Source organism: Autumnicola aciditolerans, from assembly GCF_041679265.1.
GTDB lineage: Bacteria > Bacteroidota > Bacteroidia > Flavobacteriales > Flavobacteriaceae > Autumnicola.
Genome location: NZ_JBGFSM010000001.1, coordinates 1 through 57671 on the forward strand (window position 1 = coordinate 1; position 57671 = coordinate 57671).

Below are 57671 nucleotides of genomic sequence, written 5' to 3' on the forward strand. Positions count from 1 at the left end.
CCTAAATTAAGTTTACCAGAAGGCAATCGCAAATGGAATTATGCTAAGTTAAAAGATGTGGTTGATGGGCCGCATACGCTAGTGATGTATTTTTATCTATCGAAAGAGAGTTTCGAGAAGAAGAAAACCTTAGATTAAAAATGCTATCAGATTATAAAAATGAGTGGGAATTAGCATTAAAAATTGAAAAACTAGATCTTATTGACGATGAAAATACTACTGGCTTACTTTTATTAGAATGGCTCTCACAAACAGGAAACAAAACGTTATATAACTGGTTATTTGAATCATCTGCGATAAATGTTCCTGGTTCAATGGCAATTCGAACAAGGGAGTATAAATTTCTTATCGGACCTGAAAGTAAATTGTTTGACTTAGACCCCGAAGTTCAATTGCAATTATCATCTGGCTTAATATCTGATAATTTAACAACCAACAAGGTTATGTTTATTGATTATTTCTATGACAATGAAGAGCTACAATATGTGATGGATACTTTCAGGTCTTACAATTATAGACTCTCAACCTATATTGATATTGATCCAGATGGAGTATTTGGAATTATTGACAAAAAACAAAAATATTTATACTCAAAACCTACTGAATGGTCTGGCTGGGTAAGGCCAACATATCCAGAGATAAAAATAACTAAAATATTGCAACAAAGTGAAGTTCCAAATGATTTATTAACCCCCCAAGTTGAATTCAATTTTATTCTTAATGAAGTTTCATTGTTTAAATCTAAAAAAGTTGTCCCCAAAAATTTGTTTTATCAAATAATTATTAAACGTGAAATCAGGAATTCAATATCAACTTTGATAGACAAACCTAATAGAACTTCATATATTGAAGTAGGGGAAATGCTTCGAATACCTACTAAACCATCCCAAGATATTCCATATTGCATTATTGACAGTAATCTCGAAAGAGAAGATATTCAATCGGAAATAATCTTGAATTATAGAGTAGAAGTTTCGGTAGTTGCTATAGATTCAAGTGGTAAAACATTTGTTTTAAGAAAAGAAGTAGTTAAACAGTTTGACAAAATAAAAATCTCACCAATTCAGCAGGACAAAGAATGGAAAAAAATATTATTAGTAAAAATTGAATAGCCAAAAGCAAGCACTGTACGAAAAAATAAAATCAGCAATAAATTATTATAGTCTTCCCTGAAGTCCTCAGCTACCTATATAATACCTCGATTTCTTTAGACCATTTTTAGTATTCTTAATTGATTTTTTACGCTGCATTTTGGTATTTTTCTATAGGTTTTATTCTGCCAATTCCCTGGTGATCCCTATGGTGATATTTGTCTATCCAAGACTTTATTCCTTTGTAGAGTGTTATGCCATCTTTTGCTGGATTAAGGTAAATATGCTGATATTTAATGGTTCTCCAAAATCGCTCAATATAAATATTATCCAGAGCTCTTCCTTTTCCATCCATACCTATCTGGATCCTATTCTTTTTTAAATAGGATACGTACTGCAGACAGGTAAACTGACTGCCCTGATCCGAATTAAGTATGTCAGGTTTTCCGTGTTTGGCTATTGCTTGTTTGACTACTTCCAAACTACTATTACTATCCAGGGTGTTGGAGAGTCCCCAGCCCACAATTACCCGGCTAAAAACATCACAGCCGTGAGGTACATGAACCCCTGTTCCATGGGGATATAAGTAATATCAATTTCCCAAACCTGATTGGCGCGCACGATCTCTAAATTCCTCAAAAGGTAAGGATGGTGTATTAGCCTCAAATAACCGAGTAATTTTTGATTAAATTTTAAGCTGCTTTTTTCTGTGCACAATCCGGTGAAAACGGACATCCATTCCGCTGGAAAGCGGACAGTGATTCCGGAATAAAGCGGACACCCATTCCGGGGCAAAACGGACAGTGAATCCGTTTCAAAGCGGACAGCTATTCCGGAGCAAAACGGACACTTTTCTCATCTTAGTGCCATTAACTTTTAAAAGAAAGGATAATGGCCAACAATCCGATAGGTATGAGAGAAGTACGCGAACTATTACGATTATATTTTAAACAAGGACTCAGTGGCCGTAAAGCGGCTAAAGTAGCCGGTATTGGGAAAACTGCAGCAAGCCAGTATATTGCTGGTTTTAAAAGCAGTGGTCTCTCCATTTCAGCAATTTCAGGGATGAATGACAGTGAACTCATCAACCTGATAAATATTCGAAAACAAACAGAGAATTCCCGCTACACGACCTTAGAGAAGCTATTTCCTTATTTTGAAAAAGAGCTTAAAAAAGTAGGTGTCACCCTGCATCTGCTGTGGGAGGAATATAGGCAAACGCACAAGGATGGCTATGAATACAGCCAATTCTGCCACCATTATTACCATTGGCGCAAGGAGAGTAAGGTCAGCATGCATATGGAGCATAAGGCTGGAGATAAACTCTTTGTGGATTACAATGGCAAAAAGCTTTACATCACCGACCCCCACACCGGCAAGCGGGAAGCCTGCGAGGTATTTATCAGTGTTCTGGGTTGTAGCCAACTCTGTTATATTGAAGCAGTCCCATCACAAAAGAAAGAGGATTGGATCGCAGTCAATCAAAATGCACTTCAATTTTACGGAGGTGCCCCTGCTGCCATTGTACCGGATTGCCTGCGCTCTGCGGTAAGTAAATCCAATCATTACGAGCCTAAAGTAAATCAAACCTATCAGGATTTTGGGGAGCATTACGGGACGGTAATATTACCGGCCAGAGCTTTACATCCGAAAGATAAAAGTCTGGCGGAGAACTTTGTGCGATTAGCCTACCAACGTATTTATGCTCCTTTACGCAATGAGGTTTTCTACTCCATCGAAGAACTCAATCAGGCCCTTTGGGAGAAGCTTGAGCTGCACAACAACAAGAACTTTCAACATAAATCCTACAGCCGGCAAAGCCTTTTTGATCAGGTAGAAAAGCAGGAATTAAAAGCCTTGCCAACTACCTGCTATGAGTTAAAACACTTCTCTCAACTCAAGGTCCAATACAATCATCATATTTATTTAAAAGCCGATAAACACTACTACAGCATTCCCTTTAAATATACCGGCAAAAAGGTAAAAGTTATTTATACCCTCTCCAATGTGGAGGCCTATTATAATAATGAAAGAATTGCTTTGCATCAGCGAAACCGTAAGCCTTATGGCTATACTACTAAGAATGAACACCGTCCTGCCCATCACCAGTTCCAGGCTGAATGGACCTCGGAGCGGTTCATCAACTGGGGCCGCTCCATAGGACCAGAAGTAGAACAATTCATTGCCAAGATACTGGATAGTCGTCCCCACCCGGAACAGGCTTACAGAAGTTGTATGGGACTCCTAAACCTGGCTAAGAAACATCCTAAGCCTGCTTATCGAAAAGCCTGTAAAAAAGCCCTTGAAATGAACTGTCTGCAATATAAGTTCATCAAGAATATACTCCATAATAAAACTTTTGATGTAAAAGAGGAACCTCTTGAACTGTTCAAATTACCCACCCATAATAATATACGAGGAAAAGAAAACTTTAATTAAAATTAATACATATGAACACAAATGCCACCTTTGAAAAGTTACACACGATGCGTTTACACGGCTTTGCACAGGCCTATCGGGAAATTACCGAAAGCACCCAGGAGAAGAACTTCTCCCTGGATGAATGTATCGCCCATCTTATTGAAGCCGAATACGAAGACCGCTACAATAAGAAATTAAAGCGGTTGATCCGCCAGCCCCGGTTTAAACAGCAAGCTTCCTTTGAACAAATCAATTTTATTCAGCCCAGAGGTATGGATAAAAATATGCTGCTTCGCTTACAACAGGGAGACTGGATTAAAAAGTCAAGAGACCTAATTATTACAGGACCAACCGGGGTAGGCAAATCATTTATCGCTTGTGCTTTAGGATTCCAGGCATGTGCCCAGGAACTTAAAACCATGTATTTTACGGCCAATAAACTCCTAGACCGAATGAACCTGGCCAAGGCAGATGGCAGTTATTTTAAGCTTATGGATAAAATAGCTAAAACAAAACTGCTTATCATCGACGACTTTGGTCTTAAACAAATCGATCATAAACAGTGTAATATGCTATTGGATCTTGTGGACGAGAGACATGGAAGTTCTTCCACAATTATCACCTCACAATTGCCTGTAAAATCCTGGTTCGACTGCTTTAAGGAGCCCACAGTTGCCGACGCAGTCCTAGATAGATTAACCAATGGTTCTTACCGCATAGAATTGCAAGGGGAATCGATGAGAAAATTTAGAAAATAAGAGCAAAAAAATTTTAATTAACTTAACCAAAATTTTAGAAGAAAAGTGTCCGTTTTGAAACGGAACGCCTGTCCGCTTTCAGCGGATTATGCATTCTGAATTGATTTATAATAGTATTCCCTGGTCTCCACAGGAGAAGCACAGTTAAACCTGTATAACATCCATTGCTGGTATAGTCTGTCATAAAAATATCAATGGCTTTTTTTTCTTCTTCAAAAGATTCAAAGCAATTAATATCAAATACTTGTTCATTTAGTGTTCGATGAAAACGTTCAATTACTCCGTTACATTCCGGGCTTCTCACAAAGGATTTGGACAGCTCCAACCCTAGAAAATTCATCTCATTTAGAAAGTCCCTGCTTTCGTATTGAGTTCCATGATCTGATCGTAGTTGTAGAGATGTACCTGCACAAATAGCTTTATTTAATGATCCAAATCGAAGTTTCACGGCTCTTTGAACAGGTGCCAGGGCTTCAAACCTATTGCCTGTCCTGGCAGGATGCCAAGAGATAATTTCATCGTTAAAATGATCTATAACAGAGAATAGCCAACACCATCCGTCTTTACCGGCCCAAAATTTCTTTCCATCTGTACCCCACATTATATCGGGCTTATCAGTAATGATCTTTCCATTATGAGTTCTTTTACGGCCATTTTTTACGGGTCTGTTTGGACTTAAAAGATCATGCTCCCGCATTAGTGCATTAACCCGATGTTTGGCGATATGTTTATTTGTCCTGGCCAATCTTTTCTTGACCTTTAAATAACCCCCGTTGAATTTGGAATTCTCCAGATCATCTTTTATTAGTTGCAACGCCTGGGCATCATCAATAGCAGGTTTAGGTCCGGGTTTGCCCCCTTTATTGTCCCTGGGTTTTTCATACCAGGTGGAAGAGCTGTAGTTGGAAACATTTAAAATGAGTTGCATCGGAAAAGGATTTCCTGTTTTGCTAAATGTTTCTTTTTGAAGGTATTCCACTATTTTCCTTTTAGACGTTTGATCGCTTCGCTCTTTTTTTTCGAAGTTCTAGTTCCATTTGGAGTTTCCCAATAAGCCGTTCTGCCTGTTTAAGTTTAGCGGCTCCAGGATCCTTTTTAAAACCCTGTTTACCTCCATTAATGAACTCATCCCGCCACTTGCTTATCTTGGCTACAGGTACCTGATGTTTCCTGCTGAGAGTTTCAATGTCTTCTCCACGTAAAAGTTCTAATACAATGGAGGTTTTGGCATTAACTGTTAAGTAATTCTTTTTCTTCATATCCGATAGTAAAGTTACAATTTTACTACTCGGTTATAATTAGGGTCAATATAGATGGATATATTTCTTTTCTCCAAGGCAGGTGAGGTGACGGCGAGGATAGATGTGGTGTATGTTAGCTTTGCGCATTAATCGTCTTACCCGTTCATAGCCGGCTTTATATCCTTTGTCCTTTAGCATGGATTGCATAGTCAAAACACCCGCAGTAGGCTATTCCAGAATATGTTTGTCCATGAGTTTCATCATTTAAGGATTCTGGAAATAAGATATCAATTATTTTCAACCGTAATTTAACCCTCTACTAAGATTTTTATAAAATTTTTGTAGGCAGTCTCAACTCCCTCTTTATATGTAAAAAATATTTCAACAAAGAAGATAATTGTGATTAATTCCAAAACTGAAAAAGCAGCTAAACAGTAATAGGAAATAAGAAGGTTATCTTCCGTTAAAGCATCCATATCAAATACTAAATAATATATAAATGTCAAAATAACTAGGCCAAAGAACGCAATATCTCCAATCAAAATTAAAAAATTAGATTTTTTATCAGAATCCCGGTGAAAAAGCTGATCCTTATTATACCAATCATACCATAAGATTATTATTGCTTGTAAAAGGAGCAATATAACGATAAGCCATTCGGAAAAATTGGCTCCAATTGAAGAAGCTAAAAAAAAAGTTATAATTACATTCGCTATAATGAACCGATTTCTGATAATATCTTTTTTAATTTTACTTGAAACTTTTTTTCCAGCCGCTAAATAGGTTTGATCATATTGTAGAAAAAAAATGCCTAGTTTAATTCTTATAACGTGGAGTAAAATTCCAATTAACACAATCCAGTTAGCACGAATGTCATTAATAGCCGATTTACTTAATGGCTCCACAAATTTGATAGATTCTATGCCATCCTCGTCCGTAGCAGTGTAAACAATTTTAGCAATAAGAATTAAAATTGGAATAACCAAAGCTACAAATGAAATGGCTTGAAGTAAATCTTTATATTTATTATCATCTTGTTCCATATTAGCAGATTACTTATTCTTAAGAAAAAGACCATATACTCCACCTGGAATTACTACTAAAAAAGCAAAATCCAATGACATAAAAGGTGCTAGCCATATAAAAATTAAAGAAGCTATTCCTAAAAATAGGATCATAGAGGAATGGAGGGGATTTAATATTTTAAACTTTGCTAATACTATTATAGGTGATAAGGCGAGTAAAAGAAGTAAAAGGAATTCGTAAATTGAAACTAAAGATTTAGAATAGATGCTAATTAATGCTCCTGTTATTGCAATAGTAGGAATGAAATATCTGACTTCTTTAGGAGTCAATTCACTTGATAAGTTTACATTATTCTTTTTCCATCTCCGTTTTTCATTGGCTAAAAGGGTACTAATAAGATAAACTTCCGTATCTGCAGTTGATAAAATAGCAGAAAAAACAGCTAAAACGACAATAGAAATTAAAATCCCAGGTTCTTGAGCTAGAATAGTTGAGAGAAAAGCATTGTCAGCAATTTCTGTATATCCGTATTCTCGAGCTTCAATACCAATTAATGCAATCATTATAGTATAACCTATAAATCCAAATCCCGCTGCAAACATACCTGTACGAACTGCCCCATCTGATCTAGCTGCATAAATTCTTTGCCAAATATCGCCACTTCCAATAACAACAAAAATACCTGTCAGTAAAATAGATATAGTTCCTAATGGAGAATAATCTAACTCAAATAATAACTCTAAACCATCGGTAGATGGAAAAAAATGAAAGATGAGTAAAGGTAAGCCAGTTAACATCAACAATAACTGAATTTTATCAGTTATAATGACTCCACCAAAGCCCGCAATCATTAAGTATCCAGCAATAACAAAGGCAAATAAAAAAGCATTGATCCATATGGGAATAGATGTGAGTTCATTTAGTAATACAGAACCGGCAAATAGTTGTAAGACTAGCAGAGCGAAGAACGCGAAAATTGTGAGACCGTTACTCAATAAACCAGCTAGGTGACCATATTTCTCGTAGATTAAGTCAGGTAATGAAAAGTAAAAGTGATTACCTGATTTAGAGTTAAACTTCTTGGCAAACATACCAAGTACCATCATCCCTATTCCATAACCTCCTAACAAGGTTATTGCAGCTCCGTCATTAACAAATGCCAATGTTGCAACGCTCATTAATTCTCCTGCTCCAATTAATGTAAAAGTGGATGCAAAAACACCGAACCAACCTATTTTTCTGCCAGCCAATGCAAACATAAGTGGATCTTTTTTTTCTCTTATCCATACCCAATAAGACACTAAAATTAAAAATATAATATATCCTATAATAAATGCTAAAGAAAGGTTCATCATTTGAAACAGATTTTTTATTTTCCTGAAATAAAATTTAAGTTCTTATCCCTTTCCTCAATCAGGTTAAAATAACTCCCAATTTAGAACTTACTGAAAACTAATTTATTAAGAATAATCAACTTCCACAATTACTAATAAAAAATTTGCATGATTATTACTACCTTAGATGTATAATCAAAATATTAATGATTTCTAACTATTTATAAATAGTAAAATTGATCACACTACAGAAGATTGAAATCAATCATATCTGGGAAATAACATGCTACTTCACATCAAATAGAATTTAATAAAAAGATTAGAATGGCTTAAAGCTTCACTTACTTCTATTTAAGATTTTAGCTGAAACACTTTACCTGCTTCGATTAAATTAGCTACCTCCTCTTATCAACCGATTTATCATCAAACGACACCAGGTTAAAAAGCTGGCGCATTCTGCTTCTTACCCTTTTGCCATATCTATCTTCCAGTTCCCCCGCGTTTAAATTTGTGGACATATGGGTTCTAACTTTGTGGTTTAGAAAAAGCTCATAACGGGAGAGCAGGATTTCACCAAGCACGTTGCAATCTTTTCCGAAGAACCTACCCGTAGGCTCCACCCCAAGGTCATCAAAGCACAAATAGCTGCTGTTGCCATAGTCCTCAATGGTTTTATAGCCCAGGTGATTAAAGGCAAAAACAATATTTCTACAGGGAATTACCTGATACTGCTTCTGGTGTGGCACCAGGTAACGCAGCAGCTTTAAAAAGCTGGTTTTTCCGCAGCCCACTGGTCCCGAAAGTAAAATGCCCTTCGCGGGATCCAGCTTGAATTTTTCACATTTTTCTTTTTCTGCGATAATGTAATTGCAAAGCTTGTAAAGCAGGGGCTCATCTTCCTTGTACAGGTGAAACCTATTGCCGAACAGGATCTTTCCCTTTGCCTCCAGGTACTCCAGCATGGATGGAAAATCATATAAAATTTCTTTCCCTCTCATCTTCCCGATCCTGTAGGTGACGCCACCTTCCGTTATTTCACAAGGGTTCTCCATAATTCTTAAAATTTTGAATTTTTAAATGATCCGGATTTTTTAGTTTTTGTTGCTTCTGGATCTCTTCAGCTTTTTTCATCCATCGCTGCGCGAGCGCTTTCCAGTTTACTACATCCTGGTTCCCGCCAATTTTCCAGCCAAGGGCTTCGTAATGGAGATAAAAGTTGGAAGCTTCTGTCTCCGGCCAGGTTTTGATTTTGAAAAATTCTATAACTTCAAATTCACTTTTTGGCCATAAAGGTTTAATAGGTTTATTATATTTAATATTGTTTGTTTCATATACCCGAGCTCTTTCACCACTCTTCCCGTACTCTTCTGCTACCTGTTCTAAAAAAGTTTCAAACTTATCCGGTTCCTGTCCATCTGAAATTGCGTGCTCATCCTCTACTTGTTCGTCACATGTCCAAAAAATGGACATCTTCACCTGGCTTCCTTTTAATGGGTTTTTTGATGGCATGTAGAGAATGTAATTCCACTCGCTTAGCTCCCGAATGCACTTATGATAAGTTGAAAGTGATCCTACCTTGGAGGCCTGCATGATCTCCTCCCTTTGGACAAAAAATTGTTTTCTGAACCTGAACACATTCCAATATTGAAACAGGGCATAGTAAATGCTGACATGCGAGGGATTCAGTCGCTGATCTTCATTAAAGCGTTCAAAAACTCCGGTTAGGTGCTTTATGTAATTCATCCCTAATATTTATTATCGATCCTGTGCTCTGTCATGATCCGGTGGATTTCTTCTACATCATAGTAAATAATACCTCCTATTTTCACATACGGTAGCGTTCCATTGATCCGAAGCGTCTGTAAAGTTCCCGTGCTTATATGCAGATGTTCCTTTACTTCTGAAGACCTCATATATCGCCTGAGATTCCCGGAGGATTGCTGGGATAGGAGTTTTTTAATCTCCTCTAATAGTTCCATTTTAAATTCCCACAAATCATCCGTGGTGATATTTTTTCTTGGCATAAAGAAAATATTTAGGTTAAATCCCACCGCTGGCTTCCCAAAGAGACGGTGGGATTTTGTTGATTTGACTTCTGGTTCAAAGTTGACAGCTTTGGAAAGAATTATTTCACCAGTCAGACGTAACTACGAGAAAATTTAACATGCCTGTTAATTGGAACTAAACTGGCCTAAACTGAAGGAAATTTTGGGTTTAGCTATAAAAAGGTGAGAACAAAAAAAGAGAAGATTGTTTTTCGTAGTTACGATCATATACCGAAATTTACAGCTCTTCATCCCAACTTAATCTCTGTTCAAACAGCCGGATTAATTCATCTATAAATTTTGTTCTTCGGCCTTTGCGCCCTTTTATTTCAGAAAACTTCTTGTAAATATTATCCAGCCTGATGTTAAACACCTTTTCAAATACCTTTGCAATAGCTATAATATCAGCAGAGCCATTATTTATCGCTCCGGAAAAATGCAGCGCATAGATAAGTTCAATTAGAGCGACTGTTGGCGCCGTCCAATTTAAATTAGTTTCTGCTGGTTCTTGTGAAGAAACCTCGAGTTTTAGAAGCTGCCTCTGTAGGTAAGGCAGTAATTTTTGGTATGCTCTAAACCGGGCTAATAGCAGATCATGCGAAGTACTGAATTCAGCGTCCCAATATAATGGAGCATCTTGGGCTTCTACCTTAGTGAGAAATCCCCTGGTGTAGTAAATTTCATCCATAAAAGTCTGTTCCAGCTCAACATATTGATGAAACTCCCTGTTTCTCAGGAAAAACTTACTAATTTTCTTTATCTTTTTATTCAGAAGCTTGCGCCTGTACTTTTCTGAAGTGGAGGGTTCCAGTTCCAGGGAACGCATCTCGAGATTCAGAATAAGATTGACAAGAGGTATCTGCTTGTGTTTCTTGAAGAAAGTGATTTCTTCGGAAACCGAACTAAAATTTCTTCTCCTTATTTCTAATTTGTATGTTTCCAGGACCTCCCGGCAGTATTTGATAATCCGGCTACAGGCAAGCAATTGCGTTTGAGAAGTTTCCTCAATTTTTTGAATCTCCTGCTCAAATTGTTCTTTGGAAAGAAAAAAATCCATCTCTACATCATTTATCACTACTGGTAAATGTCAGGTAAAAGAGATGAATTTTAAAATCGGAAAAATTTCGGTTTATAAACTAAACAACAACATTTATAAACAAAATTCCCATCGGAATTTTGCTGCCGCTGTTGCTTTAAATTAGTTAAATTAACAGCTGAATGATGAAACCAGCATTTTCAGGAATTTGCGGCGTATTTATAAAAGAAGAGTAGAATTAGTATTTCTAAAATATAAATGGATGTAAGGGATATCTTAAAACCTGCTTTGAAAAAATTGTAATATTAAGATTGTTGAAGAAGGAAATAATATTTATTCGGACTCACCCCTCATATTGCTCCTGGCGAAACTGAAAATTTTGCTGTACAACCTTACCGTCTCATCATAATCTCCTGATCCTTCATGATCAGATTCGTAATCAATATCCATCAGAAATGGCTTATTTTGGAGTGCTATGCTCTGTAATTTGGCTATATACTTTCCGCTATCCCATAACGGAATGCGATCATCCTGATAGGCTGGCATAATTAAGGTGGCAGGATATTCAGAACCTGCTTTTAGATTGTAATAAGGATCCATTTTGAGCAAACCCATAAACTCTGCACTATCTTTTACCGTTCCATACTCCAGATAGCTGGTACTACTGGCGGTCGCAGAGGATTCCAGTCCAAGCGGATTTAATCTGGGCACTTCAGCAATAAATGAAGAAAAAAGATCAGGACGTTCATTTACTGCCATTCCGGCCGTAATGCCTCCTGCACTAGCCGTGTATAAGGAGATCAAATCTTTTTGGGTGTACCCTTTTTCAATCAAAGCTTCCGTACAGGCAATAAGATCTTTCCAGGAATTATATTTAAGAGTTTTCATTCCCTGTGTATGCCAGTCTTTCCCTTTTTCTCCGCCTCCTCTTACGTGCGGAAAAGCCAAAATTCCGCCCTGTGCTGCCCAATCGAGAAAAACAGGATAAAAAAAAGGGCTCATACTTTCCCCATAAGCCCCGTAAACATATATAAAGACTTCATTTTCTGAATTGAGCTCAATACCTTTTTTGTAAATCAATGACAAAGGTACTTCTACCCCATCATGGCTAACCACCATAATTTGTTCAGAAACAAGATCCTGAAATTCCGGGTAAAGCGTTTCTTCCTGTAAATCTTCCTTCCGCAAGTCGGCTTCTTCAGTAATGATAAACCGGGTATAATCTGAAGTCCAACCGTCTAATTCTGCACCAATCAGATTGTTGTTTACTGTTCCGCCGAAGAATGTCACATACCCAGGTGAGAAAGGAGTTTGTAACTGCTTTGTTCTCTTTTCATGATCAATTTTCCAGAGGCTTACTTCCACCCCATATTTAGAGCGTGCGAAGTATATGTTATCTTTTGTAACTTTAAACTGGGTGATAGGATTTTCCTTAGTTCCTTTAGCCAGTATCTCAGGATTATTAAAATCAGGATTTTTAATTTTAACGCTGGCTATTTGATTTCCTTCGTAATTCCCCTGCCTGAAAATAAATTCCTCTCCCCTTACTTCTCCCTGATTATAGAAAACTTTCTGTTCCTGAGTGAAGAAAGGTACCCATTTTGGTTTTCCTGATATCAAGTCAGACATTTTCGCTATATAAGCGTCATAATAATCACTAGAGCTTGCGGAATAGCCAACAACATATTTATCCTGACTGGAACCAATCTTTACTTTCGGATAAAAATCTGCAGGAATATTTACCGTTTTATTATTCCCAAAAATCATTTTCTTCATCCCTGTGCTTTCTCCGAAATTATGAAGAACAGAATACGAGTTCTGTTTAAAACCTGGTTCAGCCTTATCCACTACAGGGAAGTAGAGATAAATAAAACCAGAACTATCCGGTAGCCATTCTACCCCACCAAATGCAGGATTTATATTTGTAATTACATCATCCAGTAATTTCCTCTTTTTTACATCTAAAAAAATAACTGTAGAGCCGAAATTTTCATCATTCTTGTAGCCAATGGCAACTTTTTCCCCATTAAAAGATGGCTCTAAATAGGTGATATCTGAAATTTCATCTTTGTAAATTAAAGGATCAAAAAGTTCTACTTCTTCTGCTGAAAGATTTTCCCTGAAAAACAATTTATCAATACCACTAGAATCGTCATATTTCAGGTAAAAGTAATTACCTGCTTCATTGACTTCAATAATATGGATGGTGCCGTTTTGAAGGTTCTGATACTCGGAAAACTTTCCCAGGTAATACTGCATAAGATTATTGTCAGCAAAATATGCTTCTGCTATAGAATCCTGTTCTTCCAACCAATTGGCAATTTCAGGATCCTCTAGGTTTTCCAAATTGGCATACTCATCCTGTATTGTTACGCCAAATTTTGTTTGTGTCTTTACCTGTTTTGTAAGCTGTGGATATTTAAATGACAAATGCTCTACCTGGCTGTAATTGATGGTAACAGAAAGCACACACCACAAAAGGAACATAAGGTAACTTCTTTTTTTCATTTTGAGGAATTTGAAAAGCCCGGAAAATTCCGGGCATTTTTCGATTTAAAGCATTAACTATTTCCAGGTTTAGGACGTCTTACTTTGTCCCGGTCAATTACAGAGCCACCCCCTCCGCCTTTAATTTGGTCAAGGTTCTTCAGTGCCCTGTTTCTGTAATCTTTCAATGACTTTTTCATAATTACTTACTTTAATGTTTATAATTCCCTTAATACTAAATAACTACAAATGGAGATAAATTTAAACAGGCCATACAGCCCATTTATAAATGATCGTCTGCTTTTCTTGATCTCAATTCTTTTATATATCGCGATGGATAAATTCCTGTATTCTTATAAAAAGCTTTAGAAAAAGATTCCCCTGTTTTAAACCCGAAGGTTTCCGCCAGTCCCTGATAATTAAATTTCAATAGTATGGGATCATTATCTAACATGACTATAGCTTTTGCAATACGCAGGTCTTTAAGATAATTTGGGAACGACTTATTTTTATAATTATTGATAATTACGGAAAGGTATGAAGTGTTGGTCTCCAGTTCCTGTGCCAGGGTGGCCATATCCAGATCTTTATCTAAAAACCTTTCTGACTTCTCAAACTTTTCCAGTTTTGCCAGAATATCAATCCTGATATCTTCAGGCACAGAGTTGGGATGAACATTTACCGGGCCTGTACTTACTCTATTTTTGGCCGTATTTCCTTCCAGCAATAGCTTTAATTTTTTCTTCATCCTAACAGATCTTAGGTAGAAATAAATCCCGGTAACGATGCCAGTAAGAGCAAGCAACCCAACACTTGCAATTATTCTTTGCTTGGTTTGCAGTTGTGCTTCAGCTTCCTTCTTCTGATGCTTTAAATACGGAATATCATAAGAAACCATAGCCTCATTTATTACATTTTCCTGTTTAGCTGAATGTATACTGTCATAAGCTATTAATTTCCCCATATACTCGATCTGCTTCTTCTTATCATTTTCAGCCAGGGCATTGAGCATCAGCTGATGATATACGTCTTTGATTTCTGAAAAGGGATCACCATTTGCGGTGACTATCGAATCGATATCTCTGTAATATTGAAGAGCAAGTTTTCTGTTATTCGATTTATCTTCGATCTTACCGAGATAGTAAAGTTTAATCGCTTTACTCGTGCCATCAAGAGAACCTACATATCTAAGCAGAGTATCCTTAGCCTTACGATATTTACCGGCATAATAATTAATCTGTGCATCTAAAAGGATAAAATCTTGCAGGTTTGCTTTATCATTCAGTTGCATAGTCTTATCTATACCCTGATTGGCATAGTACCTGGCTGAATCCAAAGCATGTAAGCGTAGATGTGTTAGAGATAGGTTATAGAGCAATAGTATATAATCCTCATAGTAAGAATTTTCAAAATCTTTTTTTGTTTTCAGGATGTTCAATGACCTGTTATAGAGTTCGGCAGCCGCGTAATGTTGCCCATAAATATTCCGGATGGCGGCAATTGCTAGGGCAAATTCCCTTTGCTGCTCTATATTATCCTTTTTCAAAGAGAGATTATAGGCTTCGAGATAATTTTCAAGGGCTAACTGGAAATCTCCAGATTGATAGAGAAGATGCCCTTTTAATGCATATCCGAGGGCGGGATAATTGGGGTGAGAACTTGTTCCAGTAATTATAATAATAGAATCAGCATACGCCAGGGCAGGCACAGGTTCCTCTAAAATCGTTTTATAGTAAAATGCCCTGGCTTTTTCAATATCATTATTTTCAGCAGCCGCTTTTTTTAAATGTACCTGAACCAACCGTTCAAGTTCTTCAATATCTTCCTCTTCCAGGGCTTCGGATTCCAGACTTTGGATTTCTTCATAAGGAATTGAAGTTGTCACCGTTTCATCCTGGGCATATCCGTAAAAGGAAAGTGCACCAATTAAAGCAATTAACACAAATCTGTATGTTGATCTGATCAGGTGCATGATTGAAATTCAATTATGTAGCCCAGATATGGCGGAACTGGTAAAAGATCCTTTCCAGCAGCGTCACTCTTTCTAGCAATATTTCTGCAGTTCCTATAAGTTCCTGAGAAAGCACTAATTCCTTTCCATAAGATGTAGAAAGGTTTTCTACATCCAGATATATTACGTAGGAAGGTGCTAACCCCCTGCTTGGCACCTGTGAAACAGAGTTTACCTTGGCTTTAACTATTCCCCACTCGGTGGAAGGATAATTATCCAATTTTAAATAAACCTGTTGTCCATTGCGGATCTGCCCTGCATTTTTAACAGGAACAATACATTTGCCTAAAAATTTATTCTTGCTGTAGGGAACAACGGTAAAAACAACCTCTCCTTCCTCAACATTTTGATTTTCGTTCCAGACCTCATTGTAAGTCAATTTTCCATCAATAGGACTTTTGATGGCATATTCATCTTCCCATTCCTCTATAGAATTCTGAAGATTCTGTTTGGCAAAAACGAAATTGGTTTTATTCTTATTTATTTTTCTGGATCCTGAATGCTGTAAAATTTCAAGATTACTCGTAGCTCTACCTTTGTCTGCATTGAGTTGTAATATTTGTTGTTTAAGCAGCACGTATTGACGGTTCTTTTCAGCATGTTCCAACTCCACTTTTTCAAGCTCTGCCTGGGAAATCACCCCTTTGGAATATAAATTTCTATGGCGCTCCATATTCCTTAGTGAAACTGCTAACGCATTCTTTATCAAGAGCAGCTCTTCTTCTTTGTATTTAAGAATTGAAGCCTGGTTCCTGATGTTGTCCTGTACCTGGACCTCCATAGCTTTATCCTCATTAAATGAATTCTGCAGAATCTTTTCCTGGTATTCCTCTAAAAATTTATTGTAAGCTGGCTGAACAGAAGGTCCTAGTTTTAGGTAGGCAGGGAATTCGGTTACTAATGATTCAAAAGAACTTATTTCAGATACATCCTTCATTAATTCCTGTTTCAAGTATACTATATCGCTGAAAGTGCCTGTATTTTCAAGAACCGCAATGACATCTCCTACAGCTATGGAATCTCCCGATTGGAAATTTATAGCAGCAAGCTTACCGGCACGTTTAACTTTAATTTCTGCAGGGGGATTTTTTGAAGTAATTGTTACTGTTCCTTTCACCACCTGGTTGAATGGAACTAAGGCGGCAAATATGATTATCAATAAAAAGAATAAACCTAAAAAGGTAGTGCCCCATCGAAGTAAACCTCCGGGCTCGTTATTCAACGGGTTTCTCCTGGTCTTATATGTATTCCAACTTTCCACCGTATCAAATCATTAATTGGTTTTTGACCAGGTTATGGTAAATTCCCTGATTATTTGATAATTCCTGATGGCTGCCAATTTCCACGATTTCCCCTCTCTCCATCACCAGGATTTGATCAGCATTAATAACAGTCGATAGCCGGTGAGCAATAACTACCACCGTTCTGTCTTTACAAAAGGAAGTCAGATTCTCTGTGATTATTCTTTCATTTTCAGAATCCAAAGAACTGGTGGCTTCATCAAGGAACAGATAATCCGGATTTTTATAAATCGCCCTCGCCAGTAAAACCCTTTGTTTTTCGCCGCCACTTAATAGTTGCCCATTTTCCCCAATCCTGGTCTTAAAACCAAGAGGTAAATTTTCTACAAAATCGGATAGGTTCACTATTTCAATCGCTTTTCGCAGTAGTTTCCGGTCTATTGGAATATTCGATTGTGATTCCGTGATATTCCGCTCAATCGTATCATTAAAAAGGCAACCGTCCTGCATCACCGTTCCGCATCTACTTCTCCACAAAGCGGTGCTTATATCTTCAAGATGTTCTTCTCCAACCTTTATAAAACCTTTATTTGGCTTATAGAATTTTAGAAGAAGTTTCAGTAAGGTTGTTTTGCCAGAGCCGCTTGCACCCACTATTGCAGTCACCTTTCCCTGAGGAATGGTAATATTTATATTATTTAATACGGGAGCTGCTGAAGGTTCTCCATATCTAAACATAATATCTTTTAGCTGAATATCACCGGCTATTAACGAAGCGTTATACTTTCCAAGATTTTCTTCGGGAGTTTGATTATGTACTTCTGACAGCCTGTTAAAGGAAAGTATCGCCCCCTGATAATCGGTAAGAAAATCAATCATATTGGAAACAGGTAAGGAAAGGCTACCTAATATAAACTGTATGGCCAACATTGCTCCCAAAGAAATTTCTCCTGTAATGACAGCTTTTGCTGACCAGAAAATGATTAATATGTTAGTAAGTTCGTTTAAAAATCTTCCGCCTTTAATTTGCGACTGCCCTAACTTTAGAATTTTTGATTTTAACCTGAAAAGATGTTCCTGGTTATTCTCCCACTCTCCCTTTCTTCTGTTCTCCGAATTGTTTAGTTTAATTTCTGAAACAGCAAGAATGAATTGCAAAAACAGCGATTGATCTTTCCTGTTAAGATCAAAAAGCTGGTTATCCATAATCTCCCTCTTTTTTATAAATATCAGGGACCAGGAAAAAAATAAAGCTGTCCCAGTAAGAAATATTAAAGCAATTGTTGGACTGAAGTAAAAAAGAACCATTCCGAATACCAGAATACTTAAAACATCGAACGGCATGCCCAGTCCCCGGCCGGTAAGAAATTCATCAATTCTTTGATGGTCATAGATCCTTTGCATAAAATCTCCCGTAGTTTTAGACTCAAAATATGCTATAGGAAGCCCTATCAATTTTTCCAGGAAATCTGATAGCATTTGAATATTTATTCTTGTACTTATATACAGCAGAATCCAATCCCTGATAACTTCTGATGCCAGGCGGGTAAGAAAAAGGAAAAGCTGTGCAATCAATATCAGGTTAATGAATCCAAAATCTTCATAGTTAATCCCATAGTCAACGAGGCTTTGCGTCAGAAAAGGAAGCATGACCTGGATAGTAGCAACAAGCAATAAACCGAGGAGAACCTGGTTGATATAACGCTTATAAGGTTTAAGATACTCCAGCAGAAACCCCAAGCCTTCTTTATTTTCAACTTCAGGAGGCTCATTATTGAAGAATTGTTGGGTAGGTTCTATTAAAAGCAGAATGCCCTCATTCTTCTCTGCCCCTGCCCATTTCTCGATAAATTCCTTATGCCTGTATTTCAGCTTGCCATAGGCGGGATCTGACACGAAGATGAACTTTCGGTTAGTTCTATAGATGATCACAAAATGATTCCCTTCCCAGTGTGCTATAGCTGGAAGAGGTATTTCGGAAACCAGTTCCTGAAAAGCTGCCTTAATGCCAACAGATTCTATACCTAACAATTGTAAAGCATGTGATAACGATCCCAATGATGCTCCATCCCTCTGTAGAAAGGAGATTTGCCGCAGATATTCCAGATCATACTTCTTACCAAAAAATTCAGTGAGCATTTTAAGGCAGGAGGGCCCGCAATCCATTTGATCCAGCTGACGATAAACAGGAAAATCTACAGTCCTAAACATAGCAAATGAAACTATTTGAACCTAAATTTAACTTGGATTTGAATAGGATTGAGATCTAACCGCAGCTGATTTATAAATCACGCTCTACGAGTAAAGCTTTTAAATACAGAGTTATGGGCTGCTTTTGATTTCGGGGGGAAATTTTCCATTCTTACGGCACGACATTTACAACAGCAAACTACCACAAGCTTTTCATCTATATCAAACTTCAATCAATGTCCATAAGTAATTTATGAAAAAAAGAAATACGCCATTGTTAATTATTTTTGTAAATAAAAAGTATAGTAAGCAAGAGCTTTAAAGAAAGAATGGACTAATAGCTATGGATATTTACTTTTTGTATCTTGCTGTTATTTGATGCCCAAATAGCAACACCGCGAATCCTATTCCTGCAATAAAACCTGCAACTGTAGTGTAAGGTTCTACTTTAACAATGAAATATAAAGTAACCCCTACTACTAGAAGTAATAATCCTAAAACTTGTATTCTGCTCATTTTGTTATGGCTGTTTATTTGGAATGAGAAATCTTCAGTATAATAAGATTTCTAAGCTCTTATACACAATGGTAATTTACTCAAAAATAACATAACACTGAATTCCATCTTAAAACTGGCTAATTTGTCTGCAGCTACCAGATAAAAATATCCTGCCCGTGGTAAAACCACGTTTAACAGTTTAAAAATTTCAGACAGTATATGAATTTTTAAAACTCCTGTTCAAATAGAATTCTTTTGATCCATATTTCCCGGATTATTCTTCCGCTTTAAAACCTCTCGTAAAGCATTCATATCCTGACTCACTTTATTTTCCAGAACCCTGGCATAGATTTGAGTAGTGGCAATCTTAGTATGGCCCAATAGCTTAGAGACCGTTTCAATAGGCACTCCATTGCTCAAAGTTACAGTTGTCGCAAAAGTATGACGGGCCATGTGAAAGGTTAGGTTCTTTTTAATCCCGCAAAGAATAGCAACTTCTTTTAGATATACGTTCAATTTCTCATTGGTGATTACAGGAAGTAATGTACCTGTAATCATGGTCATAGGATGATTGCCATATTTTTTAATTAGCTCCAGGGCCGGTTCAAGGAGAGGTACTTTAATTGGTGTTTTGGTTTTTTGCCGTTTAGTGATGATCCAGTTATTGCCGTCAATTCCCATAGAAATATTGTTCAAAGTCAGCTTCATTACATCTACATAACTTATCCCGGTGTAACAGCTAAAGACAAAGAGATCCCGTACCCGCTCCAACCTTTCTAAAGGAAACTGGTAGGTTTCCAGGTTTGATAGTTCATTTGCTGATAAAAACTCCCGCTCCCTTTTCTCAAAAGTATTTTTCCAGCGACGGAAAGGATCCTTATCGATCCACTCCATATTATAAGCCAGAGTGACCATTTTTCGCAACCGCTGGATATGCTTCATAGCGGTATTATGACTTATTGCCCGGGGATGCTTTTTAGGGTAATATTCCAGAAGGAAATTCTCAAAATCGCACAGGAATTTGTAATCAAGTTCCTTTAAATAAACATCAGTAGTTTTTCTTTCCTTGTCCAGGAATTTCTTTATATATCCTTCGGTCACTCCAAAATTTCTGACAGATCCTGAAGCCAGGGTGTTCTCTATTTTCCTGGAGTGGTAATCAATGAGATTAGTAAACGTTTTTGAATTTTCATCCTCGCCAAGATACACAGCCTTAATTAATTTGGCTGTGACTTTTTTTCCTTTAAAAACTAAATCCTGATAACATTGAAAAAGTCTTGACTGTACAAGATCTAAATATTGATTTAGCTGTTTTGCCTCAGTAGAATTTCCTCGTGCCCTTTTTTTGTTAGCATCCCAAAGGTGCAAAGGAATTTTTCTTCTTGTGCTGACAGTAGCTCTTCTACTGTTTACGGTAATTCGAACATAGATAATTACCTGATCGCAAATAACCTTCTTTGGATTCACCAAAAAAAGCATTGAAAATGTGTTTGACGTACTCATAGTTGTCATCTTTTTGATTAAACAATTAATTCAGATGAAGTCAAATCAACTATACTGTCCAAACTTTAATCAACTTCCAAAAGACACCTCAGGTGTCTTTTAAAAAAAGAGGTGTCTTTTAGCTACCTTTTTAAATCAAATCGAATCAAATTAAATGATTCTCTAAAACCTTAAAAACCACGCTAATCCTGAGATTTGCGTGGTTTTGATAAGAATTGTTATTCTTAAAAGTGACCCCGGAGGGATTCAAACCCCCAACCCTCAGAGCCGAAATCTGATGCGCTATTCAGTTGCGCCACGGGGCCGTTATAAGTTATTAGAAGTTGAAAATTTAAGTCCTACTTTGCAAAGTTCTAAGTGAACTTTAACCTTTCAACATTCAACTTTTTTAACTCAATTTTCTTTTCACTATCGATGAGATGGTCTTACCATCTGCCCTTCCAGCCAATTCAGCGGTAACTGCTCCCATCACTTTTCCCATATCCTGCATTCCGCTGGCACCGGTCTTTGCTATAACTTCGTCTACTTTGGCTTCAATTTCTGCTTCCGTCATTTGCTCGGGCAAAAAGCTTTCAATGACTTCTGACTGCTTTTCTTCAGGCTCTGCTAAATCGGCTCTTCCCTGTTCCCGATAAATAGCCGCGCTTTCCTTTCGCTGCTTTACAAGCTTTTGCAAAAGTTTCATTTCTTCATCTTCAGAAAGGCCATCTTTAGAAGAACTTTCAGTATTTGCCAGGAGAATCGCACTCTTCACCGCTCTTAGTGCTTCAAGTTTTGTACTGTCTTTCGCCTTCATGGCAGCTTTCATTTCTGCCATCACCTTTTCCTGTAAATTCATTTCTTTAAATTCTAGCTGCGAAGATAAAATTTTAAATTTAAAATTACCACTTAAATCTCCTTTCAAATTAACTATCTTGAATTTATAAAAATTGCTAACAAATGAGATTTTTTTATCTTCTTCTGTTTCTGTTAATTACTTTTTCCTCCTACTCCCAATCCAGATATATAGATGATATTTTTGAAAATAAACAGGTAATTACCAAAACCTATGCCCAGAAAAATGGAGAAAAACTTATAGTGGATATTTATCAACCGAAGAATGATGCGCTTTCTCGACGTCCTGCCATTATTTTTATGCATGGTGGCGGATTCGCCGGAGGTAGCCCTAGAAATGAAGGAGAAGTGAAATTTGCAAAAATGGCTGCAAGAAAAGGATATGTAGCCGTTCAGATCTCCTACAGGCTTACCCGCAAAGGCAAATCTTTTGGCTGTGATTATGGAGCTTCAGGAAAAATAGAAACTTTTAAAGAAGCCGCCACAGATTTTCTGGATGCTGTAGATTATGTTATGGAGCACCATAAGAAATTTAAAATAGACACTTCACATATTATTGCAGGAGGCAGCAGCGCAGGCGCCGAAGCTGTTCTTGATGCTGTATATAACAGAGATTTGTTATTTGACAATCCGAATGAAAAATTTCACAATTTTGCTGCTGTTTTTTCCCTGGCAGGCGCCATTATAGATGCAAGGTATTTAGATAAAACCAACGCAGTTCCGGCAATACTTTTCCACGGAACGGCAGACCAACTGGTACCCTATGCCACTGCTCCCCATCATTTTTGCCATTCTGAAGATGCGGGGTATCTTATCCTGGACGGCTCCCGCACCATTGCAGATAAGCTGAGTCAACTAAACTCGTCTTATCTCCTCTACACATTTAAGGAAGCGGGACATGAAATTTCAGAAATGCCTTTTGAACAATTGCCGCAGGTGTTTCAATTTTTAAAGGAAGTGGCCCTGGATAAAAAATTTATTCAGGCTGAAGTACTCATAGATGAAATTCCTTAAAAATATTTAATTAGGATTGTTTCCTATACATCGGAATATTTCCTATTTTTGAATAAATCTTTGAGGAAGATGAACTTTGAACGTATTAAAGGAAAATTAGCTATTCTAGCTGATGCCGCAAAATATGATGTTTCCTGTTCTAGCAGCGGCAGCAATAGAAAAAACAAAGGAAAAGGTTTAGGCGATTCTTCCGGAATGGGAATTTGCCACAGTTATACCGAAGATGGCAGGTGTGTGTCCCTTCTTAAAATTTTACTTACGAACCATTGTATTTTTGATTGCGCCTATTGTGTTACCAGAAAAAGCAATGACATTAAGCGGGCTGCTTTTAAAGTTCAGGAAGTAGTAGACCTTACCATAAATTTCTACCGCAGAAACTATATTGAAGGCCTGTTCTTAAGTTCAGGAATCTTTAAAGATGCAGATTATACTATGGAGAGGCTTATCCAGGTAGCCAAGAAATTGCGCCTGGAAGAAAACTTTAACGGCTATATTCATTTAAAATCTATTCCAGGCGCCAGTGATGAACTTATGCATGAAGCTGGTTTGTATGCCGACAGGCTAAGCGTAAATATTGAAATTCCCACCATTTCCGGTCTAAAACTTCTTGCGCCGGATAAGAATCATGAAGATTTCATGAAACCTATGCGAAAGGTAAAGAATGAAATTATAAAGAACAGGGAAGAGAAAAAAATTTTAAAATCTACCCCAAAGTACGCTCCGGCCGGCCAAAGTACCCAAATGATTGTAGGTGCTACCGGTGAAACCGACAGGGACATTATGTACACCGCTACTTATTTTTACAAGAAATATGATATGAAGAGAGTGTACTATTCAGGATATGTACCGGTAACTTCAGACCCGCGGCTTCCTGCCCTTACCTCTGCAGTCCCTATGCTTCGGGAAAACCGGCTTTATCAAACGGACTGGCTGCTGCGCTTTTATGGTTTTGACATTCGGGAACTTTTAAATGAAGATCATAAAAACCTGGACGTAGACATAGATCCTAAATTAAGCTGGGCGCTCCGGAATATGCAGCATTTTCCTGTAGATATTAATAAAGCTGAAAGGCAGATGTTGGCAAGAATTCCGGGAGTTGGGCTTAAATCTGTTCAAAAAATTTTAAATGCCAGGAAATACCGAAGCCTTAACTGGGAACACCTTAAAAGAATTGGGGTGTCACTTAACCGGGCCAGATATTTTATTACCTGCAATTCCAATGAATGGGAGAAAAAAGACCTTTCTTCAGAAAAAATAAAAAATCTGATTCTTAAAAATTCCAGCAGCAAATTTGCCAAAAATTATAGTCCACAGTTATCAATGTTCAACTCATGAATACCATTTTAACCTATGATGGCAGCTTTAAAGGATTTCTAACCTGCGTCTTTGTTGCTTATGAAGAAAAACTGGAGATTAGTGATATCCAACAACAGGAAAAAGCTTCAGAACAATTTTTTGCAAAAGTACAGCATGTCATCACACAAGATGAAAAAGCGTCAAGAGTTGCTTTGGCTGTAAATAAAAAAAGTTCTGCAACCGGAAGTTCCAATCTTTACAAAGCATTTCTTAGCGAAGAAAAAGGCATTGAAATTATGATGTTCCGGTACCTGGAATATATGTTAGAAAGTGACAGACAAATTGATCAGGATTTTAGCCATCCAGCTGTTCTCAAAATTGCCCAAACAGCTAAAAAGGTTGGTAGGGAAAAGCACCGGATGGAAGCCTTTGTGAGATTTGAATTGACCAAAGATGGCATTTATTTTGCCAAAATTGAACCGGATTTCCATGTTTTGCCACTAATAAAGAAGCATTTTGAAAAAAGGTATGCAGATCAAAAATGGATTATTTACGATCTCAAAAGACGTTTTGGCTTGTACTATGATCTTCAGAAAGTTAACCCCGTGACATTCGATTTTGCTCATCATTTTAACGCTCACACTAATAATAATTCAGCTTTTGCTGCTCAGGAGATTGAATTTAAAAAGTTATGGAAAGAATATTTTAATCATACCAACATCGCCTCCAGAAAAAACACAAAGCTGCACCTGCAACATGTCCCTAAAAGATATTGGAAATATTTAAGTGAAAAGAGCCCATTGCATAATTAAAAAATAGTTTAAATTTGTCCCTTCAACTAATTAAACAAATAGTACAATGAAAAAGTTATTTTTATTATTCGCAGTAGCAACAATGTCATTATCAATCTATTCTTGTAGAGAAACAACACAGGAAGATGCTGAAAATGATGTTGAAGAAATTGGAAACGACATCGAAGAATCTGCTGAAGATGCAGGAAACGATATCGAAGATGCTGCTGATGAAGCAGGAGATGAAATTGAAGACGAAGTAGATAATACTGACGAAGGTATGTAATCTTTAATTCTTCAGAATTATATAAAAAGCCATCCAGCAAGAAGCAGATGGCTTTTTTAAATTTTAAAATTGATGTAATATGAAAATACAACTTGTTTTAATTTTTGCACTTGCCAGCATGTTTTTTATCTCATGCCGCGAAAGCACACAGGACAAAACAAAAGATGCCGTTGAAGCTATAGGAGACGACATTGAAGATAACGCGCGCAAGGCAGGCGAAAAGATAAAGGACGGCGCCAAAAAGGTGAAAGAAGAAATGGATGAAGAAATTCATGAGACTGATGATGTTAATGGAGAAGAAGCCAATGATGACATCTAAGGAATAATAAATCTTCTTTAAAGAAAACTTTTTAACCTCATTACTCCCGGGCTCTAAAGCCGGGCAAAATCATTATTTTTTCCTCTCAATAACATAATTAACCATCAATTCCAAAGAATTCCTGTATGCAGAAGAAGGATAATCCTGTAAAATAAGGAGCGCTTCCCTTTGGAAGTCAACCATTTTCCTCTCGGCGTATGTAAGACCGCCTTTATCTTTTACAAAAGCAATAACTTCCTGCACCCTTTTTTTATCCTTGTTATGCCTTTTAACCGAATTTATTAACCAGGCCTTTTCTTTTTTTGAGCAATTATTCAGGGTATAAATAAGTGGCAAAGTCATTTTTTGCTCCTTAATATCTATTCCGGTAGGTTTACCAATCTTCTCCTCCCCATAATCAAAAAGATCATCTTTAATCTGAAACGCCATTCCTATCAATTCGCCAAACCTGCGCATTTTTGGAACATCCTCACTTTCCGGCTTTACCGCTGCGGCACCCAGGCTGCAGCAGGCAGCAATAAGGGTAGCGGTTTTTTGCCTGATGATATCGTAATAAACAGCTTCAGTAATATCGAGTCGCCGGGCCTTCTCAATCTGCAGCAACTCCCCTTCACTCATCTCCCGCACAGCTACAGATATGATCTTCAGCAAATCAAAATCATTATTATCAATAGATAAAAGGAGGCCTTTGGACAAAAGATAATCCCCCACCAAAACTGCAATTTTGTTTTTCCATAAAGCATTAATGCTGAAGAAACCACGCCTTCTGTTAGAATCATCCACCACATCATCATGAACAAGTGTGGCGGTATGGATTAATTCTATAACCGAAGCCCCGCGGTACGTCCTCTCGTTCACATTTCCTCCCGATACCATTTTGGCAACGAGAAAAACAAACATGGGCCGCATCTGCTTGCCCTTGCGGTTTACAATGTAATGGGTAATACGGTTAAGAAGAGCTACTTTTGAAGTCATGGACTGGAAGAACTTTTTTTCAAAAAGTTCCATTTCCTTCTCCACCGGAAGTTTTATTTGGGAAATTACCTTCATAAAGCAATCAGCAAAGATAACTTTTTATGGGAAATTTGGGACTGCTTTTTCAAAAGACGATCATGCCGACTTATTTGCCAGCTGACCGCAGGCCGCATCAATATCTTTTCCGCGGGAACGCCTCACGGTTACGGTAATACCGTTCTTTTCCAGCATTTGCTGGTACATATCTGTAGCCCGGGCAGATGCCTGTTGAAATCCCCCATCATCTATAGGATTATATTCTATAAGATTTACCTTGCAGGGTACCGCTTTGCAAAAATCCACCAACGCACGGGCGGCAGCTTCATTATCGTTTATACCTCTCCAGACAATATATTCATAGGTAATCCGGCTTTTGGTTTTAGCGTACCAGTATTCCAGGGATTTCCTTAAATCTTTAAGCGGAAAAGTGGCATTAAAAGGCATAATTTTGGTACGGACTTCATCTATGGCAGAATGTAAAGAAACGGCAAGTTTTATTTTGGCCTCGTCATCTGCCAGTTTTTTAATCATTTTTGGCACTCCTGAAGTTGAAATGGTAATACGTTTAGGAGACATTCCCAACCCGTCTTTAGAAGTTATTTTTTCTATAGCCTTCATCACGTTATTATAATTCATGAGCGGCTCCCCCATTCCCATAAAAACGATGTTTGAAAGAGGTTTGTCAAAATACAAATGGCTTTCATTATCTATAGCAACCACCTGATCATAAATTTCGTCCGGATTAAGATTTCGCATTCTTTTTAATCTTGCCGTTGCACAAAACTGGCAATCCAGGCTGCAACCTACCTGAGAAGAAACGCAGGCAGTAGTACGTGTAGCAGTGGGGATTAACACAGATTCTATGGTTAAACCGTCATGTAACCTAACAGCATTTTTGATGGTGCCGTCACTGCTGCGTTGCATCTGGTCAACCCGTATGTGGTTAATCACAAAATTATCCATCAGCATCTCACGGGTCTCCTTGGAAAGGTTGGTCATTTCTTCAAAAGTATGAGCACTTTTGTTCCATAACCATTCATAAACCTGAGTTCCCCTAAAAGATTTATCGTCCTGGGAAACAAAGAATTCCTGAAGTTGCTTCTTCGTTAAAGCCCTTATATCCTTTTTGTCATTTTTCACACTGCAAAAATACAAAAGACCTCACAGGTTGAGAAACCTGTGAGGTCTAATTCCAAATTATATTTATCTTCTATAAAATAAGCATGGCATCGCCGTAAGTGTAAAACTTGTATTTTTCCTTAACCGCCTCCTCATACGCCTTCTTCATAAAATCATGTCCTGCAAAGGCAGAAACCATCATCAATAGAGTTGATTTTGGAGTATGGAAATTAGTAATCATACAATTGGCAATACTAAAATCGTAAGGCGGAAATATAAATTTATTGGTCCAACCGCCAAATTCATTAAGGGTAAGATTAGAAGACACCGAACTTTCCAAAGCTCTCATTACTGTGGTTCCCACTGCGCAGACCCTGCGTTTTTCAGTTTTAGCATTGTTAATGGTGTTCACCGCAGTGCTGTCTATAAAAGCTTCCTCACTATCCATTTTGTGCTTGGAAAGGTCTTCCACCTCTACCGGACTAAAAGTACCCAATCCAACATGAAGGGTTACTTCAGCAAAATCAATTCCTTTAATTTCCAGTCGTTTCAGCAGGTGCTTTGAAAAGTGTAAACCAGCCGTAGGTGCTGCCACTGCTCCCTCTTTTTTAGCATAAATTGTTTGGTAACGTTCTTCATCTGAAGGTTCCACCTCTCTTTTTATATATTTTGGAAGCGGGGTTTCCCCAAGATCGTTTAGTTTCTGCCGAAAATCTGCATAAGAGCCGTCATACAAAAATCTTAAGGTACGCCCTCTGGAAGTGGTATTATCTATAACTTCAGCCACAAGGCTCTCGTCGTCCCCAAAATAAAGTTTGTTCCCTATACGGATCTTACGTGCGGGATCCACCAACACATCCCAAAGCTTTGTTTCAGGATTTAATTCCCTTAAAAGAAAAACTTCAATCCTGGCGCCGGTTTTTTCCTTATTTCCGAAGAGCCTGGCAGGAAATACTTTGGTATTATTCAATACCATCACGTCTTTTGGATCAAAATAATCTATAAGGTCTTTAAATTGCCTGTGTTCAATGGTTTGCTCTTTCCTGTTAAGAACCATAAGCCTTGCCTCATCCCGGTGTTCTGAAGGATATTCAGCCAAAAGTTCTTTTGGAAGTTCAAAATTGAAGTGTGAAAGTTTCATTCCCATAATTGAATTTTTAAAGGGCGCAAATATACAACCTCAACATAGGGGTTGTCAAGTAAATAGGAGTTTATTTAAAAAATGATTTATTTGTCCGCCTGTTTTACTGAAAATTTTAATTTTTCGAGGTCTCCCCAAAACGAAGGATAAGACTTGGAAACCACTGCTGCATCGTTAATCCTAAATCCGGTTTTAAGTGCCAGAGGAGCAAAAGCCATCGCCATACGGTGATCATTATAGGTTTCTACGGAAACATCTTTGGCAAGCTCCTTTACCGGGAAAAGGCGTAGGCTGTCCTGGGTAATATCCACCCTCGCGCCAAATTTTTCCATTTCGGTCTTAAGTGCTACCAAACGGTCTGTTTCTTTAATTTTTAAGGTGTGGAGACCTCCCAACTGGCAGCCAATACCCAATGCAAGACAGGTTACTGCGATGGTCTGGGCAATATCTGGCGAATTTTGAAGATTTTCAGAAATGCTCTTGGGCTTTTTACATGGTTTTTTATGCAGGATAATACTGTCTTGCAGATATTCTGTGGTCACCCCAAAATTTTTATAAATCCTGGCCAGGCAGGAATCCCCCTGTAAACTTGTTTTGCGATAATTGGAAAGTTTTATTTCCGCTTCCTCGCAAATGGCGGCGATACTGTAAAAATAAGAAGCTGAACTCCAGTCCGATTCAATATTGATTGTTTTTGAGGGCAAATCTTTTTCCGGCTGAATTTTAATCCGGTTATTTTTAAATTCCCCTTTTACCCCGGCATTTTGTAATATCTCCAGGGTCATAGAAATATATGGAGCAGAAGTAATTTGCCCGTCTAGTGTGATTTCCAGGCCATCTGGCAAGGAAGGTGCAATAAGCATTAAAGCCGAAACATACTGGCTACTGATATTTGCCTGTACCCTTACCTTATTTTTTTCAAGTTTTTTCCCCTTTATACGTAAGGGAGGAAAACCTTCATTTTCTTCATAAAAAATTTCTGCCCCTAGGCTTCTTAAGGCATCTACAAGCAACTTTACAGGACGCTCCTTCATGCGTTTGCTACCGGTAAGCACCACTTCCCTTTCTTCACAGGAAGCAAAATAAGCTGCAAGAAAACGCATAGCTGTTCCTGCATGGTGTATATCTACAATTTCTTCCTTTGTAGACAGGGCTTTTTGCATCACCTGTGTATCATCACTATTGGAAAGGTTATTTACGCTAAGGCTGGAATACAATGCCTTAAGAATAAGCAGCCGGTTAGATTCACTTTTTGAACCGGTAATTTGCAGTTCCCCGCTGATTCTGCTTTTATTATGCGATATGAAAATATCCATTGAAGCCTTCTAATTTGATTTTTCTTTCCGCTTTTCCTTTGCCCTAAATTGTCCATACGACACGATAAGCCCATAAAAAAGTGCGGCTCCTATTTGCCCTATGGCATATTTTAAGCCATTCCCGGCGATATGATCCCGGTAATATTGCTCAAATGCAAATGTACCATATTCAAAAAAAACAGAAATTACATTGTATAATACGGTAAATACCAGCCCAAGCACTACCACAGATCGCCAGTATTTTCCTTTAGACATAATACTTTTAAAGCCCATTATTTTAGCTTTTCATTATTATGGTGCCTGTCATGGTCCCGCCTGGTTTTAAGATCCAGTTTTTTATCGAAAGACTCCTGCAGGTTAACACCAGTTTGATTTGCAAGGCACAAAACTACAAAAAGCACATCGGCCAGCTCCTCTCCCAGATCTTTATTTTTATCGCTTTCCTTTTCACTTTGTTCTCCATACCTCCGGGCAATAATCCTGGCTACTTCTCCAACCTCCTCGGCAAGCTGCGCCATATTGGTAAGCTCGTTGAAATAACGAACTCCATGTTCATTTATCCAGATATCTACTGCTTCTTGAGCATCCTGTATTTTCATTTTCTAAGCTTTGGAAAGCACTATGGCTTCTGTTTGTTTTTCTATTATTTGATTATAAAATTGTTTCAGGCCTTCATAATCTTCAGGAGCAAAAACCGTTTGTGGCATCTCCAGTTTAGATTTTATACTTAATACAGCTCCATTTTGCTGTACAAGAAAAGTGTATTTTACCGCTCCTTCATTGAGCTGGAAAATTCCACTTTCCGGGAAAGACTCCAAAACATATCCTTCAGGAATCATAAACGAAATAAATTCATCCTGAATAGAAGGGAAATCGAAAAATACGGGATAGCTTCTTTCTTCTGCTTTAAAAGGATTTTCCTGCATGGCTTCAAATAGAAAGGGCTGTAAATATATTTTCCCATTAATTTCTTCTACCCCATTTTTACCAGCAAATGTATAGGTTTCCTGAATTTTTTCATTTACAATTTCCCGGTTTTCCACAACAAGATCTGATACGGAATAATCTCCCAATTTCCCTTCAAGCTTCTCAAGATACTTTTCATCACTCCTCGTATTACTTTCACGAAAGTTTTTCGCATGCAGTCCCTGAAAAATTTTACTTGTTTTTCCCTTTATTTTCATATCCTCATCAAAACCTATATATAAAAAGCTTCTAACTTCTGAAAGCGTTGTTGGGAGAAGATCCACCCAGTCTGAAGTTCCTTCTTCCCGTATAAGCCTTCCCTGGAAATTTCTTGCTCTTTTAGGAAGCTGGCCTATAGCCGCAAAGGGATCTGTGGCGTCCAATAGCACGGTCTCTTCCGGAAGCTCCACACAGGAAATAACATAATTAAAACCATTGCGGGTGGGAAAAACAGGGATGCCATTATCGGGTGTGCTAATAAGTACTGGATTGGCTGTTAAGCCGGCATATCGCAGCATGCTGGTAAGCATCAGGTTAATATCTGCACAATTCCCCACCCCATCTTTATAGGCAGATTTAAGTCCCTTATCTGTGTAAAAGCCAACAAACTCGTTCCATTTTACTTTGCTCTTCACATAATCATAAACCCTGGCCACCTTGGTAGCAGGATTTGAAATTCCCGCCAGCAATTGATCTATATCTTTTTTAAAATATCCCTGCTGATCCAATTCGCTGCCCAGGCCCTCATATATGGATTTGGTTACACCCTCCCAGGTTTGCGAGTAATTATCAATAGGAGAATTGGGAAATTTGGTGTACATAAGTTCCCATTTAATATAAGCAGCGTAATTTTGAAGATAGTCCACAAATGGTTCTTGTTTCAGAGCCGGAATATCATCTTTTTCAACTGTATACACACTCTGCATATAATCTACAGAATTAGTGGAATAATTTGTAGATATCACTCTTCCATTCATACTCCGGTTACTTTGCTGGTAAGAATATTTAAAGGATTCTTTCCCCTGGTCTATATTAAAAATTATGCGGGATTTGAGATTGGAGTGCATTTTAAACCCAAAGAATTCAGGGATCTTCACCTTAGCTTCCAATCTTTTTATAGGAATGGTGTATTGCAATTTTGTCTCGTCTACACTGGTTAAAAACGGGGACCTTATACTATAAGAATATTCTATCACGCTGCCTTCTTTTACTCCAGGCATTGTTAATTTGGTTTTAATGCGGTACTTGTTTACTTCTTCATCAAAAATACCATCATTGCGAAGCTTTTCGTCTTCTAATTTCCCTTCAACCATATTATAGGTATAGCCTTTAATATTGGTAATCTTTTCGCGGTCAGACCCATTTTGATAGCCCGTGATTTCTTTAGTAGCCCAGTTAAAACCATCTTTTTTATAAATTTTTATCCTTTCATAGACATCGGTTACCAACGTAAATCCTGTATGTTGATTGACTTCATAATAGGTATCCTGACTTTTATAAAGTACTGCAGCATTTACTGTAGAATCCAGGGGGTATGCCTTTTCCTGTACTTCTTCTTCTGAAACTTTCCCAAAGCGATAGTCTTGCGCAAAAAGAGGATTAAAAATAAACAGTAGCATTAAAAACGGATAATAATTTTTCATAATGGTTGGGTATTTTTACTAAGTTTTTTCTACAACAACTGCTTTTTGGCTATTCATCTCGCCTACGGCATCAATAAAATCTTTAAAATCCTGATATCTTTCCGGGGCCCATTGTCCTTCCTTTATCTGTAAAAACCTCTTCACAATTAGTTCTGCCCCGTTCGTTTTTTCCAGTTTTTCTACCTGAAACCTGAAATCTCCAAATTCTGAAGCGATTTCTTTCCCCTCCGGCAGGGCTTCCACCACATAACCTTCAGGAATCTCAAATTTAAAAATATCAACGTAGGTTTTTCCTCGGTTCATTTTCACCGGATATTTCCTGTTTTCATCATCTGCAAACTGAATGCGGCTGTTATTAATAAAATTAAGCGGAAGCAGCAGGCGCTTCCCGGCTTTAATCGCAAATCTGTCTCCGTGAAATTTCAGCTCTTCAGTAAACCTGATAGAATCTTTGTTATTTTTAAAGCTAATTTCATCAAAAGAGATATTTTGCAGATACGGCCATTCCTCCCGATAATAATTCTTCTGAATTTTCTCGGTTTGCCTGGCTATGGGAAAAATGTCCCCGTAAGGTACTCCTGTGCTCTCCCTTTTAAATTCTGCGGCAAAGCCTCCCCCGTTTTCCAGGAAAATAGTACAGGTGGTTTTTTCCAGGTTTTCTTCTGCGGAATATTTTCTTGTTTTAACCATTTCTCCACCTTCAGGAGTAATTTTAAGCACATAACGGTCATCCGTAAAATCGCCAATGTAGTTAAATGGAAAATACTGGTTGGTACATTCCAGCCAAATATCATTTTCTTCCTCACGAGGAATATTTAAAATCACATGATTCCCCTGCATTTTGGCAAATTCAGGATTAATATCAATCTTTTCGCCGGAATTTACCACCGTGTAATAAGCATCTATACCCTGTGACTTTAATAGTGCCTTGGTATAATTTGTAAGCCCTTTGCAATCGCCATAGCCAAGATTATCCACTTCATTGGCAGCAGCCGGTTCCCATCCGCCAATACCCAATGCTATGGCTACGTAACGCGTTTTATTTTGCACATAATTGTAAATTAACCTTGCCTTTTCTTCAACAGAGATAGCGTCTTTAACCAAAGCACTGATTTTCGCAACGGTTTCCTGTGGCAGTTCATCATGGCCTTTAATCAGGTTTTCATACTGCCATTTCCCAAATTCTTCCCAGTTCTTGGCCTTGCCATTAATCCCTCCTAAATGAAAATCCTCCAGTGCCACCAAAAGTTTGGGGGCAAGCTCTGAGAATTCGGGGCTTAAAACCTCCTGCTGCATGGCGGGAATATGATGTGCTTTATAAGTCAAATTAAAATCATCCACCTCTTTTTCAACTTTTAGGCTATCGAGGTTGGCTTCTAAAAACCGAAGAGAGGTTTTAATATTATTTACAAGTTGATATGAGGTATTCTCCACACTTAAATTAAATCCACTAACCAGCCACCAATCAGGCAGAAAAACGCTGTTTGTGCTTTCTACTTCACTGGTATAACTTATAGTATAAGGATAGTTACGGGGCACGTAATCTAACCTACTCACCCGGTTATCTGCAAACAGAACGAAGGAGGGATAATTGCTCTGGTCCTGGAAATCCCTGCTTTTGAATTTTTCCAGCTCATTACCATTTCTATCATAGATTACCGCTTTCTGCTCTTTAATTTTTTCAGAGTCATCATATAGTTCGTACGCTCCCAGAAAACGGTCTCCTTTGGCGTTTAGCACGGTAATAATTTTATTTGTTTTAATAACAACTTTGTCTAAATCTTCAATGGTAATGCTACGGCTGTAATCCCTTACCACAGCATTGGCATTTTTAAGAAGATCTGGATCTATGCCGGAAACCGGATAAAATTCCTGGCTCTGGATGCTTAATGAATAGAAAGCAACCAATAGAAATAAAAAACGTTTTTTCATTAAGATTTGAATAGCGGAATAATATTGAAAGTATAGAAAATTTTCTAAAATATTTTATCCCTAAAAGTTAAACTTAAATTTTCTCCAGAACAATTTTCTCCTTTTCCTTTTCAACACGAAGTTTAAAGAACTCTCGCAGTGCCTTATAATTCCTTTCTGATATCTCCTGGCGGTTAATTGAAAAACGCGAGATTGCCTGGATCAATCCGCCGGGCGCCACCACTACCTTATAGGTATAGGCTCCCAAATTTTCCGGAAGGGCTACATTTAAAGGCTCAGGGAGCGATAGCACCTTATAGGTGTCCGGAATTTTTAAATTAAAAGTTTTAGTAGTGGAAAACGGATATAAAAAGTCCACCGGGAAATTTCTTTCTTCAGATTTAAAAGGGCTTTCCTCCAGGCCATAAAACAATAAAGGAGAAAGATATATATTACTGCCAATTACATCCATACCTTTACCTGTCTCAAAATTAAAAGATTCTATAACAGGCTTTTTAATATCATGCATATTCTCCACCTCAAAAGCTTTTAAATCCTCTATCGCTAATTCCTCTGCAGCTAATTTTTTTATTTCCTCATTTGGCAACTTATCATATTTATCGCGGTACCTTAAAGCTTCATTATTTCCATACCGCCTGCTTACCGTACCGGTGAGTTTACCATCCCCGTCTATAGTGCCTGTTACTGAAAGAAATTCATTGGCCATGGCATCTCCAAGAAGCTCTACTTCCTGTGAAGCGCCATATTTGTTTATCATTCGCCCAGTCCAGTTATATACTCTTGCAGGAAGTATATTTGGTGTGCTATATTTATCTGTACCATCCAAAAGAATATTTCTTCCAGGTTCCCTTATACCGGCAATAACATAATTAAAACCTTCCAGGGTTGGAAACATTGGAATGCCGTTGTTTTTAGAACTGACTAAAACCGGGTTGGCATCAATGCCACTTTCTCTTAATAAAGCAACCAGAATAAGGTTAATTTCTGCCACATTTCCTACGCCCTCTTTATAGACCCTGGAAATATCCTCTTCGGTGTATTTACCGTAGTATCCGTTCCAGGTCATTTTTGATTGTACAAATTGAAGTACCTGCTCAATCCTTTCGGCCTTATCAGGATATTTTTCTTTAAGCACTTCAGCTTCCTTCTTCAGAAAACGGGTATTTTCAAGTTGTTTCCCAAAATTTTTGGATTTAAAAATGGTTTGTGCGACTTCTTCCCAGGTAGTTGCGTAATTTTTCAGATTTCCTTCGGAAAACTCTGTAGAAATTAGCTCATAAAAAACGGAGAACCTGTAATTATTAAGATTATTAACATAGGGCTCCGGTTTTAATGCCGGTATATCATTTTTTTCATAGTAGTTAGTAACTTCAGAAAAATTAGCTTTTGCAGTGTTAGATCTTAAAGTAGTGGTTCCATACCCCCCTCGCGAATCATAAGAAAAGTTAAGGCTTCTCCTGTCTACAGTGGTTTTAGGTTCAATTTCAAAATTGCCTTTTTTAATAAGCCGGAAACCAAACATCCTGGGATATCTTATTTTGGCAAGATAATGTGAAACAGGAATGTTTTCCTGTAAAACAAGATCATCTATCTTCAGGAATGGTGAAACCAGGCGATAACTCCATTCTATAACAGAACCCACTTTGGCCGCGGGCATTGTAAAGGCAAATTCATCCCAGTGCTCATTTATATTTTTCTCGTAAAGAACACCTTCATCCAGTTTTACTTTGTTTATTTTGCCTTCTTCAAGATTATAGGTGACCCCTTCTACTTTTTCTATTCTTTCAGCTTCAGAATCATTCTTATAGGCTTTTACTTTCCTGGTGGCATAGTCCAATCCGTCCTTGTTGAGGATCTTAATTCGCTCGGTGACCAGTGTGATAAGAAACCAGCCGTCTTCTTCGGCATAATCAAAGTAAGTTTCGCGGGTTTTATAGAGATAAACTGCCGGTGCGGTAGCATCTTTAGCATAAACTTTAGCTTCCAGATCTTCTTGAGAAACCTTGGGCATGTCTAAATCCTGAGCCCTGCTATAACTAAAAATAAAAATGCATAGAAATGCATATACGAATTTATTCAGAACCATTTTAAAGGTACCGTTTTTAATGTAGGGTCAGGTTATTTACTAAGTTAAGATGGTATGGAACCTGCAGAATTTCACATTAGGCAGCACAAAAAAAGTACTAAATTTTATTTCCTGCTGCGAAATATTATTCTTCTGTTGATTTCATAACGGTCGCAATATATAAAAAATTAACTCTTTTTAACTTTTATTTTTTGAATCCATCAAAATTGTTACCGGCCCGTCATTTAAAAGGCTAACTTTCATATCGGCACCAAATTCTCCGGTCCCCACATTTTTGCCAAGCTTCTCTTCCAACACCTCAATGAATTTTTCATAATGCGGAATGGCAATTTCTGGCTTTGCGGCTTTTATATAACTGGGGCGGTTCCCTTTTTTTGTGCTGGCATGTAGGGTAAACTGGCTTACCACAATGGCATCTCCGTTAATATCCAGAAGTGAAAGGTTCATTACCTCCTCCGCATCATTGAAAATGCGCATTTTTACAATCTTATTGCACAGCCACTCTATATCTTCTTCATTGTCTTCCTCTTCTATTCCCAGTAAAATGAGCAAACCTTTATCTATTACCGTATTTACCCGATGATTAATAGTTACAGAAGCCTCTGATACTCTTTGTAATACTACTCTCATGGTTTTGAATAATTATCTATGCGGTAATTCTCGTCTTCGCCCTCCATGATCTGCAAATAGCTTTTGTACCTGGACCAGGCGACTTCCCCTTCCTCCAGGGCTTCTTTAACTGCACATTTTGGCTCTTCCAGGTGCAGACAATTATAAAATTTACAGTCCTGCTTCAGCTCAAAAAACTCAGGAAAATAATCGCCTATTTCTTCTTTTTCCATATCTACCACCCCAAAACCTTTAATTCCGGGAGTGTCAATAATGCGGGCATCAAAGCTTAGATCGAACATTTCAGCAAAAGTGGTGGTATGCTGCCCCTGCCGGTGCTGTTCAGAAATTTCGGCAGTTTTTAAATTCAATTGTGGCTCCAGCGCATTGATTAACGTAGATTTGCCCGTTCCACTGTGCCCTGAGAACATACTGGTTTTGCCAAGCATCATCTCCTTTACTTTCTCCACATTTTTTCCGGTTTTTGCTGAAATCCCTATACATTCATACCCGATATCCCGGTAGAGTTTGGCCAGAAATTTAATTTCCAGCGTTTCCTCTTCATCATAAGTATCTATTTTATTGAAAAGGATAACCGCTTTTATATCGTAGGCTTCGGCGGTGACCAGAAAGCGGTCTATAAAACTGGTAAAGGTTGGGGGATTATTAAGGGTGACCATCAGAAAAACCTGGTTGATATTAGAGGCGATAATGTGGGTTTGCTTGGAAAGATTCACCGACTTACGGATGATATAATTTTCCCTTTCTTCAATCTTTTTTATCACCCCCTGTTGCTCCTCCCCCTGCTGCTCTTCCGGATCAAAAACCACTTTATCCCCAACAGCTACCGGATTGGTATTTTTAATACCCTTTATGCGGAACTTCCCTTTGATGCGGCAGTTATAAATTTCTCCCGTTTCCGTCTTTACCTGGTACCAGCTTCCTGTAGATTTATATACCGTTCCCTTCATGCAGTGTTAAAATATTCTTAATTCAATTGTTGAACGAATTAGATAATCACATATATTTGACCTCATTAACTTAATCAATAATCATCATGCAAAACATTACCAAAAAATTAATCTTTCCGCTTCTCTTCATCATTTTTGTTACAGGATCCAGGGCACAAACCCATCTCTATGAAAACCCAAACTTTGATGAAATCGCCAAAGAGCATAAATTAATTGCTATTTTGCCCTTTAGTGCAAAGGTAAGCCTACGGCCCAAACAAATGAAAGAAATTTCAGCCGAACAATTGGCCGAAATGGAAAAAAGCGAAGGAAATGCCATCCAGAATGCCATGTATTCCTGGTTTTTAAAACGCAAAACCCGTGGTAAGCTCTTAATTGATATTCAGGATCCAAAGCGTACAAATGCCATTCTGGCCAAAAATGAAATCACCAATATTGCTACTTTTACTCCCGAAGAACTTGCTAAAATTCTGGAAGTAGATGCGGTTATTGGTGGAAATTTTGAAACCGATAAGCCTATGTCTGATGGTGCTTCTATCGCCCTTGGGGTACTGGTAGGGTTCTGGGGAGCTACTAATTCAGCTACAATTAATATGAGTGTAAATAATGCTGTTGATGGCGAGTTGCTCTGGAATTACAACAAACGCGTGGTAGGAAGCCTTGGCAGCAGTACCGACGGTCTAATTAATACTCTTATGCGCAAAGCTTCAAGAAGGCTGGCATACACTAAATAAATTATGGTAAAGCCTCACCAACAACATTGGTGAGGCTTTATTAATAATAACAATCATAAACCTGCTAAGCATTCATAATTTTCTCCTGGTGGTTTATGGATTCCTGGTGCACGGCTTTAAAAAGGCGTAAAATAAATTCTTCGCTTAACCCGTGTTGCTCTCCTTCCAGCACCATTTTCCCTAAAATTTCATTCCATCTTTTAGTTTGAAGAACTGAAACATTCTGTGCCTTTTTCACTTTCCCAATTTCTTCGGAAACTTTCATCCTTTTGGATAGCAATTCTATTAACTGGTTATCGGCAACATCAATCTGCGCTCTCAGGTTATTCAGCTTATTCTGAAATTCTTCACTCTCCGAAATCTCTTTTCTGATTTTTAAATCTTTCATAATCTGAACAAGTGTTGCGGGGGTGATCTGCTGTTTTGCGTCGCTCCAGGCCTCATCTGGAGTATGGTGCGTTTCCACCATTAATCCGTCATAATTTAAATCCAGCGCGGTCTGGCAGAGGTCAAAAATAATGTCGCGGCGCCCTGCGATGTGTGAAGGATCAAGGATTAGCGGAAGATCAGGAAATTTATTCTGAAGCTCAATAGCGATCTGCCATTCCGGATTGTTACGGTATTTGGTTTTTTCATAAGCCGAAAAACCGCGGTGAATCACACCAAGATTTTTAATATCTGCGGTATAAAAACGCTCTACAGCACCCAGCCAAAGGGAAAGGTCCGGATTTACCGGATTTTTGATCAGTACCACTTTATCGGTGCCTTTAAGCGCATCGGCAATTTCCTGGACAATAAAAGGAGAAACCGTGGTGCGTGCTCCAATCCAGAGAATATCCACATCATTTTCCAGCGCCAGGTCTACATGCGCGGTATTGGCAACTTCAGTGGTGGTTAGCATTCCGGTTTCTTCCTTGGCTTTTTTCAGCCATTTTAAACCAAGTGCGCCAACACCTTCAAAATTTCCCGGCCTCGTTCTTGGCTTCCAGATTCCCGCCCTCAATACCGTAGCATCGGTATCTTTAAGCTGATGCGCGATTTTTAAAACCTGGTCTTCGGTTTCGGCGCTGCAGGGGCCGGCGATCACAAGGGGATGTTCCAACCCAAAATTGTCCAGCCAGTTTCTAAGTTCTTTCCTGTTTTCCATTTCAATTAATTTAAGTAGTATTAGTTAATTCCGTTTAAAATTGATTTTATATGGTTTGTTCTTTCCATTTCTTTATAAACCTCTTCAAAATTGTCCTTTTCAATAAGGTTCTTAAACTCGGTAAGATTTTGAATATATTCATTTAAAGTCTCCAAAACATTCTCTTTATTTTGCTGAAAAATGGGCGACCACATGGCCGGAGAACTTTTCGCCAGCCTTACCGTTGAAGCAAATCCACTGCCGGCCAGGTCAAAAATATCCCTTTCATTTTTCTCTTTTTCCAGCACCGTTTTCCCCAGCATAAAGGAGCTGATGTGCGATAAGTGCGAAACATAAGCGATGTGGCGGTCGTGGGATTCAGGATCCATATACCTGATGCGCATGCCCAGTTTGCTGAAGATTTCCATCGCTTTTTCCTGAAGTTTAAAGGCGGTTTTTTCCACTTCGCAAATAATATTGGTTTTCCCGCGGAAAAGATTTGGAATAGCCGCCTCGGGGCCGGAATATTCGGTACCTGAAATAGGATGCGCCGCCAGAAAATTTCTCCTTTTTGGATGAGCTGAAACCGCCGCGCATAATTTCGATTTTGTAGAACCGGCATCAATCACCAGTGTATTTTCCCCAATTTTATCCAGCACTTGTTTGGTGACCTCAATACTGGCATCTACCGGCACGGCCACAAAAACCACCTCGGCATTTTGTAGATCGGCCATCAGCGCCGGTTTGTCAATAAGCTTTAATTCTTTGGCTTTTTTAAGATGAGCCTCACTGGCATCTATCCCAAAAATTTCAGCGTCAGGAAAATTGGCTTTTACATCCAGTGCAAAAGAACCGCCTATCAATCCTATTCCTATAACATAAACTTTCATCTATTAATATTTCAAATTTCAGCTGAACAAGCGAACTAAGGTTTAATCTTTCCCTGTGTGGCCATTTTTGTGTCCGGCATCATGCTGGTTCATTTTTTCACCCGTTTTATGGCTGCGTCTATATTTTCTTCAGCGGTACATAACGAAAACCTGATGTAACCTTCTCCCTGGCTCCCAAAAATAAATCCCGGCGCGGTAAAAATATCATGCTTGTGCAACAGCTCGTCTACAAACCCTTCTGAAGTTTTTCCTTGCGGCACTTTTGCCCAAACAAACATTCCCTGCTGGCCTTTTTCTGGCACACACTCTATAGCCGCGGCAAGTTCCAAAACTTTATTTTTACGGCTTTTGTAGATCTCGTTTTGATCTTTAAACCATTTTTTATCCATCTTTAAAGCCTCGGCTGCGCCGGCCTGCAAAGGAAAAAACATCCCGCTGTCCATATTGGTCTTCACCTTCAGGATGGTATTGATGTTTTTCTCGCTTCCGCACACCATTCCAATCCGCCAGCCGGCCATATTAAAACTTTTGCTGAGGGAATTGAGTTCCAGCACCACTTCTTTGGCTCCTTCAGTTTTTAAAATACTCTGCGGATCATCATTCAGAATAAAACTATAGGGATTGTCATTAACGATTAAAATCTCATGTTTTTTGGCAAAAGAGATCAGTTCCCCAAAAAATTCCTGGTTCGCCGAAGCACCCGTAGGCATATGCGGATAATTTACCCACATCAGCTTCACCTTGCTCAAATCTTTTTCTGCCAGATCTTTCAAATTTGGGAGCCAGCCGCCTTCGGCATTCAAGTCATAATAAATCGCTTCGGCTTCCACTAAATTAGTAACCGAAGAATACGTGGGATAACCGGGGTTGGGAATTAAAACCTGGTCTCCTGCGTTTAAAAAAGCCATGGAGATATGAGTAATCCCCTCCTTACTTCCCATTAAAGGCAAAATTTCAGTTTCGGCATTTAAGGAAACGGAATAATGGTTCTTGTAGAAATCACGAATGGCATTCCTGAATTCGGCAGTCCCCTTATAAGGCTGGTATTGATGTGCTCCGGGATTGGCCAGGGCTTCATTTAGTTTGGAGATCACCTGCTGTGGCGGGGCCAGGTCTGGGCTACCAATCCCCAGATTGATGATGGGTTTTCCCGCTGCCTCCAGCGCCCGTACTTCCCGTAATTTGCTGGAAAAATAATATTCCTGCACGTTGTTTAATCTTCTTGCCTGTGGTACCATTACAAACTGTTTTTATAAGTCCCGAAAATTGTTAGCTGTTCCGTCATCACTTTAAGGATTTCCATCGCTTTTTCAAATTCTTCATATTCTTCAAAAATCACATCAATAAAAAATGAATATTTCCAGGGGGTTTCTATTATCGGCATACTCTGGATTTTCGTCATATCCAGGTTAAAATCCCTGATAATATTAAGAACCGAAACCAGGCTGCCGCGCTTGCTTTCCAATTCAAATTTTAGAGACGCCTTGTCTATTTTTTCGCCATTCGGCTCCTTCTTTTTCATACTTAAAATAAGGAACCTGGTAGCATTGCTTTTCTTGGTGTGGATGCTCTCAGCCAGGGTTTCCAGTTCAAAAATATCGGCAGCCACTTTGCTGGCCACAGCGCCAACATGTTTTAACTGCTGTTCATGAATTCGCTTTGCCACTTCCGCAGTATCGGCATCCTCTATAAGCTTTATATGTGGATACTTTTTAAAGAATTCCTTGCACTGCAACAAAGCCATGGGATGTGAAAATACTTTCTTGATCTTCTCGATGCGCTGCCCGGGCAGCGCCATCAGGTTCATATCAATAGGAATATAATGTTCACCGATCACCTTCACTTTATTTTCATCTATCATGGCGTAATTTGGCAAAATAGAACCCGCAATAGAATTTTCTATAGCCATCACCGCTTCATCTGCTTCACCCGAGACCAGCGCTGCTACAAGCTCTCTAAAAGACATGCATTCCAGCACTTTTACATTTTCATGGTAATATTCCTGTGCTACCAAATGATGAAAGGAACCCTGAATTCCCTGAATCGCTATTTTTTTATCCATTTAAAACTGCTCTAAAAAAAAAGTCCCGATTTTAGATCGAGACTTTTATATAATTTCAGCGTATTTAATTACATAGCACTCCCGATCTTATCTCTGGTATAGAAATAAAAATAATAGAATGCGTTCCAGGTAATCAAATTGCTCATTGTTTCATTGTTACAGGGCTAAAATAATATTAATTTCAGAATAATAGCTGCTTTTAAAGTGTTTTTTACGCTTTTTACTGAATCCTTTTCAGGACTCGCTTTTTGTAAAAAAAATCCTAAAATTAAGCTTTTTCATCCTCCTTTTATTCCGAATAATTTAAAGCCATTACTCAGAATTAGTATCCCATTCGGGTACGGTTAAGGAAAAGATGGCGGAGGACATAGATTTCTCAGCCAACTTATTTCAAATTGAATTCTTAAATAACAATTTTTACACTTACCGGCTATTTACCTTGAAATGTTGTGGGTAAATTAACTGTTATCTGGATCTTTTAATTTTATTTGGTTCTTGTCGTGTAGCAAAAACATCGGCGACTTTTATAAATCTATCTTTTTCGTCTACCGAATAAATTATTTTGTAGTGTTTAAAAACCAGATATCTATACGAAATTTGTCTTTCTTTGAGAAGTTTTTCTTTCTACCCAATAAATGGATCTTTTTCTAACCTTAAAGATTCTGTTAGTAAACCATGAACTATTTCTATCGTGATCCTTTCATTAGCTGTGTTGAGATAGTATTCAAAAATTTCATCAAGTCGATTTTCTGCAAATTCTGACCAAATTACTTCAAAATCCATTATTTATACTTAGATATTAATTCAGAAGCCTTTTTAAAACCATTGTTTTTAAAGTCAGATTCAGAATGGTCTATCCGCCTGTTCAATTCTTTTTTAGTCATTGGTTGTATTTCATTTTCCATGTCATTTCTTTTCTCTTTTTCCAATACTTTTTCTAATCGGGAAATAGCTTCCTCACTTTGAAGTTCTAAAAATTCTTGAACAAATTCTAATTTTCTTGAGTTTAAATCCATTGAATAAACCTTTTACCAAAAATACAAAATGTAATTTATTCCTTCTATTTCTATTGGATTTTTGTACAGCTTGTTACCAACAGCTTAAAAAGGAATTAATAAATCCTTATTTTTGAAGAAAACAGCCAAATGTCTATTTCAGCAGAAGGAATTTCTAAATATTACGGGGAACAAAAAGCCCTGGACCAGGTTTCATTTTCTATTGAAAAAGGTGAAATTGTGGGTTTTTTAGGGCCGAATGGTGCAGGAAAATCCACACTTATGAAAATACTCACCGGTTATTTGCCTGCTTCGGAAGGAAAAGCTTCAGTTAACGGAATTCCGCTGAATGAGGATATTCATCAAATTCAGAAGGGAATTGGCTATCTGCCGGAACATAATCCATTGTACCCTGAAATGTACGTGAGGGAATATCTGGCTTTTAATGCCAATATCTATAAAATAGACAAAAAGAGAATTGAAGAGGTTATTGAGCTTACCCGCCTTACGCCTGAAGCAAACAAGAAAATTGAACAGCTTTCCAAAGGTTACCGGCAGCGCGTTGGCCTGGCTTCCGCATTGTTGCATGATCCAGAAGTGCTTATTTTAGATGAACCCACCACAGGACTGGACCCAAACCAGCTCGTGGAAATACGGAATCTCATCCGCAACATCGGGAAAAACAAAACCATTTTTCTTTCCACCCATATTATGCAGGAAGTGGAAGCCATTTGCGAAAGAGTGATTATTATTGATCACGGAAAGGTGGTGGCCGACAAAAAAATGGCCGACCTCCGGGATGAAAATGAACAAATAATTGTGGTGGAATTTGATTACCGCATTGAAGAAGTGGCTTTGCAGGAAATCCCTCATCTTTTGAATGTTAGAAATACCGGTGGCTTTATGTATGAGCTGACTTTTGATACGGAAAAAGACATGCGCCCGGCAGTTTTTGACTTTGCACATGATAACGGATTAAAAACGCTTCAGCTAAACCGAAAAACTAAAAACCTCGAAAGCCTGTTTGCTGAATTGACAATCCCCCCAACCCGCTAAGGGGGAGTTTCATAGAAAAGGCTGCTAAAAAGAAGAAATGTGGTGTGTCTCCTCGAGCGCAGTCGAGAGGTAGGTTTAATAATAAATAGTTCTCTACTGCCCCGAACGCACACGAATATTACTTTCAAACATCCTTTTAAAATTCCTTTCGGGGATTTAGGGGAGAAAAATTAGTTTACCTTCATAAAATTCTTCCACATCTACTTCCGCAGGGCGATTTATGCAAATTACATCCCCAAAACTGCGGATTTCACCAACAATTGATTGCTGAGGATTCAGGATCATTTTATTGGTACCTCGGTGAAAAATTTCATAATGCTGAACAATTAAATCTTCAGCCTCCAGCCTGCCATCCCCGGCGGCAAAGAACACGTTCATATTTTCAACTTCTCCTGATAGGAAATAATTGGAATACTGGTCGTTGGTAATGCGCAGGTTGTCCACATCCAGGTTCAGCTTAAAATCGCCCACGGTAAGAATTTCAGGATCTTCTTCCTGATTGTAGGAGCGCAGCCATAAATTGTCAAATTTCAGCACGCCAATACTTTCAATGCTACTGCCGCTGCTGTTCTGCAGCCAGGAAAGATCAGGAACGGTAACATAAACCTTGGTAACTTCATAATCCCGGAACAAATTGCAGGAATTGTTGTTTTTAATCATCAGCCTTCCATTTTCCACCTCAACCGAAACCTCATCCCGCAAATTCTTCCCGGTTTCCACCACCACTTTTTGCTCCGCCCCCTGCTGAATTAATAATTTCACCCGTTGATACACTATAATTTCATCAAAAGCCGGCAGCGCAACTTCATCCTTTACAATTTCGCCTGCACTTTTAAAACAGGTTACCGCCTCTTCGGGAGAACACCCTAAAAAGCTAAATATGAGCAATAGTATGTAAAGCAACTTTTTCATAAACGATAGCCTAAAGTAAATTCCACAGCTTCGGCATTGGCACCATGCGAGCGCACCGTGGCAGAAATCCACCAGTCCTCATTTATTTTCCTGCCCAGGCCTATCCGGTTATATAACTGGTCCACATATTCGGTATAAGGATAATACACATAATAACCCAGCTGAGTGATCACCGAAAGTTTATTGAAATTTAGCTGGTGGCCCACAAAAATTCCCAGCCGTTTGGCATCTTCGTCTCCCGTAGTATGTCCGGCAGGAAAAGCCACCGACTGATATTCTATATACTCCTCGAGGGCTTTGGAATAGAAAAATTCGGCCCCGGCCTGGAGGGTACTTTTTCGGTTTAAAATTTTATCAGCAAAAACAGCGGCGGTAAAAAAAGGATAATGGGCAGAGCCAATCACGCCCATGGTGTTCACTCCGCCCCGCAGCGCGAAATTAAGATGTACAGGTTCGGTATATTTTAGATCCCCAGGCTGCTTCGGGATGTATGCTGGAATTTTTTCATGGTCCAGCGTATAATTCATCCCAATATTAAAAGCGAAAGTATTGGTACTGGAATTGGGGGATTTAAAGTCGGCATTGGAATAATGCAAAAGCGACACCCCGGCCTGGATTCCGAAGCCATTAAAAATATTCTCCCTGCGGTAATTCCCCATTAAATAAGTGGAACTTAAGATTCGGGAACCATAGGCGTTATTCTGATAATTTTCCTCGGCATCATAAGGATTGGACGCATAGGCCAGCCCCTGCCCCACCCGCAGCATCAGGTTTCGGTTTAAAAAATAAAAATTAAGGTGCGCGTAAAGTCCGTAATTCTGCCCCAGGTGTTCATTTTTCAAATCCTGATAAGTAAAGGAATATCCCACATCCGGATAATTATACCGGCGTTCCCACTCCTTAGCTCCAAAAGTTTTCTTCTGAAAACTTAAAATAAGGCCCGTAGGATGGCCTGTAATAAGATGTGCGATATCCGGACTATGCTGAATGATTGTTCCGTAGAAATAACTGGCTTCAAGAGAATAAATTTTTGAATTTTTCTCCTGCGCATTAATCAATCCGAAACACAAAATAAGCAGGTAGGGGGCGATTCTACTCATACCGCAAAGCTAAACTTTTTAAGCAGAAAAATTTCCTGTGCCAACCTCTAAAATATTGCCGAGGCTATTTGCTGGATATTGGAACTTTTCCCCATAGAATAATAATGCAGCACCGGCACACCGCCATTCATAAGTTCTTTGGATTGCTGAATGCACCACTCCACGCCAACCTGCCGCACTTCAGCATTAGTGTTACATTTCTCCACTTCCAGGATCAGCTCTTCAGGTAAATCTATACGAAAAACCTGCGGCAGTAGCTGCAGATGACGCTTTGTAGCAATGGGTTTTATGCCAGGAATAATAGGCACATTTATGCCGGCTTTGCGGGCATCTTCCACAAATTTGAAAAACTTGGAATTATCAAAAAACATCTGGGTCACAATATAATCTGCTCCTTTATCTACTTTCTCTTTCAGCCGCCTGAGATCTGATTTTAAAGAAGGGGCTTCAAGGTGTTTTTCAGGATATCCGGCCACTCCCACGCAAAAATCCGATTTATGATCGGCCTCGATAACATCGTGCAGATATTTGCCATTATTGAGATCCTGGATTTGCTCCACCAGTTCGCAGGCATAATTATTCCCTCCTTCCGAAGGCTCAAAATATTTCTGATGGCTCATGGCATCGCCTCTCAGCGCCATCACATTTTCAATTCCAAGGTAGTGGCAATCTACCAGTAGATACTCAGTTTCCTGTTTGGTAAATCCCCCACATAAAACGTGCGGCACCGTATCTACATTGTATTTATGCTTTATGGCAGCACAAATTCCCACGGTTCCAGGGCGCATACGGGTAATTTGCCGGTCCAGAAGCCCGTCCCGCTCCACATATACATATTCTTCGCGGGAGGTGGTCACATCAATAAACGGTGGATTAAACTCCATGAGCGGATCTATATTATCATATAATTCCTGAATGTTTTTCCCCTTTTTAGGCGGGATAATCTCAAAGGAAAAAAGTGTTTTGCCGTTGGCTTTTTTAATGTGTTCTGTGACTTTCATGTAAACCGTTAATTCTTTTTATTTGGGCGTTGCCTGGCGGCCCGGGCTTTCCGCTTTATCTTTTTTAGGGTACTGCGCTTCGCTTCGTACCCTAAAAAAGGATGCCGCTGCAATCCCTAACGCATTTTAGCTGTAAGCTTTAAATTTAAATTTTCTATTAATTGTAATTCAAATATTCCTTAAGCTGAATTTATTCAGCTTTTCTATAATTCCGAAACAAGCCCCCTCACGCCAGGCAGGTTCAGATTAGCAAATTATTTTTTAAGTCCTGCCAAATTTTAAAAACCTGGAGGGACTTTACCATATTTTCTCCCGTAGGGCATACAAGTTTTTTGAAACCTTGCAGGTCTACTGATTACTCACTACTAAATACTATTTACTCATCAGCAATATTTGGATTTAGCCATTTTTCGGCTTTTTTAAAACTGATGCCTTTTCTTTTTGCAAAATCCTTCACCTGGTCTTCCTTAATCTTCCCCAATCCAAAATAACGGGCTTCGGGATTAGCGAAATAATAGCCGCTTACACTGGCCGCCGGCCACATGGCCAGGCTTTCGGTTAATTTTACATCAATATTTTCTTCAACTTTCAACAAATCCCAGATTGTTAATTTTTCCAGGTGATCAGGGCAGGCCGGGTAACCCGGCGCAGGCCGAATCCCTTTATATTCTTCTTTGATCAAATCTTCATTGGTAAGATTTTCTTCCGAAGCATATCCCCAATCCTCCTTTCTTACTTTTTTATGAAGATATTCCGCAAAAGCTTCCGCTAAACGATCGGCCAGGGCCTTGATCATAATCGAATTATAATCGTCGTGGTTTTTTTCAAATTCCGCAGCGATTTCTGCTGTTCCAAAACCGGTGGTCACACAGAAAAAACCTAAATAGTCCTGAATTCCGCTTTCTTTTGGCGCTATAAAATCGGCCAGGGCGAAATTTGGCTTTTCGCCATGCTTTTTAAGCTGCTGACGCAGCGTCCTAAAAAGTTTTGTTCTTTCTTCAGAACCTTCTTCATAACGGACTTCAATATCATCATCATTCACCGTATTAGCTTCAAAAAGGCCAAATATCGCCTTTGCTTTCAATAGTTTTTCATCCAGGATTCTTTTTAGCAAAGCCTGGGCATCGTTAAAAAGAATTTGCGCCTGCTCCCCTACTTTTTCATCCTTTAAAATATTTGGATACCGGCCGTGCAAATCCCAGCTTCTAAAGAATGGGGACCAGTCTATGTAATCTTTCAATTTCTCCAACTCGAAATCTTCGATCACCTGGACTCCCAGCTTTTTCGGCTTGATAATTTCAGTATTATTCCAGTCAATCTTAAACTTGTTCGCCCGTGCTTCTTCAATACTCAGGAAAGATTTTACTTTGCTGCGCTTCTTGAAATTCGCGCGGAATTTATCATATTCAGCCTTAAGGTCACTTTTATATTTTTCACGGGTGGCCTCCTTCAGCAAATCCCCAACCACGGTAACGGCACGGGAAGCGTCATTCACATGCGCGACGGCGTGCTTGTATTGGGGGTCAATTTTTACAGCAGTATGGGCTTTAGAAGTCGTGGCACCGCCAATAAGCAACGGAACCTCAAAATTCTGCCGCTGCATTTCCTTCGCCAGGAAAACCATTTCATCGAGCGACGGGGTGATCAATCCGCTTAAACCTATGGCATCTACATTTTCAGCCTTGGCGGTTTCTATGATCTTTTCAGGAGGCACCATGACGCCCAAATCTATAATTTCATAATTATTACAACCCAGCACAACACTCACAATATTTTTACCAATATCGTGTACATCTCCTTTTACGGTGGCCATTAAAACTTTTCCAGCCCCCCCCGCCCCCGATGGGGGTGCTTTTTTCAGCTCAAGCAGAATTTTCTTCTGCACATCATCAATATCGCTTATTAGTCTTTCATTACTAAAGCGGATAACCCGAAAACCCTGCTCGTTGAGCCACTTTGTTCTTTCTTCATCACTTTTTTTATGCTCCGGATGCTGATGGATTAATCCGTCCACTTCTATAATCAAATGCTCCTTGAGGCAAACAAAATCTGCTATATAGCTACCAATAATATGCTGCCGGCGGAATTTATAGCCTTCAAGTTTTTTATTACTAAGAACATTCCATAATACGCGCTCCGCTTCAGTAGATTTCCCATAGCGCATCGTTTGGGCAAACTTCTTCATCCTACCATAAAGCGCCGGCTCTGCGGTGCGCCAGTACTGCTCCCCCTTCGGGGGTTGGGGGACCTGATTCTTTTTTGCTTCCTCAATATATGGCAGTAGGTACGCAACAGCTTTTTTCATTACCCGCGCTGACTTTACCACCTGCGGCAGGAACATTTTTCCGCTTCCAAAAAGATCACCCACCACATTCATCCCAATCATCAGGTGACCTTCAATTACCTCTATGGGTTTATCGGCTTCCAGTCTTGCGGCTTCAACATCTTCAATAATATAAGCATCTACTCCTTTTACCAAAGCGTGCGTAATCCTTTCCTGCAGCGGCTTTTCCCTCCAGGACAGGTCTACTTTACTCTCTTTAGCCGTGCCCACTACATTTTCAGCAAAATCGAGTAGTCTTTCTGTGGCATCTTCCCTTCTATCCAGAATTACATCTTCCACGTGCTCTAAAAGATCCTTAGGAATTTCGTCATATACCTCGAGCATAGAAGGGTTCACGATCCCAATATTCATCCCGGCTTTAATCGCGTGATATAGAAAAACGGAATGCATGGCCTCCCGCACCGGGTTATTCCCACGGAAAGAAAAAGAGACATTACTCACACCCCCGCTTACACTGCAATGGGGTAGATTTTCCTTTACCCAGCGCGTGCCTTCAATAAAATCGATCGCGTTGCGCTTATGCTCATCCATGCCGGTGCCCACCGGGAAAATATTTAAATCGAAAATGATATCTTCCGGAGGGAATTTTACTTTATTGACCAAAAGATCATAAGAGCGTTTGGCAATTTCTATGCGCCGCTCATAATTATCGGCCTGGCCTTTTTCATCAAAAGCCATTACGATTACAGCAGCGCCGTAACGTTTAATTTTTTTTGCATGATTTATAAATTCTTCTTCTCCTTCTTTTAAACTAATGGAGTTCACCACGCATTTCCCCTGCACTACCTGCAGGCCGGCCTCGATAATTTCCCATTTTGAACTGTCTATCATAATAGGCACCCGGGCAATATCGGGTTCAGCGACTACCAGGTTCAGGAATTTTACCATGGCCTCTTTGCCTTCAATAAGGCCGTCATCCATATTAATATCGATAATCTGTGCACCGTTATCTACCTGTTCACGGGCCACCTCCAGTGCTTCATCATAATTTTCTTCTTTGATAAGCCTAAGAAATTTTCTGGAACCCGCAACGTTGGTACGTTCCCCCACATTCACAAAATTGCTTTCCTGGGTGATCACCAAGGGTTCCAGTCCCGATAGTTTAAGAGGACGAATAGCCCCTCCCGGCCTCCCGAGAGGAGAGGAGTCTTTTTCCTTTATTTTTTCTGAATTAATCTCTTCTAACATGCTCATTGAATGCTTTCCGGTTGAAGTTTGGTATATGGCCTCGGCTGGTAATTTTTGGCAATTTCAGCAATGGCTTTTATATGGGAAGGAGTGGTGCCGCAGCAACCACCAATAATATTTACCAGGCCTTTTTCCAGGTATTCTTTTATTTGTGAGGCCATTTCCTCGTCATCCTGGTCATATTCCCCAAAAGCATTGGGAAGACCGGCGTTGGGATATGCCGATACTCCGGAACTTGCGTAGCGGTTGAGCACTTCCAGGTGAGGCGTTAATTGTTTTGCCCCCAAAGCACAATTAAAGCCAATACTTAAAAGCGGAATATGAGACACTGAAATTAAGAAAGCTTCTGCGGTTTGCCCGGAAAGGGTTCTGCCAGAAGCATCGGTAATGGTTCCGCTTATCATCACCGGGATTTCAACGTTCATTTCTTCTTTCAATTCCTCAATGGCGAAAAGAGCTGCCTTGGCATTCAGCGTATCAAAAACGGTTTCCACTAAAAGCACATCTACGCCTCCTTCAACAAGCGCTTTTGCCTGTTGCTTGTAAGCATTTCGAAGTTCTTCAAAAGATATGGCACGAAATCCGGGATCGTTTACATCTGGAGACATGCTCGCGGTTTTATTTGTAGGGCCCATGGCACCGGCAACGAACCGTGGTTTTTCAGGATTTTGAGCAGTTACTTCTTCAGCTACTTTTTTAGCGATTTTAGCCGACTCGTAATTCAGTTCATAAACGAGCTCTTCCATTTTATAATCGGCCATGGCAATAGTGGTTCCGGAGAAGGTATTGGTTTCTACAATATCAGCCCCGGCATCATAATATTTCCGATGAATGGCAGCAATGGCTTCGGGCTGAGTGATGGACAGCAGGTCGTTATTTCCTTTTACCGAAACCGGCCAGTCGGCAAAACGTTTTCCGCGGAAATCTTCTTCAGAGAATTTATATTCCTGAAGCATCGTACCCATCGCACCATCGAGTATTAATATTTTTTGAGAAAGCAATTCTTCTATTTTTGACATCATATTTATTCTGAATCATTATCAAAAAAGAAGATAGGAAGTATTCTTTGTTATCTATCTCCCGAAGAAACCAGGAGTAGAAAGTAGCACCTTCTCCCATTACAGGAGGGTTGCCAAGGCATCAGCGGGTCTATTCCCTCAACCTTTCTTGATAACGATGTTATTTAATGAACTTATTGCAGCAAATATAGGGCTAAGCCCTGAAATTGCAAGGAATTTAAGTGAAAATTTAAGGGAATGAAGAAAAGAGTTAGTGAGGAAATAAAACCCTCTCTTTCCTTTTTTAACTCTTTTACTCTTTTAACTTTATTACGATATTATTTTTCCATTCAAATTTACTTCATAAGTAATTTCAGCTGCTTTTTCCAGCATTTTTGCCACGGAACAATACTTTTCCATAGACAATGCCACGGCACGTAGGGCTTTTGCATCGGGCACTTCTCCCTTTAGTATGAAATTCAAATGGATTTTTTTAAAGACATTTGGAATAGCGCCTTCTTCCCTAAAACCTTCCACCTCCACCTGAAGGTCGTCCAGTTCGAGGTGCTGCTTTTTCAAAATCATGACCACATCTATACTGCTGCAGCCGGCAATTCCCCTCAATATCAAATCCATTGGGCTTGAACCCTGCGGATTTTCTTCAGATTTATTGTCTAAATGTACAACATCGCCGCGCTCATTTTTGGTTTCAAAATGATAGGCGTTGTTTAACCTGCTAAGGAATACTTTCATTGGTTTGAAATTTTATGCAAAGGTAGAAAAATCAGCCTCAACTAAAATTATCCTACAAAAAAGAAGGAGATTTTACCCTTCCGTCACTTCTTAGAAGTGCCACCTTCCCTTAAAAAAGGAAGGAGCAAATATCACAGCGATTTATTCAGCTCCCCTCCTTTAAAGGAAGGGAAGGCCGAAAGCCCGGGTGGTTACCCAATACTCTGTACCACTTCTTTTTTAGCCTCTTTTTTGCTGCCGTCAAATCCTTCCACCCCGCCCACGGTGGTATACTTAAGAACATATTTTTTATCTGGATAGATTCGCTGGTATGCGCTCTGGCACATGATAGCGGCCTCATGAAAACCTGATAAGATCAGCTTTAGTTTCCCTTTATAGGTATTCACATCTCCAATGGCATAAACACCTGGAATGTTAGTTTGATAATCATAAGAATTATCGACCTTTATGGCATTCTTTTCAATTTCCAGCCCCCAGCTTCCAATAGGCCCGAGTTTTGGCGAAAGTCCAAAAAGCGGAATAAAATCATCTACTTCCCTTAATTCTTCACCACGGGCTTCATCTTTATGGCGGATCACCACCTGTTCCAGTTTATCCTCGCCGCGAAGACCAACAACTTCAGCATTGGTGATCATTTCTATTTTACCGAGTTTTGCCAGTTCAGAAACCCTTTCCACAGAATCCAGCGCTCCCCGAAATTCCTGCCTTCTGTGAACAAGGGCCACTTCCGCGGCAACATCTGCCAAATAAATTGCCCAGTCTAAAGCGGAATCCCCACCTCCGGCAATCACCACTCGTTTGTGACGAAACACTTCCGGGTCTTTAATAAAGTAAGACACCCCTTTGTCTTCAAAATCTGCTATATTCTTGATAGGCGGTTTTCTTGGCTCAAAAGAGCCTAAACCTCCGGCAATGGCCACCACAGGCGCATGGTGCTGAGTTCCCTTGTTGGTAGTCACAATAAAGGTTCCATCCTCCTGCTTTTCCAGGGTCTCGGCACGTTCTCCTAAAGTAAATCCGGGTTCAAAAGGCTTTATTTGTTCCATCAAATTTCCTACAAGATCGCCCGCAAGAATTTCCGGAAAGGCCGGAATATCATAAATGGGTTTTTTAGGATATATCTCTGAACACTGCCCGCCGGGTTGTGGCAAAGCATCTATTAAATGTGTTTTAAGTTTTAATAATCCCGCTTCAAAAACGGTAAATAATCCGGTTGGTCCTGCTCCTATAATCAGGATATCTGTTTTAATCATTTTTCTCTTTCTTTACAGTTAAGGATTCGGTTATAGTATTCATTTGTTCCACTTTGGCTTCAAAATCGCCTTTAATAGACTTTCTATATTCATTTAAATTTTCTACCATCCTGCTTACATCTTCAGGAATTACTTCCTCAAAAAACTGGCGCAGCCTTTTGGCCGTGGTAGGCGATTTGCCGTTGGTGGAAATAGCAATTTTCACATGGCCTTTATTCACAATGCCCCCCATATAAAAATCGCAAAGCTCCGGAGTATCGGCGATATTGGCTAAAAGAAACCTTTTCTTCGCATCCCTGTGGACGCGTTTATTTAATTTTGAATCGTTGGTGGCGGCGATTACGAAATGTTTTTTCTTTAGATATTTCCTTTTATACCTGCTTTTAGTCAATTTTGCGCTGTGTTTTTTGGCCAGTTCTTCCGTTTCCGGAAGAAACCATTTAGCAACAACTTCCACATTGGCATGGGGGCTGGATTTGAACAGAAAATGCAGTTTTTCATGACCCACATTTCCGCCGCCAACCACCAGAATGTTTAGTTTGTTGACCTTTAGAAAAACCGGATATAATTCGTTTCTTTCTTCCATTTTTAGCCCCCCTAGCCCCCAATGGGGGTATTTATATATTGTTTTTCTTTAATTGCATTTTCAAGAACCGCCGGCAGTTCTCGTCTTTCTTTTACCACTTCCCCAATCACGATAATCGCCGGAGCGCCCAGTTGTTTTTCTGAAACGATCTTTTCAATAGTATTGATGGTTCCGAACCCCGATTTTTCATTAACTGTGGTTCCATTTTGAATCACTCCAACAGGAATATCTTCTTTTCCGAAGCCTTTAAAAACCTCAACGATTTCCTTCAGTTTTCCCATTCCCATCAAAATCACCACCGTTGCAGTAGATTGCGCGGCAAGGCGTACATCATCAGACAATTTTCGCTGAGTTGTAGTTCCGGTGATTACCCAGAAGCTCTCAGAAGTTCCTCTTTGCGTTAAAGGAATCCCCACATTCGCCGGCACAGCGATGGAAGAAGTAATTCCTGAAACTACTGCAGTTTCAAGTCCGTTTTTCCTGGCATAGTTAATCTCTTCAGATCCTCTTCCGAAAACAAAAGGATCTCCGCCTTTCAGCCGGACCACGTGTCCACGTTGCAGCGCATATTTTACGATCAATTCATTGATCTCCTCCTGGGAATATCGATGTTTATCTTTTCTTTTTCCGACGAAAATATGTTCCGCCTGTGGTGCATATTCCAGTAAATCCCGATTTATAAGGGCATCATACAATACCACACTCGCAGACTTCAAGGTATTCAAAGCCTTTACGGTAATCAATTCCGGATCTCCCGGTCCTGCTCCAACTACGGTTAATTTTGGTGAATTATACATTTTGTACCTCCTTTGTTCTAAATGCATCCACCCTTTTCAGGAACAAATGCGCGTCCTCTAAATATTTATGTGCGAAAGCCTCTGTTGGCTCATTTTCATTCAATTGATAAGCGAATTCTTTGAAAGAAGTTGACAACTCTATTTTGTTGGTATCCACAAAAAGTTCATCAAATTGGGAGATTATGCCTGCCTGCGTATTGGTTTTTACATCTTCTGCCAGCAATAAAGCTTTGGCTGAATTTACAATAGAAGTATAAGAATGGTAAATACTATCTGCCCAGTCTTTTCGCTCCAGCGCGCTTTTCGCATTATCTATCTTTTCTTCACTTTCGAATAAAAGTGTTGCGATCAAATCTATCACCACACCGGCACATTCGCCCACGCCAACCGCTTTTATATAAGGTTTCTCATGGCCCCAGTCCACAAAATCATTTTCGCTGAGATTAGAAGTATCGGCAAGATCTTTTAGCAGATCGTAGAAATAAGTTTTCTCCTTGCGGTCGTAATATTCCACGAATTTTTCCTCGGCTTCAGAATTCGCTTCAAAATCGTTCAACAAAACTCTTAGCGCTTCCGGCCCGCGTTTGCTGGGAACTTTTACCACTTTATCGGCAAACCTTCCCTGGCCGTTTCCTAAAGTGCCTCCGCCAAGCAATACCTGCAATGCCGGCGCAACGGTTTTTCCGACTTTTATAGACATTCCCTGGAAGCCAATTTCAGCCATATTATGCTGGCCACAGGCATTCATACAGCCGCTAATTTTTATGGTAATATCTTTCCCGTTGATAAATTGTGGATATTCCTCCTTCAAAACATCTTCCAGAACATCGGCGATTCCGGTACTGCTTGCAATTCCCAGATTACAGGTATCGGTTCCCGGGCAGGCCGTGATATCGATGGTTTTATTGTAACCGGTTTCAGCATAGCCCAGTTTTTTCAATTCCGAATAAAAGAAAGGCAGAAATTCTTTACGCACATGACGGATCAAAATGTCCTGTCTTAACGTCAATCTTATCTCGTTTCCGGCATATTTTTTTACCAGATCTGCCAGTTGCCTGGCGCCACCGGTATAAAAATCACCTAAGGGAACCCGGATTCCAATTGCGAATAACCCTTCCTGTTTCTGCGGAAGCACATTCGTGCTTTTCCAGGTTTCAAAATCTTTCTGATCCTGAATTTCTACGGAAGGAACCTCAACATCCTGTAAAGGCGGTGCAGCTTCAAATTTCTCAATTTCAAACTTTGGCTGCTTTTTGGAAAGCGCAGTCTTCTGTTCTTCCACAAGTTCCATAAAAGCTTCTTTTCCAATATCTTTTATCAGGAATTTCATCCTGGCTTTTAATCTTTTTGCCCGTTCCCCATGACGATCAAAAACCCGCAGCACTCCTTCTATTAGCGGAATGATCTCTTCCGCAGGAAGAAAATCGTATAATTCATCTGCATGTCGCGGCTGCGAACCGAGTCCGCCCCCCAGCATCACTTTAAATCCGCGTTTTCCATCCTTCAGTTTTGGGATAAATCCGAGATCATGAATATAACTTAAGGCTGTATCCTCATCTGAAGAAGAGAATGCAATTTTAAATTTTCTACCCATTTCCTGGCAGATGGGATTCCGCAGAAAAAATTGAAAAGCTGCATGCGCATAAGGTGAAACATC

Annotated in this window: 55 protein-coding genes, 1 tRNA gene, 1 pseudogene and 1 riboswitch (1 of these 58 running past the window's edge); of the genes and pseudogenes, 10 read left to right on the top strand and 47 right to left on the bottom strand. The window is 39.1% G+C overall.

The window, feature by feature from the left end; translation table 11 throughout:
• The first annotated feature begins 140 nt into the window (after positions 1–140).
• A complete protein-coding gene (locus AB8M93_RS00005) occupies positions 141–1112 on the top strand; it encodes a hypothetical protein (protein ID WP_373055443.1) in 972 nt (323 codons plus the stop codon).
• Between the two features lie 127 nt (positions 1113–1239).
• Here AB8M93_RS00005 and AB8M93_RS00010 read toward each other — a convergent pair whose 3' ends face one another.
• Positions 1240–1614, bottom strand: coding sequence for an integrase core domain-containing protein (locus AB8M93_RS00010; RefSeq protein WP_373055445.1), 375 nt, complete (start codon positions 1612–1614; stop codon positions 1240–1242).
• Between the two features lie 2 nt (positions 1615–1616).
• A complete protein-coding gene (locus tag AB8M93_RS00015; RefSeq protein ID WP_373055446.1) occupies positions 1617–1757 on the bottom strand; it encodes a hypothetical protein in 141 nt (46 codons plus the stop codon).
• 246 nt (positions 1758–2003) lie between these two features.
• Between AB8M93_RS00015 and istA the strand changes: the two genes are divergently transcribed.
• A complete protein-coding gene (gene istA / locus AB8M93_RS00020) occupies positions 2004–3530 on the top strand; it encodes an IS21 family transposase (protein WP_373055448.1) in 1527 nt (508 codons plus the stop codon).
• An 11-nt stretch (positions 3531–3541) separates the two neighbouring features.
• Positions 3542–4270, top strand: a complete 729-nt coding sequence (gene istB, locus AB8M93_RS00025; protein WP_373055450.1) for an IS21-like element helper ATPase IstB — start codon at positions 3542–3544, stop codon at positions 4268–4270.
• A 34-nt stretch (positions 4271–4304) separates the two neighbouring features.
• On the opposite strand, the gene AB8M93_RS00030 is transcribed toward istB, so the two are convergent.
• The 18 genes and pseudogenes from AB8M93_RS00030 to AB8M93_RS00115 all read right to left on the bottom strand — a co-directional run bounded on the left by AB8M93_RS00030 (position 4305) and on the right by AB8M93_RS00115 (position 21720).
• Positions 4305–5198 (bottom strand): DDE-type integrase/transposase/recombinase, encoded by an 894-nt coding sequence (locus AB8M93_RS00030; RefSeq protein ID WP_373055451.1) that lies wholly within the window; start codon positions 5196–5198, stop codon positions 4305–4307.
• 61 nt (positions 5199–5259) lie between these two features.
• Complete coding sequence (locus AB8M93_RS00035) at positions 5260–5529, bottom strand: hypothetical protein (protein ID WP_373055453.1); 270 nt, start codon at positions 5527–5529, stop codon at positions 5260–5262.
• 45 nt (positions 5530–5574) lie between these two features.
• Positions 5575–5727, bottom strand: a pseudogene (locus AB8M93_RS00040) (IS3 family transposase); the annotation flags it as partial.
• A gap of 92 nt (positions 5728–5819) precedes the next feature.
• A complete protein-coding gene (locus AB8M93_RS00045) occupies positions 5820–6554 on the bottom strand; it encodes a hypothetical protein (RefSeq protein ID WP_373055455.1) in 735 nt (244 codons plus the stop codon).
• Positions 6555–6563: 9 nt separating this feature from the next.
• On the bottom strand, positions 6564–7892 hold the full coding sequence (locus tag AB8M93_RS00050) for a sodium:solute symporter family protein (protein WP_373055456.1): 1329 nt from the start codon (positions 7890–7892) through the stop codon (positions 6564–6566).
• Positions 7893–8266: 374 nt separating this feature from the next.
• Entirely contained in the window at positions 8267–8923 is a 657-nt protein-coding gene (locus AB8M93_RS00055; RefSeq protein ID WP_373055457.1) for a P-loop NTPase family protein, read from the bottom strand.
• Positions 8907–9614 (bottom strand): hypothetical protein, encoded by a 708-nt coding sequence (locus AB8M93_RS00060; RefSeq protein WP_373055458.1) that lies wholly within the window; start codon positions 9612–9614, stop codon positions 8907–8909. The genes AB8M93_RS00055 and AB8M93_RS00060 overlap by 17 nt, the downstream gene beginning before the upstream one ends.
• Before the next feature lie 2 nt (positions 9615–9616).
• A complete protein-coding gene (locus tag AB8M93_RS00065) occupies positions 9617–9895 on the bottom strand; it encodes a helix-turn-helix domain-containing protein (protein WP_373055459.1) in 279 nt (92 codons plus the stop codon).
• A 259-nt stretch (positions 9896–10154) separates the two neighbouring features.
• Complete coding sequence (locus AB8M93_RS00070) at positions 10155–10973, bottom strand: RteC domain-containing protein (protein WP_373055461.1); 819 nt, start codon at positions 10971–10973, stop codon at positions 10155–10157.
• Between the two features lie 312 nt (positions 10974–11285).
• On the bottom strand, positions 11286–13460 hold the full coding sequence (locus tag AB8M93_RS00075; RefSeq protein WP_373055462.1) for a prolyl oligopeptidase family serine peptidase: 2175 nt from the start codon (positions 13458–13460) through the stop codon (positions 11286–11288).
• Between the two features lie 53 nt (positions 13461–13513).
• A complete protein-coding gene (locus AB8M93_RS00080; protein ID WP_373055463.1) occupies positions 13514–13639 on the bottom strand; it encodes a hypothetical protein in 126 nt (41 codons plus the stop codon).
• 83 nt (positions 13640–13722) lie between these two features.
• The gene (locus tag AB8M93_RS00085) at positions 13723–15381 is read right to left on the bottom strand and encodes a helix-turn-helix domain-containing protein (RefSeq protein ID WP_373055465.1); all 1659 of its coding nucleotides are present in this window, start codon (positions 15379–15381) and stop codon (positions 13723–13725) included.
• A gap of 43 nt (positions 15382–15424) precedes the next feature.
• A complete protein-coding gene (locus tag AB8M93_RS00090) occupies positions 15425–16711 on the bottom strand; it encodes an HlyD family secretion protein (RefSeq protein WP_373055466.1) in 1287 nt (428 codons plus the stop codon).
• A gap of 4 nt (positions 16712–16715) precedes the next feature.
• Complete coding sequence (locus AB8M93_RS00095; protein ID WP_373055467.1) at positions 16716–18902, bottom strand: peptidase domain-containing ABC transporter; 2187 nt, start codon at positions 18900–18902, stop codon at positions 16716–16718.
• A gap of 330 nt (positions 18903–19232) precedes the next feature.
• Positions 19233–19397: a hypothetical protein gene (locus AB8M93_RS00100; RefSeq protein ID WP_373055469.1), complete on the bottom strand. Its 165-nt coding sequence runs from the start codon at positions 19395–19397 to the stop codon at positions 19233–19235.
• A 222-nt stretch (positions 19398–19619) separates the two neighbouring features.
• Entirely contained in the window at positions 19620–20882 is a 1263-nt protein-coding gene (locus AB8M93_RS00105) for a site-specific integrase (protein ID WP_373055470.1), read from the bottom strand.
• 231 nt (positions 20883–21113) lie between these two features.
• Positions 21114–21187, bottom strand: a tRNA-Arg gene (locus AB8M93_RS00110).
• Between the two features lie 83 nt (positions 21188–21270).
• Positions 21271–21720, bottom strand: a complete 450-nt coding sequence (locus tag AB8M93_RS00115) for a GatB/YqeY domain-containing protein (RefSeq protein WP_373055471.1) — start codon at positions 21718–21720, stop codon at positions 21271–21273.
• Positions 21721–21821: 101 nt separating this feature from the next.
• Here AB8M93_RS00115 and AB8M93_RS00120 point away from each other — a divergent pair, with 101 nt between their 5' ends.
• The 5 genes from AB8M93_RS00120 (at position 21822) to AB8M93_RS00140 (ending at position 25422) form a co-directional block, all read left to right on the top strand.
• Positions 21822–22730: an alpha/beta hydrolase gene (locus tag AB8M93_RS00120; RefSeq protein WP_373055473.1), complete on the top strand. Its 909-nt coding sequence runs from the start codon at positions 21822–21824 to the stop codon at positions 22728–22730.
• Between the two features lie 69 nt (positions 22731–22799).
• Positions 22800–24065: a putative DNA modification/repair radical SAM protein gene (locus tag AB8M93_RS00125; RefSeq protein WP_373055474.1), complete on the top strand. Its 1266-nt coding sequence runs from the start codon at positions 22800–22802 to the stop codon at positions 24063–24065.
• On the top strand, positions 24062–24838 hold the full coding sequence (locus tag AB8M93_RS00130) for a TIGR03915 family putative DNA repair protein (RefSeq protein WP_373055476.1): 777 nt from the start codon (positions 24062–24064) through the stop codon (positions 24836–24838). The genes AB8M93_RS00125 and AB8M93_RS00130 overlap by 4 nt, the downstream gene beginning before the upstream one ends.
• Before the next feature lie 46 nt (positions 24839–24884).
• Positions 24885–25103 (top strand): hypothetical protein, encoded by a 219-nt coding sequence (locus tag AB8M93_RS00135; RefSeq protein ID WP_373055477.1) that lies wholly within the window; start codon positions 24885–24887, stop codon positions 25101–25103.
• 79 nt (positions 25104–25182) lie between these two features.
• Positions 25183–25422: a hypothetical protein gene (locus AB8M93_RS00140; protein ID WP_373055478.1), complete on the top strand. Its 240-nt coding sequence runs from the start codon at positions 25183–25185 to the stop codon at positions 25420–25422.
• Positions 25423–25494: 72 nt separating this feature from the next.
• Here the strand turns inward: AB8M93_RS00140 and AB8M93_RS00145 are convergent, their stop codons facing one another.
• The 11 genes from AB8M93_RS00145 to rsgA form a co-directional block, all read right to left on the bottom strand.
• The gene (locus tag AB8M93_RS00145) at positions 25495–26472 is read right to left on the bottom strand and encodes a polyprenyl synthetase family protein (protein WP_373055480.1); all 978 of its coding nucleotides are present in this window, start codon (positions 26470–26472) and stop codon (positions 25495–25497) included.
• Positions 26473–26532: 60 nt separating this feature from the next.
• Complete coding sequence (gene rlmN, locus AB8M93_RS00150; RefSeq protein WP_373055481.1) at positions 26533–27576, bottom strand: dual-specificity RNA methyltransferase RlmN; 1044 nt, start codon at positions 27574–27576, stop codon at positions 26533–26535.
• A gap of 70 nt (positions 27577–27646) precedes the next feature.
• Positions 27647–28702, bottom strand: coding sequence for a tRNA preQ1(34) S-adenosylmethionine ribosyltransferase-isomerase QueA (gene queA / locus AB8M93_RS00155; RefSeq protein WP_373055483.1), 1056 nt, complete (start codon positions 28700–28702; stop codon positions 27647–27649).
• Between the two features lie 80 nt (positions 28703–28782).
• A complete protein-coding gene (gene aroA / locus AB8M93_RS00160) occupies positions 28783–30012 on the bottom strand; it encodes a 3-phosphoshikimate 1-carboxyvinyltransferase (protein ID WP_373055484.1) in 1230 nt (409 codons plus the stop codon).
• A gap of 9 nt (positions 30013–30021) precedes the next feature.
• A complete protein-coding gene (locus tag AB8M93_RS00165; protein WP_373055485.1) occupies positions 30022–30267 on the bottom strand; it encodes a hypothetical protein in 246 nt (81 codons plus the stop codon).
• A 17-nt stretch (positions 30268–30284) separates the two neighbouring features.
• Entirely contained in the window at positions 30285–30611 is a 327-nt protein-coding gene (locus AB8M93_RS00170) for a nucleotide pyrophosphohydrolase (RefSeq protein ID WP_373055486.1), read from the bottom strand.
• A gap of 3 nt (positions 30612–30614) precedes the next feature.
• Positions 30615–32621: a transglutaminase family protein gene (locus AB8M93_RS00175; protein ID WP_373055487.1), complete on the bottom strand. Its 2007-nt coding sequence runs from the start codon at positions 32619–32621 to the stop codon at positions 30615–30617.
• Between the two features lie 18 nt (positions 32622–32639).
• A complete protein-coding gene (locus AB8M93_RS00180; RefSeq protein ID WP_373055488.1) occupies positions 32640–34553 on the bottom strand; it encodes a DUF3858 domain-containing protein in 1914 nt (637 codons plus the stop codon).
• Positions 34554–34626: 73 nt separating this feature from the next.
• Positions 34627–36639, bottom strand: coding sequence for a DUF3858 domain-containing protein (locus tag AB8M93_RS00185; protein ID WP_373055489.1), 2013 nt, complete (start codon positions 36637–36639; stop codon positions 34627–34629).
• A gap of 177 nt (positions 36640–36816) precedes the next feature.
• Complete coding sequence (dtd, locus tag AB8M93_RS00190; protein WP_373055491.1) at positions 36817–37269, bottom strand: D-aminoacyl-tRNA deacylase; 453 nt, start codon at positions 37267–37269, stop codon at positions 36817–36819.
• A complete protein-coding gene (rsgA, locus tag AB8M93_RS00195) occupies positions 37266–38219 on the bottom strand; it encodes a ribosome small subunit-dependent GTPase A (RefSeq protein ID WP_373055493.1) in 954 nt (317 codons plus the stop codon). Before rsgA ends, dtd begins: the two co-directional genes overlap by 4 nt.
• 86 nt (positions 38220–38305) lie before the next feature.
• Between rsgA and AB8M93_RS00200 the strand changes: the two genes are divergently transcribed.
• Positions 38306–38953 (top strand): hypothetical protein, encoded by a 648-nt coding sequence (locus AB8M93_RS00200; protein ID WP_373055494.1) that lies wholly within the window; start codon positions 38306–38308, stop codon positions 38951–38953.
• A gap of 64 nt (positions 38954–39017) precedes the next feature.
• Here the strand turns inward: AB8M93_RS00200 and AB8M93_RS00205 are convergent, their stop codons facing one another.
• The 6 genes from AB8M93_RS00205 to AB8M93_RS00230 all read right to left on the bottom strand — a co-directional run bounded on the left by AB8M93_RS00205 (position 39018) and on the right by AB8M93_RS00230 (position 44047).
• Positions 39018–40100, bottom strand: a complete 1083-nt coding sequence (locus tag AB8M93_RS00205) for a chorismate mutase (protein ID WP_373055495.1) — start codon at positions 40098–40100, stop codon at positions 39018–39020.
• A 20-nt stretch (positions 40101–40120) separates the two neighbouring features.
• Positions 40121–40969, bottom strand: a complete 849-nt coding sequence (locus AB8M93_RS00210; RefSeq protein ID WP_373055496.1) for a prephenate dehydrogenase — start codon at positions 40967–40969, stop codon at positions 40121–40123.
• An 89-nt stretch (positions 40970–41058) separates the two neighbouring features.
• Positions 41059–42207, bottom strand: a complete 1149-nt coding sequence (locus tag AB8M93_RS00215; protein ID WP_373055497.1) for a pyridoxal phosphate-dependent aminotransferase — start codon at positions 42205–42207, stop codon at positions 41059–41061.
• Positions 42207–43031, bottom strand: a complete 825-nt coding sequence (locus AB8M93_RS00220) for a prephenate dehydratase (protein ID WP_373055499.1) — start codon at positions 43029–43031, stop codon at positions 42207–42209. The genes AB8M93_RS00215 and AB8M93_RS00220 overlap by 1 nt, the downstream gene beginning before the upstream one ends.
• Positions 43032–43655: 624 nt before the next feature.
• Positions 43656–43814 carry a hypothetical protein gene (locus AB8M93_RS00225; RefSeq protein ID WP_373055501.1) on the bottom strand — a complete coding sequence of 53 codons (159 nt, stop codon included), beginning with the start codon at positions 43812–43814 and terminating at the stop codon, positions 43656–43658.
• Positions 43814–44047: a hypothetical protein gene (locus tag AB8M93_RS00230; protein WP_373055502.1), complete on the bottom strand. Its 234-nt coding sequence runs from the start codon at positions 44045–44047 to the stop codon at positions 43814–43816. Before AB8M93_RS00230 ends, AB8M93_RS00225 begins: the two co-directional genes overlap by 1 nt.
• Before the next feature lie 129 nt (positions 44048–44176).
• On the opposite strand from AB8M93_RS00230, the gene gldA reads away from it, so the two are divergent.
• Entirely contained in the window at positions 44177–45082 is a 906-nt protein-coding gene (gene gldA, locus AB8M93_RS00235) for a gliding motility-associated ABC transporter ATP-binding subunit GldA (protein ID WP_373055503.1), read from the top strand.
• Positions 45083–45238: 156 nt separating this feature from the next.
• On the opposite strand, the gene AB8M93_RS00240 is transcribed toward gldA, so the two are convergent.
• From AB8M93_RS00240 to AB8M93_RS00285, 10 genes are all read right to left on the bottom strand, one after another.
• The gene (locus AB8M93_RS00240; RefSeq protein ID WP_373055505.1) at positions 45239–45994 is read right to left on the bottom strand and encodes a head GIN domain-containing protein; all 756 of its coding nucleotides are present in this window, start codon (positions 45992–45994) and stop codon (positions 45239–45241) included.
• Entirely contained in the window at positions 45991–47094 is a 1104-nt protein-coding gene (locus tag AB8M93_RS00245; protein WP_373055506.1) for an acyloxyacyl hydrolase, read from the bottom strand. Before AB8M93_RS00245 ends, AB8M93_RS00240 begins: the two co-directional genes overlap by 4 nt.
• A 47-nt stretch (positions 47095–47141) precedes the next feature.
• Positions 47142–48095, bottom strand: coding sequence for a methylenetetrahydrofolate reductase [NAD(P)H] (metF, locus tag AB8M93_RS00250; RefSeq protein WP_373055508.1), 954 nt, complete (start codon positions 48093–48095; stop codon positions 47142–47144).
• Positions 48096–48471: 376 nt separating this feature from the next.
• Entirely contained in the window at positions 48472–51627 is a 3156-nt protein-coding gene (locus AB8M93_RS00255; protein WP_373055895.1) for a vitamin B12 dependent-methionine synthase activation domain-containing protein, read from the bottom strand.
• A 2-nt stretch (positions 51628–51629) separates the two neighbouring features.
• Positions 51630–52646 carry a homocysteine S-methyltransferase family protein gene (locus tag AB8M93_RS00260; protein WP_373055896.1) on the bottom strand — a complete coding sequence of 339 codons (1017 nt, stop codon included), beginning with the start codon at positions 52644–52646 and terminating at the stop codon, positions 51630–51632.
• Positions 52647–52693: 47 nt separating this feature from the next.
• Positions 52694–52804: riboswitch (SAM riboswitch) on the bottom strand.
• A gap of 151 nt (positions 52805–52955) precedes the next feature.
• Positions 52956–53378 carry an OsmC family protein gene (locus AB8M93_RS00265; protein ID WP_373055509.1) on the bottom strand — a complete coding sequence of 141 codons (423 nt, stop codon included), beginning with the start codon at positions 53376–53378 and terminating at the stop codon, positions 52956–52958.
• A 191-nt stretch (positions 53379–53569) separates the two neighbouring features.
• Positions 53570–54631: an NAD(P)/FAD-dependent oxidoreductase gene (locus tag AB8M93_RS00270; RefSeq protein ID WP_373055510.1), complete on the bottom strand. Its 1062-nt coding sequence runs from the start codon at positions 54629–54631 to the stop codon at positions 53570–53572.
• Positions 54624–55217 carry a precorrin-2 dehydrogenase/sirohydrochlorin ferrochelatase family protein gene (locus tag AB8M93_RS00275; protein ID WP_373055512.1) on the bottom strand — a complete coding sequence of 198 codons (594 nt, stop codon included), beginning with the start codon at positions 55215–55217 and terminating at the stop codon, positions 54624–54626. The genes AB8M93_RS00270 and AB8M93_RS00275 overlap by 8 nt, the downstream gene beginning before the upstream one ends.
• Before the next feature lie 11 nt (positions 55218–55228).
• Positions 55229–56014, bottom strand: coding sequence for a uroporphyrinogen-III C-methyltransferase (gene cobA, locus AB8M93_RS00280; RefSeq protein WP_373055513.1), 786 nt, complete (start codon positions 56012–56014; stop codon positions 55229–55231).
• Positions 56007–57671, bottom strand: partial view of a HEPN domain-containing protein gene (locus tag AB8M93_RS00285; RefSeq protein ID WP_373055515.1) — the 3' portion only. 429 nt of this gene lie beyond the right edge of the window; 1665 of the gene's 2094 nt are visible here — the last part of the coding sequence; its start codon lies off the right edge, out of view; the stop codon is at positions 56007–56009. Before AB8M93_RS00285 ends, cobA begins: the two co-directional genes overlap by 8 nt.

Excerpts from the sequence above, each read along its gene's own strand:
- AB8M93_RS00005 (WP_373055443.1), top strand. The coding sequence starts at position 141 with ATGCTATCAGATTATAAAAATGAGTGGGAATTAGCATTAAAAATTGAA.
- istA (WP_373055448.1), top strand. The coding sequence starts at position 2,004 with ATGAGAGAAGTACGCGAACTATTACGATTATATTTTAAACAAGGACTC.
- istB (WP_373055450.1), top strand. The coding sequence starts at position 3,542 with ATGAACACAAATGCCACCTTTGAAAAGTTACACACGATGCGTTTACAC.
- AB8M93_RS00030 (WP_373055451.1), bottom strand. The coding sequence starts at position 5,198 with ATGCAACTCATTTTAAATGTTTCCAACTACAGCTCTTCCACCTGGTAT.
- AB8M93_RS00035 (WP_373055453.1), bottom strand. The coding sequence starts at position 5,529 with ATGAAGAAAAAGAATTACTTAACAGTTAATGCCAAAACCTCCATTGTA.
- AB8M93_RS00045 (WP_373055455.1), bottom strand. The coding sequence starts at position 6,554 with ATGGAACAAGATGATAATAAATATAAAGATTTACTTCAAGCCATTTCA.
- AB8M93_RS00050 (WP_373055456.1), bottom strand. The coding sequence starts at position 7,892 with ATGATGAACCTTTCTTTAGCATTTATTATAGGATATATTATATTTTTA.
- AB8M93_RS00055 (WP_373055457.1), bottom strand. The coding sequence starts at position 8,923 with ATGGAGAACCCTTGTGAAATAACGGAAGGTGGCGTCACCTACAGGATC.
- AB8M93_RS00060 (WP_373055458.1), bottom strand. The coding sequence starts at position 9,614 with ATGAATTACATAAAGCACCTAACCGGAGTTTTTGAACGCTTTAATGAA.
- AB8M93_RS00065 (WP_373055459.1), bottom strand. The coding sequence starts at position 9,895 with ATGCCAAGAAAAAATATCACCACGGATGATTTGTGGGAATTTAAAATG.
- AB8M93_RS00070 (WP_373055461.1), bottom strand. The coding sequence starts at position 10,973 with ATGGATTTTTTTCTTTCCAAAGAACAATTTGAGCAGGAGATTCAAAAA.
- AB8M93_RS00075 (WP_373055462.1), bottom strand. The coding sequence starts at position 13,460 with ATGAAAAAAAGAAGTTACCTTATGTTCCTTTTGTGGTGTGTGCTTTCT.
- AB8M93_RS00080 (WP_373055463.1), bottom strand. The coding sequence starts at position 13,639 with ATGAAAAAGTCATTGAAAGATTACAGAAACAGGGCACTGAAGAACCTT.
- AB8M93_RS00095 (WP_373055467.1), bottom strand. The coding sequence starts at position 18,902 with ATGTTTAGGACTGTAGATTTTCCTGTTTATCGTCAGCTGGATCAAATG.
- AB8M93_RS00100 (WP_373055469.1), bottom strand. The coding sequence starts at position 19,397 with ATGAGCAGAATACAAGTTTTAGGATTATTACTTCTAGTAGTAGGGGTT.
- AB8M93_RS00105 (WP_373055470.1), bottom strand. The coding sequence starts at position 20,882 with ATGAGTACGTCAAACACATTTTCAATGCTTTTTTTGGTGAATCCAAAG.
- AB8M93_RS00115 (WP_373055471.1), bottom strand. The coding sequence starts at position 21,720 with ATGAATTTACAGGAAAAGGTGATGGCAGAAATGAAAGCTGCCATGAAG.
- AB8M93_RS00120 (WP_373055473.1), top strand. The coding sequence starts at position 21,822 with ATGAGATTTTTTTATCTTCTTCTGTTTCTGTTAATTACTTTTTCCTCC.
- AB8M93_RS00125 (WP_373055474.1), top strand. The coding sequence starts at position 22,800 with ATGAACTTTGAACGTATTAAAGGAAAATTAGCTATTCTAGCTGATGCC.
- AB8M93_RS00130 (WP_373055476.1), top strand. The coding sequence starts at position 24,062 with ATGAATACCATTTTAACCTATGATGGCAGCTTTAAAGGATTTCTAACC.
- AB8M93_RS00135 (WP_373055477.1), top strand. The coding sequence starts at position 24,885 with ATGAAAAAGTTATTTTTATTATTCGCAGTAGCAACAATGTCATTATCA.
- AB8M93_RS00140 (WP_373055478.1), top strand. The coding sequence starts at position 25,183 with ATGAAAATACAACTTGTTTTAATTTTTGCACTTGCCAGCATGTTTTTT.
- AB8M93_RS00145 (WP_373055480.1), bottom strand. The coding sequence starts at position 26,472 with ATGAAGGTAATTTCCCAAATAAAACTTCCGGTGGAGAAGGAAATGGAA.
- queA (WP_373055483.1), bottom strand. The coding sequence starts at position 28,702 with ATGGGAATGAAACTTTCACACTTCAATTTTGAACTTCCAAAAGAACTT.
- aroA (WP_373055484.1), bottom strand. The coding sequence starts at position 30,012 with ATGGATATTTTCATATCGCATAATAAAAGCAGAATCAGCGGGGAACTG.
- AB8M93_RS00165 (WP_373055485.1), bottom strand. The coding sequence starts at position 30,267 with ATGTCTAAAGGAAAATACTGGCGATCTGTGGTAGTGCTTGGGCTGGTA.
- AB8M93_RS00170 (WP_373055486.1), bottom strand. The coding sequence starts at position 30,611 with ATGAAAATACAGGATGCTCAAGAAGCAGTAGATATCTGGATAAATGAA.
- AB8M93_RS00175 (WP_373055487.1), bottom strand. The coding sequence starts at position 32,621 with ATGAAAAATTATTATCCGTTTTTAATGCTACTGTTTATTTTTAATCCT.
- AB8M93_RS00180 (WP_373055488.1), bottom strand. The coding sequence starts at position 34,553 with ATGAAAAAACGTTTTTTATTTCTATTGGTTGCTTTCTATTCATTAAGC.
- AB8M93_RS00185 (WP_373055489.1), bottom strand. The coding sequence starts at position 36,639 with ATGGTTCTGAATAAATTCGTATATGCATTTCTATGCATTTTTATTTTT.
- dtd (WP_373055491.1), bottom strand. The coding sequence starts at position 37,269 with ATGAGAGTAGTATTACAAAGAGTATCAGAGGCTTCTGTAACTATTAAT.
- rsgA (WP_373055493.1), bottom strand. The coding sequence starts at position 38,219 with ATGAAGGGAACGGTATATAAATCTACAGGAAGCTGGTACCAGGTAAAG.
- AB8M93_RS00200 (WP_373055494.1), top strand. The coding sequence starts at position 38,306 with ATGCAAAACATTACCAAAAAATTAATCTTTCCGCTTCTCTTCATCATT.
- AB8M93_RS00205 (WP_373055495.1), bottom strand. The coding sequence starts at position 40,100 with ATGGAAAACAGGAAAGAACTTAGAAACTGGCTGGACAATTTTGGGTTG.
- AB8M93_RS00210 (WP_373055496.1), bottom strand. The coding sequence starts at position 40,969 with ATGAAAGTTTATGTTATAGGAATAGGATTGATAGGCGGTTCTTTTGCA.
- AB8M93_RS00215 (WP_373055497.1), bottom strand. The coding sequence starts at position 42,207 with ATGGTACCACAGGCAAGAAGATTAAACAACGTGCAGGAATATTATTTT.
- AB8M93_RS00220 (WP_373055499.1), bottom strand. The coding sequence starts at position 43,031 with ATGGATAAAAAAATAGCGATTCAGGGAATTCAGGGTTCCTTTCATCAT.
- AB8M93_RS00225 (WP_373055501.1), bottom strand. The coding sequence starts at position 43,814 with ATGGATTTTGAAGTAATTTGGTCAGAATTTGCAGAAAATCGACTTGAT.
- AB8M93_RS00230 (WP_373055502.1), bottom strand. The coding sequence starts at position 44,047 with ATGGATTTAAACTCAAGAAAATTAGAATTTGTTCAAGAATTTTTAGAA.
- gldA (WP_373055503.1), top strand. The coding sequence starts at position 44,177 with ATGTCTATTTCAGCAGAAGGAATTTCTAAATATTACGGGGAACAAAAA.
- AB8M93_RS00240 (WP_373055505.1), bottom strand. The coding sequence starts at position 45,994 with ATGAAAAAGTTGCTTTACATACTATTGCTCATATTTAGCTTTTTAGGG.
- AB8M93_RS00245 (WP_373055506.1), bottom strand. The coding sequence starts at position 47,094 with ATGAGTAGAATCGCCCCCTACCTGCTTATTTTGTGTTTCGGATTGATT.
- metF (WP_373055508.1), bottom strand. The coding sequence starts at position 48,095 with ATGAAAGTCACAGAACACATTAAAAAAGCCAACGGCAAAACACTTTTT.
- AB8M93_RS00255 (WP_373055895.1), bottom strand. The coding sequence starts at position 51,627 with ATGTTAGAAGAGATTAATTCAGAAAAAATAAAGGAAAAAGACTCCTCT.
- AB8M93_RS00260 (WP_373055896.1), bottom strand. The coding sequence starts at position 52,646 with ATGTCAAAAATAGAAGAATTGCTTTCTCAAAAAATATTAATACTCGAT.
- AB8M93_RS00265 (WP_373055509.1), bottom strand. The coding sequence starts at position 53,378 with ATGAAAGTATTCCTTAGCAGGTTAAACAACGCCTATCATTTTGAAACC.
- AB8M93_RS00270 (WP_373055510.1), bottom strand. The coding sequence starts at position 54,631 with ATGATTAAAACAGATATCCTGATTATAGGAGCAGGACCAACCGGATTA.
- AB8M93_RS00275 (WP_373055512.1), bottom strand. The coding sequence starts at position 55,217 with ATGGAAGAAAGAAACGAATTATATCCGGTTTTTCTAAAGGTCAACAAA.
- cobA (WP_373055513.1), bottom strand. The coding sequence starts at position 56,014 with ATGTATAATTCACCAAAATTAACCGTAGTTGGAGCAGGACCGGGAGAT.